Source organism: Pseudomonas sp. WS 5412 (genome assembly GCF_012985615.1).
GTDB classification, from domain to species: domain Bacteria; phylum Pseudomonadota; class Gammaproteobacteria; order Pseudomonadales; family Pseudomonadaceae; genus Aquipseudomonas; species Aquipseudomonas shahriarae.
Genome location: NZ_JAARMB010000028.1, coordinates 1 through 54,311, shown reverse-complemented (window position 1 = coordinate 54,311; position 54,311 = coordinate 1). Strand labels below are relative to the sequence as shown.

The window sequence follows — 54,311 nt, the reverse complement described above, 5'->3', positions numbered from 1 at the left end:
AATGGCCGTGTCGCGGCTACCCCCGCCTCCATGCCGGGGTGCCCACTGCGCAATGCCTGCCTGCGGCCAGCGTGGTTTAACGGGGCGCCTGAGATCAAGATCAAAAGCCAGATCAAAAGCAGAGCAACAGCAACAGCAACAGCAACAGCAATGCCAAAGCCAGAGCGCGAAGCTGCATTCCCCCCTGTGGGAGCTGGCTTGCCTGCGATGGCGGTTCATCAGCCAATACATTTATCGACTGATACACCGTCATCGCAGGCAAGCCAGCTCCCACAGAGGTACGCGCACGCCTCGACGATCAGGTCGGCTGTCAGGCCGCCTCGCTTTGCTTGTGATTTTGATCTTAGGCGCCCCGTTAAACCACGCTGGCCGTCATCCGATATTGATTTGGGGGGTAACCCGGCAGGACGCCGGGTTAGCCGCGCTGGGCCATGGATGGCCCATCGCGGCGGCCCCCCAAATCAATGTCGGATGACGGGCACACCGAGCCTGGGCGAGGTGCCGAGTGGTGGGGCAAGAGCCCTTTTGGTTACTTTTGGGGCTCTTTTCCAAAAGTGACCCGCCGTAAGGGCGGAATCAATAGCCGCCGTAACCGCAGCAACGGATATGTACACACAAACCCAGAAGAGAGCTGTGTAGCGACCTACGCCCATCGCGAACAAGCCCTCTCCCACATTAGGTTGCTGACGACGCCCGACAATCAGCCCTGCGGAATGAAGCTTTTATGACAAAAGTTCGGTAGTCCCCCCGTCCCTCCGTCTTGCCTATGTAACGCGCTCAAGCACGCGAAACAGGCCAGGAGTGGGGCGGATGGGAACTATGGAACGCTACTCGAAAGTAGGCATGCAGGAACTCGATCAGCGCCTGTCGAAGATCGTCGAAGCCGCCCGCAAGAAGCCGGTGTCGGTCTATCGCTATGGCGCGCCCTGGGTCTGGATCGTGTCCCAGGAGGACTGGCAAGGCGCTTTGAAAGAGGTGTCCAGCTATATACCTGCCGGTCACTCCCTGGTGTTGCTGCGCCCGCAGATCGACGAGGTGCTGGAGCAGCACCACGACTTGCTGCAGGCCCTGAATGCCGAGCCTGGCATGCTTATCGCCCCGCGCACGGTGCTGCAGATTCTGCTGCTGCAACTGCTCTATTCGGTGCCCAGCGAACAGCAACTGCACGAGCAACTCAACTACAACCTGCTGTTCCGCTGGTTCGTCGGCCTCGACCTGACCCAGCGAGTGTGGGGCATCCACGTTCTGCAGCGCGATATCGCCACGCTCCTGGGCAACCCACGGGCGGTGCAGTTGATCCAGAAAATCATCGGTGAAGTGTTCTGTGGCGCCTTGCTGCACATGCCGGAGTTCTCCTTGAACTTCGCGCTGCTGCATACCTGGCTGGCACGGCATGCCAATACCTCGACTTCCAGCAATTGAGTCGGCCGAACGTGGTGCCAACAACCGTGAAGGCCAGCCATTCGAGTAATCCAGGGGGCGGTGTGACGCATCTGTTCAAATCAACGCTGGCGCTGTGCTGGCTGACACTGGCGCTGCCGGTGTCAGCCGATGAGCCAGGTGGCGCGTCCGAGGCCGCGGTGCGGCGGGTGGACGTCAATGAGTACTTTGTGCGCGGCAATACGGTGCTCGACGCTCGGGCGATCGAAGAGGCGGTGTACCCGTTCCTGGGCCCGCAAAAAACCTTGAGCGATATCGAAGGCGCCCGCGATGCCTTGCAGAAGATCTACCAGGCGCGCGGTTATCAGTCGGTGTTTGTCGAGTTGCCCGAGCAGAAGGTCGATGACGGCATCGTCTACCTGCAAGTCAGCGAGACCAAGGTCGGCCGAGTGCGGGTGGTGGGGGCCAAGCACTATTCGCCGGTAGAGATCCGCGAAGAAGTTTCGGCGCTGAAGGAGGGGGCGGTGCCGGATTTTGCCACGGTGCAGACCCAGCTCGCCGGCCTCAATCGCGGGGCAGGGCGCCAGGTCACGCCGCTGGTGCGCGAGGGCCAGCGCCCCGGCACCATGGATGTGGACCTGCAAGTGGAGGACCAGAACCCTTGGCACGCCAGCCTCGGCCTGAACAACGACTACAGCGCCGACACCGAGAAGCTGCGCAGTGTCGCGACCCTGGGCTACGACAACCTCTGGCAACTGGGCCACAGCGTGTCCCTGACCTTCTTTACTGCGCCCCAGGACAGCGAAAACGCCAAGGTCTGGTCCGGCGCCTACAGCGCGCCGCTCAACGAGCGCTGGACCGTGCAGTTCTCCGGTTATCAGTCCGACAGCAATATCGCCACCATCGGCGGCAGCAACGTGCTGGGCAAGGGGCACTCCTACGGCGTCTCGGCGATCTACAACCTGCCGGCCAGTGGTGTCTGGGCCAACTCGTTATCGGTGGGGGTGGACTTCAAGGACTTCGAGGAGCAGATGCAGTTCGGCGCCAGCCGCGACCAGATCCCGCTCAAGTACGCGCCGCTGACCTTCGGCTACAACGGCTACCGCTACACCGAGCAGGCGCAACTGGGCCTGGGCCTGAACCTGGTGGTCGGAACCCGTGCGTTTTTTGGCTACGGCAGCGACGCCGAAGAATTCCAGTACAAACGCGACCAGGCCAGCCCCAGCTTTGCCGTGCTCAAGGGCGACCTGAATTACACCTACACCTTCACCGGCGACTGGCAGTCGGCGACCAAGACCGCGTTCCAACTGGCGTCTGGCCCGCTGGTCTCCAACGAGCAGTATTCGGCCGGTGGCGCCACGTCGATCCGTGGCTACCTGGCCGCTGAGCGCACCGGGGATGAGGGTTACTTGCTCTCCCAGGAATTGCGTACGCCATCCCTGGCCAAGTTCCTCGGCAGCTATGTGCAGGAGTGGCGCTTCTACGCGTTTGCCGAAGGCGCGCGCCTGCGCCTGCATGACCCGCTGCCCGAGCAGGAAGACGAATACAGCCTGGCCAGCGTCGGCCTCGGCACCCGTGCCAGTTTGAGCAAGTGGTTGTCCGGCAGCCTGGATTGGGGCTACCCGCTGCTCGATGGACCGAACACCCAGAAACAGGACTCGCGACTGCACTTCAGTGTGCAGGCGACTTTCTGACCCTTTTTTCCGGAGAACCCTTCACATGCAACGCCTATTTCTGAGCCTGTTGATCTGCCTGGGCTTCGTGCTCCCGGCCACCGCCCAAGCCTGGTGGCAGGACGACTGGCACTACCGTAAACAGATCTCGCTGGACACCACCCCCCAAGGCGCCGCGATCAATCAGGCGCTGGGCCGTACTGCCTTGCTGGTGCGCTTGCACACCGGCAACTTCACCTTCGACGGGGTCAAGGAAGACGGCGCCGACCTGCGCTTTGTCAGCGCCGACGACAAGACCGTGTTCAATCACCAGATCGAGAGCTTCGACCCGCTGATGGGCATGGCGTTGATCTGGGTCGATGTGCCCAAGATCGAAGGCGGCCAGCGTCAGGACCTGTGGATGTACTACGGCAACGACAAGGCCCCGGCGACCGGCAACGGCCAACTGACGTTCGATCCGAGCTACACCGCGCTCTACCATTTCGAGGGCGCCAACGGCACGCCGGCCCGTGACACCACGGCCTATGGCAACACCGCGCTGAACGCCACCGGTGCGAGCATCGACGGCGTGATCGGGCGGGCCTTGCAGTTCAGCGGCCAGCCGTTGCTGTTGCCGGCCAGTCCGTCGTTGCAACACACCGCCAGCGGTGCCTTTACTTTCAGTGCCTGGCTGCGCCTGGACCAGGCCGCCGGTGAGCAAGTGGTGCTGGCCCGCCGTGAAGGCAGCAGCAGCCTGGTGCTGGGCCTGAACCAGGGCATGCCGTTTGTCGAGATCGACGGCCAGCGTGCGGTATCGACCCAGCCGCTGAACCCCGGCCAATGGCAACACCTGGCCTTTACGGCCGCTGGCAACGCCGTGACCCTGTATGTCAACGGCCGCGAAACCGCGACCCTGGCGCTGGCGATGCCGGCGTTCAATTCCCAACTGGCCATTGGCGCCGACCTGCCGGAGTCCACCGGCGGCCTGCTGCCCTTTGCCGGGGCGATGGATGAGCTGCGCCTGTCCAAAGTCGCACGCCCGGCGGGGGCGTTGTTGGCCGATGCCAGCGCCCAGGGTTCTGAGTCGAAACTGCTGGCCTATGGCGTGGATGAAGAACAGTCGGGCTTTGGTTTCGGCAGCCTGGGCTTTTTGCTCAAGGCCGTGCCTATCGACGCCTGGGTGATCATCCTGGTGCTGGTGGCGATGATGGTCCAGTCGTGGGTCATCATGTTCCGCAAGAACCGCATGGTCAGCCGCGTCAGCAGTGCCAACGAGATCTTCCGCGAGCAGTTCGCGCAGATCGGCACCCGCCTGGAGATGTACTACGACGACCAGATCCTGGCCGAGCGCCTCGGCCACTCGTCGTTATGGCGCCTGTACCGCGTCGCCGTCCAGGAAATCCGCACCCGCCGCGCCCAGGGCGCCGACACCAGTTCGGTTTCGGCAGCCACCATCGAAGCCATCCGCTGCTCCATGGACGGCGTGCGCACCCGGGAAAACCAGCAGCTCAGCGCCAAGCTCTCGACCCTGTCCAACGCCATTGCCGGCGGCCCGTATATCGGCCTGCTCGGTACGGTGCTGGGGATCATGGTGGTGTTCCTCGGCACGGCCATGGCCGGCGACGTGAACATCAATGCGATCGCCCCGGGCATGGCTGCTGCGTTGCTGGCCACCGCCATGGGCCTGTTTGTCGCGATCCCCGCACTGTTTGGCTACAACCGCCTGATCACCCGCAACAAGGAGGTCAGTGCCGACATGCGGGTGTTCGTCGATGAGTTCATCACCCGCCTGGCCGAGATGCACGGCGAGAGCCAGTCCAGCGAAGCCGCGCATCGGCGCGCCCAGCCAGCCCACGTACCGGCCTGAGGAGAATCAGCATGGCTTCTGTGAATGCCTCCCACGACGATGACGAAGACGCCGCCGTCGACAGCATCAACATCACGCCCCTGGTGGACGTGCTGATGGTGGTGCTGGTGATGTTTATCCTCACCGCCACGGCTCAGGTCTCGGGGATCCAGATCCACTTGCCCAAGGCCAGTGCCTCGGTGTCGTTGTCCGAGGCCAAGACCAAGGCGATTTCGGTGAATGACGGCGGCCAGGTATTCCTCGATGCCTACCCGGTAACCCTGGGGGAACTGGAAGAACGCCTGCGCATCGAGAAAGCCCTGAACCCGGAGTTCCCGGTGATTGTGCGCGGCGATGCCACGGTGCAGTACCAGAAGGTCATCGAGGTGCTTGATTTGCTGCGCCGCCTGGAGCTGTCCCAGGTCGGCCTGGTCACTGGCAAACCATCATGACCGCACAGATGCCGATCCCACCCACGCCCGTGAAGAAGTCGCCGCTGCGCCCGCTGAAGTGGGGCGCCGGCCTGCTGGTGGGCGCCGTGGCCGCGTGGTTCCTGTGGCAGTGGGCCAATGACATGAGCGGCGTGCGCCGCGAAGCGCCCAAGGTGCCGATGATTATCCCGTTGCCGCCACCACCGCCGCCGCCCCCGGAACCGCCCAAGGAGCCCGAGCCCCAGGTCGAGGAAAAGATCCCCGAGCCTGAGCCCACGCCTGCGCCGGAGGAGGTCAAGCCGGAGCAAGAGGCACCCCCGAGTCCCGCCGACGACCTGGCCAACCCGATGCAGATGGACGGTGATGCCCAGGCCGGTAACGACGGTTTCAACGTGGGGGCCGGCAAGGGCGGCGGCATGGCCGGGTCCGGTGGGGGCGGCCTGGGCACGGGCACGTTCAAGCAGTACCTGGCCGGGGTGTTCCAGCGCCTGCTGCGCGAAGACCCGGAGTTGCGCAAGAAGGCCTATGCGGTGCAGGCCGACCTGTGGTTGAGCGGCGATGGCGAGGTCACGCGTGTAGAGCTGGCCCAGTCCAGCGGCGATGCCGACACCGACGCCCAGGTACTGGCGGCACTGCGGGCCACGCCCCGTTTGAAAGAACGCACACCGGCCTCCCTGACGTTGCCGGTGCGCCTGTCCCTCAAGGGCCGACGCCCGGAGTGAGCCAACCTTTTTTGCAGTTTTCTACAGGAGTTGTGTGCAAATGATTTCCCACGTGAATCGAGTGACCCTGGCGGTCGGCATGGTCATCGCGACCCTGGTTGGCCAGGCAACGGCCGCCCCGGCCGGGCCTTCGGAAAACGCCACGATCAACCTGATCCGCCTGCTGGTGCAGCAAGGTGTGCTCAAGCAGGAACAGGCCGAGGGGCTGATCGCCCAGGCCGAGAAAGAGGCGGTGCAGGCGCGCCAGACCGCAGTGGCCGCCACCGGGCCTGCGGCGGCCCCTGGGGATGTGCGGGTGCAGTACGTGCCGGCCGCCGTGCGTGATCAGATCCGCGACCAGGTCAAGGCCGAAGTCATGGCCACTGCCAAGCAGGAAAACTGGGCCCAGCCCAACACCTTCCCGGATTGGGTCTCGCGTATCAGCTTCGATGGCGACATCCGTCTGCGTGACGAGTCGCGGTTTTTCTCTGGCAACAACAGCAACGAAATCGTCGATTACGCCAAGCTCAACGAGAACGGTCCCTACGACGTCAACAAAGACACCAACACCCGCCTGCCGCCATTGCTCAACACCCGTGAAGACCGCGAGAACCTGTTCCGCCTGCGCGCACGCCTGGGGATGAAGGCGATCATTTCGCCGGAATGGACCGCAGGCATCCGCATCGGCACCGGCTCCGACAACAACCCGGTGTCCACCACCCAGACCCTGGGCGGCGGCTTTGGCAAGAAAGATATCTGGCTCGACCAGGGCTACCTGACCTGGAAGGCCACCCAGGACCTGACCCTGACGGGCGGGCGGATCGCCAACCCGTTCTATTCCACCGACATGATGTACTCCAGCGACCTCAACTTCGACGGCGTGGCGGCGATCTTCAACCACAGCCTCAACAACGAATGGGGCCTGTTCGGCACGCTGGGCGCGTTCCCGGTGGAGTACACCTCCGACACCGCCAGCAGCAACGGTTTCGACAAGGAAGACAGCGACACCAAATGGCTGTTCGGCGGGCAGATCGGCGCCAACTGGAAGATCAACCGCAGCAACAGCCTCAAGGGCGCATTGGCCTACTACCGCTTCGACGACATCGAAGGCCAGCGCTCCAGCCCTTGCTCGCCATGGGCCGGCGCGCCGGGCTGCGACACCGACGGCTCGCGCGTGGCCTTTATGCAAAAGGGCAACAGCGTGTTCCTGCTGCGCAATATCAACGCCAACCCGGCAACCCCGGGCCTGACCCCGCAACCGCAATACGTGGGCCTGGCCTCCAAGTTCGATGTGCTGGACCTGAACCTGGTCTGGGACAGCGAACTGCCCCAAGACTTCAAGCTGCGCAGCCAGGCCAACTTCATTCACAACCTGGCCTACGACAAGGGCGAGATGCTCAAGCGCAGCGAAGGCGAGATCGTCAACAACATCAACAGCAAGGGCCAGTTTGAAAGTGGCGGCAATGCGCTGATGGTGCAGTTCACCCTCGGCAGCGCCCTGGAGATGAAAAAGGCCGGCGACTGGAACCTGTTGGCTGGCTACAAGTACATCCAGCCGGATGCCTTGCCGGACGGCTTCAACGACTCGTCCTTCCACCTCGGCGGCACCAACGCCAAGGGCTACTTCATTGGCGGCAACTACGGCATCGACAAGAACATCTACGCCAGCGCCCGTTGGCTGAGCGCTTCAGAGGTGTATGGCGCGCCGTTTGAAGTCGATGTGATGCAACTGGAACTGAATACGCGCTTCTGACGCGCCGGGAGATACCCATGAACATGCGAATTTGCGGACTGGTCCTGGCCCTGGTCGCCACCGGCGCCTCGGCCGAAGGCATGGAGGAGCGCCTGCGCACCCAGTTGCGCAGCACCACCGCGCAGCTGCAGGCACTGCAAAGCGAACAGGCCCAGGCCGCCGCTGCACGGATTGCCGCCGAAAACCAGGCCAAGCAGGCCCAGGTGCAGATCAAGCAGTTGAGCCTGGAGCTGGACAAGGCCCGAGGCTTGGCCGAGCAACTGGCCGGCCAGCAGCAGAGCCTGCACAGCCAGGCCCAGGCGCAAGTGGCGGCGAGTGCCGAGCAGACCGGCAAGTTCAAGAAGGCGTATGACGACCTGCTGGTGCTGGCCCGTGGCAAAGAAACCGAGCGCGCGCGCCTGCAGGCGCAACTGGCTGAACGTGACACACAAGTGCAGCAATGTTCAGCCAAGAATCAACAGATGTATGGCGTGGCCCAAGCGTTGCTCGCGGCCTACGAAAAAATCGACGTGGCCGAGGTCATGAGCATTCGCCAACCGTTCGCCAGCGGCGCGCGGGTCAAGTTCGAAGAACTGGCCCAGGGTTTTGGCGATGGCCTGTACAACAGCCGATTCGATGCGCCCCAGGCGGCGCTTAATCACTGATCAACCAAGGAAGAAGTTAACCATGAGCGAATTGATGAGCAGCGTGACCCCCCAGCGCCTGACCGAGTTGCTGCAAGAGGCCGGCTACCGGGTCAACCAGAGCGAGCAGAACGGCATCGTGCACCTGCTCAGCGCCAGCCAGGGCATCGGCTTTGCCGTGCGCTTCGGCAACCCGGCGGCGGAGCAGGGCGCCTATGTGGATTTCACCTACAGTTGCGCGCTGCGGGTCCAGGGCGAGTTGCCCGCAGGCCTGGCCCCGGTCTGGAACACCTCGCGGCGCTTTGCCCGGCTGTCCGTGCAGGGGGAGTTCCTGCTGATGGAGATGGACGTGATGGTGGCTGGCGTCGGTGCCCTGTACCTGCGCAGCCAATTGGAGTTGTGGGATCGGCTGTTGCAGGAATTTATCGTCTACCTGCGTGAATACAGCCAGACCGCCGCGCACCTGCAAGCCCAGGGTGTACCTGAGGTTGAAACCCGCGAAGAGGCGCCGGCGCTGTGAAAAAACCAACCCTGGTGGTAGCTGCACTGGCCCTGTTGGGGGTGGCGGTGGGCTTGGGCCTGCGCTCGGGCAGCGACCCGGTCGCGGCCCAGCAACCGGCCCCGGTGATCGGCGCAGAGGGCCCGGCGGTGGCACGCCTGGGTAATCAACAGGTGGCCGTGCCGGAACTGCAGGCATTGCTGGCCACCTTGCCGGCCGAATCGCGCGAGCAGTTGCGCGCCAATCGGGGTGCCCTGGAAACCTGGATCCGCTCGCGCCTGGCGCAAAAGGCCGTGCTCGAACAGGCCGATGCCCAGGGTTGGCGGCAACGCCCGGACGTCGAGCAACAGACCCGCGCCGCCACCGAGCAGATCGTGTTTCGCGACTACCTGCTGTCGGTCAGCCAGGTGCCGGCCGACTACCCCAGCGCCACCGAGTTGCAGCAGGCCTATGACAGCGGTAAGGCCCAGTGGATGACACCGCCGCTGTACCGGGTCAGCCAGATCTTCCTCGCCGTGGACGACCCGCAAAATGCCGAGGCCGTGCGGCGCCAGGCCCAGGAACTGAGCCGCCGGGCCCAGGCGGCCCCGGCGGAGTTTGCCGGGCTGGCCAGCCAGTACTCCCAGGACGCCGGCAGCGCCGGGCGCGGCGGTGATTCGGGCCTGCAACCCTTGCAGCAACTGGTACCAGAGGTGCGCAACGTGGTCGCGCGGCTCAAGCCGGGTGCGGTATCGGATGCGGTGCACAGCGCGGCGGGGTTCCATGTGCTCAAGTTGACCGAGCACCAACCGGCGCGCACCGCCAGCCTCGAAGAACTGCGCCCACGCCTGACCGAGGCCCTGCGCGCCCAGCGCCAGGAGCAGATCGCCAAGGCCTATCTGGAGGGCATGCTCAACACCGCGACCTTGAGCATCGACGGGGCGCAACTGAACAAAGTACTGGAATAAACAGGCTGTACGCATGGATGCACAGACCCAATAAGACAGGGAGTTCCCCCCATGGACTATCTAGAACCTGCAGCACCCCACGGCATGACGCCTTACCGCGCGCCCGGCGAACCCCGGGAAGCCTGGCTGGCCCTGGCTGCGGGCATCGACCCGGAGGTGGCGCGCTACTTCCTGATCAGCGCCCGCTGTGGCTGTTTCATGCAGGCGGCCCGCAGCCTGAACATCAAGGCCACATTGCTGCGCAAACGCCTGGCGTTACTGGAAGCACAGATGCGCCGTTCACTGTTCAGCTACCAGGGCAATGTCCTGGCGCTGAGCCGTGACGGCCTGCAGCTCCAGGCGCGGCTGGTGACCCTGGCCAATGAACGGCGGGTGCCGGTGCAGGAACAACCGTTGATTCGTCTGGCAGTGGCCGAGACCATCCTGCATGACATCCTCGGGCGCGACCTGATCTCCCTGCTGCGCCGCAATGCCAGTGTGCGCCTGGAGATTGTCTGTATCGACAGTCCGCAGGCCGTGCAGACAGTGGAAGCCGACGTGGTGCTGTGGCTGGCGGGCGTCGACTCGCCGCAGCCGGGACCGGGCTTTGCGACCCACCCACCGCAGGCACTGGCCTGCCTGGATTACCTGCCGCATATCGCCAAACGCTACTCACGCCTGGCCGCACGCCCGGACAGTGTGGATGACTTGGCGGACTACATGCTGGTGCAATGGCAGCCTGACGGCTTGGTCGAGGCATTGGCGCCGTGGAACCGAGTGGTGCAACAGCGCTTGGCGGGGGTGGTGCAGGTGCAGGCGTATCCGCTGATGCTGGAGATGATCCGCTGCAGCGCGTGCATTGGCTTGCTGCCGCGTTACATGAGTTGTTTCGACCGGGGCTTGATGGCGTTGCCGGGCTTGTTTGCCCAGGATATGCAGCGCCAGGTGTGGATGGCGGTCAATGCCGCGGCGGCGCATCCACAGGAGGTGCAGATGATTGTGGCAATGGTGGTCAACACCTTTGAGGAGCGGCGGGAGTGGTTTGGCTGACGCCGCTCAATGGCGCGAACAATAAAAAGGGCCAGCGCTAATAAGCGCGGCCCTTTTTACAAATGGGATATTCCAGCGATAGACAGACTTGGGCGCTCATAGTGTTATTGAGTCTTGTATTGCACCGTACCTTGTTGCGAGGCGCCTTCGAACTTCGCGACGCCGATAATTTTTTTACGCTGTTGCGTGTCCGCAGAATTGACCGCAAAAAACTTGAAAGAAATTTCTAATGAAGGTTCGGCTGCCAATGAAACAGAGATAACTTCCATCTTGTCCTCATCGTTGTTGTCAGCGTACCAGCTATTCTGATTCTGCCCTGGGTTGTACCAGGCACCTACAAGGGTATCCCTGTTCATTTCGTATGTGCCCGGCTTGATGTGGTCCGGGAAAGTAAAGAAAATCCCCTCTTTCAAGATACCTTCAATCGGACCGCCGGCAATAATGGATGAACTATAAAGGTTAAGTGAAACAGACTCGGCGGTGTAGGCGCGGCCATCAATGTCCGCCGTTAAATGGCCGGTTGTATTGTGCGGTTGGGGGGTTGGCATTAGTGAATCCTCAGAGTTGATTTAAACCGTTCGTAGAGGCTTTACGGTTAATTAATAACTTGAGGAGTACCAGGGATCTACTGTCACTATTAACAGTAAATCGTTTCAGTGGTCTGGTGTCGTTCCGGGCGCGTGTATCCCGGGTCGGTCCCTAGGCGACTACAGGCTGAATGTGCAACCCACCCTCGACATCCTTGACCAACCCGCTGGCCAGCAACAACGGCAGCAGACGCTTGTGCAACTGCGGTTCGACAAACTCCTTTACCGTGTCCAACGCCAGCTCGCCGTGACCCGGCAGTTCCGCCTTGGTGTACGACAGCCAGGCTTTCTTCAGCATCTGCAACACATCGCTGCCAGCGGTCAGCGCAAAGCGGCGGTGGGTTACCTGGCCCTGGAAGTCGAAGCTGTGCTGATACTCGTAGCCTTTCTCGTCACCCGCGCTGGCCACGCAGCGCGTGCAGGTGCAAGGGCCATCACCAAAAGCCGCCTGCAGGTAGCTATTGAAGTCCACCACGGGTTTGAGCGACAGGCGCTTGTCCACTTCGAACAGGTCGCCGGTCATTTTTGCGTCGTTACTCAAGGTGCATTTCCTCGCAGGTCTACAGCTGGTTTTTCAAAGCGCGGCATCATACCAGCACGATCCGTACTCATCGCGGGGTTTTCAAGAAGCGTTGTGCATGATCAGGATCGGGCAGCAGGCAGCTGTCGTACCGGCCAAAAAGCCGATAGCGGTTACGTGCGATGCGGTCATAGGCCCAGTCACGAAGTACCCGTGGCAGTACCCGCAGCAACTGTAGCGGCCGCCAGGCCATGGGCAGCAGGGCGATGATCTGCAGGACTGCGTTGGAGCGGACCCAGTAGTGCTGGTCGCGAATCACCGCCAGGGTGTCGAATTGATCCAGGGGCAAGCCGGCCCAGGCGAGCAGTGCCTGGCCTTCGGGCGACTGGACGGCCGCCAGGCGAATACGCCGGTGGCGGTCATGGCGGATCAGGAACCTGACCCAGCCATTGCACAGTTTGCAGACCCCGTCGAACAGCACCACCGTCTCGCCCTGGCTGAGCAAGGGGGCGGGAGTGGGGCGGGTAAAGGCGCCGGGCATAAGGGTGGGTCCAATGAGGCTCTGGAGCCTCGGATCATACCGGCGAGCCCGCACTGATGATACACGGGCCGGAAAACGCGATGCTGTTCAGTTGGTAAGCACAAATAAAGTGTGGCGAGCGGGCTTGCCCGCGTTGGACTGCGCAGCAGTCCCATTTTTAGGGCCGCTACGCGACCCAGCGCGAGCAAGCCCGCTCGCCACAGGGATGCCGTTCGTGCATGACGTGCTCCTACACGGGGCTATGGCCCAAGCGGTCCTTGATCCAGTCATACAGGTTATTGCCCTCGCTCGACAGCTCGCTGGTGGCTCGGCGGCACAGGTAATACTGGCGACCGTCATCCACCTGCAGGTCAAACAATTGCACCAGCTCACCCGTAGCCACCAGTGGCGCCACCAACGGCGCGCGCAGCAGCGAGCAGCCCAGGCCGGTGCGGGTGGCGACCAGGGTCAACTGGCCGTCCTCCAGCAGCAGGCCGTTGTGTGTGTTGCTGTGACTGATCGCGGCGGCATCGAACCATTGGCCCCAGGTACCGCGCTCTTCGTCGTGCAGCAGGGGCAGTTCGCTGAGGGCCTGGGGGCTGTCGATAGGGCCGTGGCGCTGGAGGAATTCGCGGCTGCAGAACGGCGTGACCGCGCCGCTGATCAGGGGCTCGCTGTGATAACCCGGCCAGTGCCCGGTGCCGAAGCGGATCGACAGGTCGGCGGCATCGCTGGGGTAGCTGCGGTGGTTGGCGTAGGTGATGTTGATATCCAGCGCCGGGTTGGCGCTCAAAAACTGCGCCAGGCTCGGGATGAACAGGTTGGTCGCGAACATCGGGATCAGGCTGATGGTGACCTGGCGTGTCGCGCTTTTCTCGCGCACGTGTTCGGTGGCGCTGCGCAGTACCGCGAATGCCGAGCGAATCGCCCGGTAGTACTCGCGGCCTTCTTCGGTCAGGCCCAGGTTGCGGCCTTGGCGCATCGTCAGCGGCTGTTGCAGGAAGCTCTCGAGCAAGTGCAACTGATGGCTGACAGCCGAGGGCGACACCCCCAACTCGCGGGCGGCGGCATTGACACCACCGTGGCGGGCAAAGGCCTCGAAAGTACGCACGGCCCGTAGAGGCGGATCGTTGGCTAACTGTTCTAAATTATTCATGTATTGAATTAAATACTAAGTAAAAAGATAAATAAAGCGCAAAAAGATCCCGTGTATAGGGGGTTTTGTAGTTGGTATAACCATATTCCCTTCAGATATTTGATAAAAACAGAATAAATAACTAGTGTTCCGCGCTCGGGCTTTTTAGTCGGTGCGCCTTGGCCACGACGTTTTTTGTAAAGGGAGTTGATGGTTCTCATGGATGCGTTTATCCAGCAACTGCTTAACGGCTTGCTGTCGGGCAGTCTCTACGCGCTGGTCGCCTTGGGTTACACCATGGTCTACGGCATTTTGCGCATCATCAACTTTGCCCATGGCGATGTGTTGATGATCGGCGCACTGGTGGGCCTGTCGGTGATCCGCGTGCTGCAGGCAGCCTGGCCGGATATGCCGCCGGTGCTGTTGCTGCTGACGGCGGCGATGATCGCCATGGCCTTTTGTGCGGTGCTGGCGGTGGTGATCGAGCGTGTTGCCTATCGGCGCTTGCGCAACGCGCCGCGCCTGGCACCGTTGATCAGTGGTATCGGCGTGTCGCTGTTGTTGCAGACCGTGGCGATGCTGGTCTGGACCCGTAACCCGCAGATGTTCCCGCAATTGCTGCCCCTGGAACCTATCGAAGTACTCGCTGGCGATGCCACCCACGCTGCCGTGACCAATGCCACCGCACTGACCACCATTGGCGTGGCGTTAAGCCTGATGCTCGGTTTGCTGCTGTTGGTAGAGCGCACGCGCTTTGGCCGGGCCATGCGCGCCGTGGCCGAGAACCCGCAAGTGGCGAGCCTGATGGGCATCAACCCGAACCGCATCATCGTCATGACCTTCGCCATCGGCGGCGCCCTGGCCGCGCTGGCGGGCATCATGATGGCCAGCAACTATGGCAGCGCGCATTTCTACATGGGCTTTTTGCCCGGGATCAAAGCGTTTACCGCGGCGGTGCTGGGCGGCATCGGCAACCTCAAGGGAGCGATGCTCGGCGGCCTGCTGCTGGGGCTGATCGAAGCCCTCGGCACCGGCTACCTGGGGGCTGCCACCAACGGTGTGTTCGGCAGCAACTACCAGGACGTGTTCGCGTTTATCGTGTTGATCGCGGTGCTGGTGTTGCGGCCCCAGGGGTTGTTGGGCGAACGATTGGCGACCCGCGCATGAGCCTGGCAACCGCTGTGAGCCCTTCGAGCAAACGCGCCAGCCTGGGGCTGCTGTTGTTCGCCCTGGCCCTGGTCTTGGCCCCCTGGATTGTCGGGCATGCCGGCGGCAATACCTGGGTGCGCACCCTGGACTTTGCCCTGCTGTACATCATGTTGGCCCTGGGCCTGAATATCGTGGTGGGCTATGCCGGTTTGCTGGACATGGGCTTTATCGCCTTCTACGCGGTGGGCGCCTACCTGGCGGCCTTGCTGTCATCGCCCCATCTGGTGCAACAGTTCCCGGCCTTGCTGGCGCTGCTGCCGGAGGGCATGCACACCTCGATCTGGCTGATCTTGCCGCTGGCCGCGCTGCTGGCGGCCGGGTTCGGCGTGATTCTCGGGGCGCCGACCCTGCGCCTGCGCGGCGACTACCTGGCCATCGTCACCCTGGGGTTTGGCGAAATCATCCGCATCCTGCTGCGCAACCTCGACCGCCCGGTGAACCTCACCAATGGCCCCAAGGGCATCGCCCAGGTCGACCCGGTGACGCTACTGGGGGTCAACCTGGGGCGTACCCAGGAACTGTTCGGCCTGCGCTTGCCCTCGGTCTACCTCTATTACTACCTGTTCGCCGCGCTGGTGGTGCTGATCCTGTTTGCCTGCATTCGCCTTGAGCGCTCGCGCATCGGCCGCGCCTGGATGGCGATCCGCGAGGATGAAGAGGCGGCCCAGGCCATGGGCCTCAATACCTTGCGCCTGAAGCTGCTGGCATTTGCCATCGGCGCGGCGTTCGGCGGTATCAGCGGGGCGCTGTTTGCCTCGTTCCAGGGCTTTGTTTCACCGGAATCCTTCACCCTCAACGAGTCCATCGCCGTGCTGGCCATGGTGGTGCTCGGCGGCATGGGGCATATCCCCGGGGTGATTCTGGGCTGCGTGTTGCTCGCAGCCCTGCCCGAAGCGTTACGCGCCAGCATGGGCCCCTTGCAGCAGGCGCTGTTTGGCCAGGTGCTGGTGGACCCGGAGATTATCCGCCAGCTGTTTTACGGCCTGGCGCTGATTCTGGCGATGCTGTATCGACCCGCCGGCCTCTGGCCGAGCCGCACAGGAGGTGCACCTTGAATCATCCGTTATTGCAGATCGAGAAGGTCAATAAACAGTTTGGCGGCGTGGCTGCGCTCGATGACGTGAGCCTGAGTATCGAGGCCGGGGAAATCTACGGCCTGATCGGGCCCAATGGCGCCGGCAAGACCACCTTCTTTAATGTGATGACGGGGCTGTACACCCCGGATTCCGGGCGCTTTCAACTCGACGGCCAGGAGTACCAGCCCACGGCGGTGCACCAGGTGGCCCGCGCCGGCATTGCGCGTACGTTCCAGAATATCCGCCTGTTCAACGCCATGAGCGCCTTGGAAAACGTCATGGTCGGGCGCCATGTGCGCACCCATAACGGCGTGTGGGCGGCCTTGAGCGGGCACTCGCGTGGGCGCGAGGAAGAGGCGCAGACCCGCGCCCACGCCCACCGCTTGCTGGCTTATGTCGGCCTCGCCGGGTTTGCCCACTACCGCGCCGACAGCCTGTCCTACGGCCATCAGCGGCGCCTGGAAATTGCCCGCGCCCTGGCCACCGAGCCGCGCCTGCTGGCCCTCGACGAGCCGGCTGCCGGGATGAATGCCAGCGAGAAAGTGCAACTGCGCAGCCTGCTGGAAAAGATCCGCGACGACGGCCACACCCTGCTGCTGATTGAGCATGACGTGAAGCTGGTGATGGGTGTGTGTGACCGCATCAGTGTGCTGGACTACGGCCGCGTGATCGCCGTGGGCGCACCTGCCGAAGTGCGCCGCCACCCACAAGTGATCCAGGCTTACCTGGGAGCCGGCGCCCATGTCTGAAGCGTTGTTGCAGATTGACGGCCTGAAGGTGCGCTACGGCGCCATCGAGGCGGTCAAGTCCCTGGACCTGCATATCAATGAAGGCGAACGGGTGACGCTGATCGGTGCCAATGGCGCCGGCAAAAGCTCCAGCCTCAAGGCCCTGACCGGGTTGCTGCCGGCCGCTGCGGGGCAGATCCGCTTTGCCGGGCGCTCGATCCTCAGCCTGGCGCCCCATGAGCGCCTGACCCTGGGCATCGCCATGGTGCCCGAAGGGCGCGGCATTTTTGCGCGCATGAGCGTGCTGGAAAACCTCCAGGCCGGGGCGTTCCTGCGCCGCGACCCGCACCAGGTGAACCTGGAAATCCGCCAGTTGTTCGAGCACTTCCCGCGCCTGGAAGAACGCTTGCAGCAATCGGCCGGCTTGCTCTCCGGGGGCGAGCAGCAGATGCTCGCCCTGGCCCGTGCGCTGCTGTCCAAGCCGCGGCTGCTGGTGCTCGACGAGCCATCCATGGGCCTGGCGCCGATCATGGTCGAAAAGCTGTTCCAGGTGATTGATGATGTCTGCCGCCAGGGCATGACCCTGCTGCTGGTGGAGCAGAATGCGCGCCTTGCGCTGCAAGTGACTGACCGCGCCTACGTGATGGACACCGGGCGCATCAGCCTCAGCGGTGCCAGCGCGCAATTGCTCGACCACCCCGAGGTGCGCAGTGCCTACCTCGGTGAATAACCCCATAACAAACGCCACCGGACGCCCGGCGTGTTTCGCCCACCCCACAGGCCATGAGGGCCTGATGAGAAACAGGAAAAACTGATGAACAAGACTGCCCCCTTCAAACGCGTACTGTTGTTGAGCCTGGCCCTGAGCGGTGTGGCCCAGGCCGACCAGACGGTCCTGATCGGTCTGGCCGGGCCCTTGACCGGCCCGTCGGCGCGGATCGGCAAAGACCTGGAAAACGGTGCGCAACTGGCCATTGACCAGGCCAACGCCAAGCATCCGAAAATCAACGGCGAAGCGGTCACGTACAAACTGGTTTCCGAAGACGACCAGTCCGACCCACGCACCGCCGTCACCGTGGCCCAGCGCCTGGTGGACGAAGGCGTAGTTGGCGTGGTCGGTCACTGGAACACCGGCACCAGCATCCCGGCCGCGCGGGTCTACCATGACGCCGGGATTGCCCAGGTCGCGCCAGTGGCCACCGGTCACGCCTATACCCAGCAAGGTTTCGACACCAGTTTCCGGATCATGGGCCATGACGATGACGGCGGCCAGGTCGCCGGCGACTACGCGCTCAAGACCCTCAAGGCGCAGCGTATCGCCGTGATCGACGACCGCACCGCATTCGGCCAGGGCCTGGCGGACCAGTTCGTCAGATCCATCGAGGCCGGTGGCGCCAAGGTGGTTGCCCGTGAATACGTGGACGACAAGACCATCGACTTCAGTGCGGTGCTGACCAATATCCGTGGGCAAAACCCCGACCTGATCTTCTTTGGCGGCGTCGACTCCCAGGCTGCACCGCTGGCCCGACGCATCAAGCAGTTGGGGATCAAGGCACCGTTGATGGGCGCGGGCGGCTTTGTCAGCCAGACCTTCCTGCAACTGGCGCAGAACGAAGGCGAGGGCGTAATCGCCCTGGAGCCGGGCCTGGCCGTGGCACAGATGCCGGGTGGCAAGGCCTTTGAAGACGCCTACAAGGCGCGTTTCAAGAGCAATATCGAGCTGCATGCGCCGTTTGCCTATGACGGTGTCGGCGTGCTGATCGCCGCCATCGAACAGGCCAACTCCACCGACCCGCAGAAGTACCTGCCGGTCCTGCGCGCCATCAGCTATCCGGGCGTCACCGGGACCCTCGCGTTCGATGCCCAGGGCAATCTACAGAACCCGTCGTTCACCGTTTACCAGGTCAAGGCCAATCAATGGCAGCCGGTAAGCGTGGCTGGCGGCAAAAAGTAACGCGCTGGATCTAAGCGTAGGAGCGTCCCAAGTGGGGGCTGTCTCACCCGGCGAGACAGCTCCTACATGTGGAGCACCAACATTGGATCTTCGTAGCCATTTGAATGAGGCATGCAATGAGCAAACTCGAAGGTGAACTGGGCATCCTGGCCCGCCGGCGCATCGAAGCCGAGATCATCAAGCCGATCTACGAAATCCTCGTGCGCGAGCAGGGCAAGGCCTTTGCCGCAGCGGTGATTGGCGAAGCGGTGGGCAACGCCGCGATCCAGGCCGGCAAGCATTTTGCCGCCCAGGAAGAGCAGGGCGCCGACCTCAAGAGCTTCGTTGAGCTGCAAGTGCTGTGGGAAAAGGACGACGCGCTGAAAGTCGAGATCATCGCCAGCGACGCCGAGCATTACGACTATGACGTCAAGCGCTGCCGCTATGCCGAGATGTACCACGAGATGGGCCTGGGCGAGATCGGCCACCTGTTGTCGTGCAACCGCGACGAGCTGTTTATCGTCGGCTACAACCCCAATATTGAATTGACGCGCACCCAGACCATCATGGGCGGCGCGCCAAGCTGTGACTTCCGCTACCACGCCAAGCCCCGGGAGCCGCGCTCGTGAGCGCCCTGGCCCGGGTCAACGGCGAGCGTCTGTGGGACTCGCTGATGGAAATGGCGCAGATCGGCGGCACGCCCAAGGGCGGCGTCTCGCGCCTGGCCCTGACCGACGAAGACCGGCGCGGCCGCGACCTGTTCGTGGCCTGGTGCACGGCGGCCGGGTGCAGCATCCGTGTGGACGCCATGGGCAATATCTTCGCCCGCCGCGCCGGCCGGCATGAGCACCTGGCCCCGGTGCTGACCGGCTCCCACGGTGACTCGCAACCGGCGGGCGGCAAGTTCGATGGCATCTACGGCGTACTCGCCGGCCTGGAAGTGCTGCGCACCTTGAACGACCTGGGCATCGAGACCGACCGGCCGATCGAGGTGGTCAACTGGACCAACGAAGAAGGCTCGCGTTTTGCCCCGGCGATGATTGCTTCGGGGGTGTATGCCGGGGTGTTCGACCTGGAGTACGGCTTGTCCCGCGAAGACAAGGCCGGTGTAAGCATCGGCCAGGCACTGCAACAGATCGGCTACGCCGGCCCGCACCCCGTGGGCGGCCAGGCGGTGCATGCGGCGTATGAACTGCATATCGAGCAAGGCCCGATCCTTGAGGCCCAGGACCTGACCATCGGTGTGGTCACCGGCGCCCAGGGCCAGCGTTGGTATGAAGTCGAGCTGAGCGGGCGCAGTGCCCATGCCGGCACCACGCCCATGGATCACCGCCTGGATGCACTGCTGGGCTTTGCCCGGGTGGTGGAGGCGGTCAACCAGATCGGCCTGGCCCAAGGCGCCGAAGGGCGGGCGACGGTGGGCATGGCCAATATCTTCCCCAACTCGCGCAACGTGGTGCCGGGGCGGGTGTTTTTCAGCGTCGAGTTCCGCCATCCCGATGAAGCGGTGCTGGCCGTGCAGGATCAGCAACTGCACGCAGCAGTGGCGCGCATCGCCGAGGGGATTGGCTTGCAGGCCAGCGTCAAGCAGATCTTCCAGTACGCACCGATTGCCTTCGACAAAGACTGCGTGGACGTGGTGCAGGTTGCGGCCGAGGCCTTGGGCTATAGCCATCGGCGCATGATTTCCGGAGCCGGGCATGATGCCTGCTACCTGAACCAGGTCGCGCCGACGGCGATGATTTTTGTGCCGTGTGTGGATGGCTTGAGCCATAACGAGGCGGAAGAGATCCACCCGCACTGGTCCACAGCGGGGGCGGATGTGTTGTTGCAGGCGATTCTGGCTTCGTCAGGCGAATAGGCTGAAGACCTGATCCCACATTCAACCTGTGGGGTCTTGCCCTTACTCCCGCACAAACAGCCTGCTCATCACCTGCAACAGTCGATCATCCGCGCCAGCGGCGCCAATCACCTGCAACCCCACCGGCATGCCCCTCACGTGCCCTACCGGCAGGCTGAGCGCGGGGAGGCCGGTGAGGTTCCAGGCACTGGTATAGCTGAGCACGGCGGCGCGTACATCAATGTCCTGTTCGCCCACCCGCACCTCGCGTGCATTTACCTCAGTCGCGGTAATCGGCACGCTGGGCGAAACCAGCAAGTCATAGTGTTCGAACAGGCGCGCCATCGCCGCTTTGTACTGCGCCTGGCTGGCCTGTGCGCGAATGTATTGCCAGCCTCTGACTTCCTCCGATACCTCAAGACGCTCGCGTACCTCCTGTTCAAACTTATGCGGCGCATCCCGCATGCGTTCGGCATGCACCTCGAAGGCCTCGGCACGTTGCAGTGTCAGCAGGGTGTCTTTCATGCCCGCCGCCAGGTGGTGCAGTTCGTCGGTCTCCTGCAGTGCGTCGCCAAACAGCTGCTGCGCCGCCCCATAGACCTGCTGATGCACATCGGCGTCGACCGGGCCGAAGCTGGGGCAAGTCATCCAGCCAACCCGCAGTGGCTGCGGGTGGGTTGCAGGCGTACCGGCGCGTCCGGCCAACACCTCGAACAACAGGCGCGCATCTTCGACATGGTTGGCGATGGGGCCTACGTGGTCGAGACTCGATGACAGCGGGAACACCCCGTCCACCGGCACGCAGGCAAACGAGGGCTTGAAGCCGACCGTGCCGCACAAGGCCGAAGGGATCCGGATCGAGCCGCCGGTGTCGGTACCCAGGGCCAGCGGCACCATGCCGCTGGCCACCGCCGCGGCACTGCCGGCGCTGGAGCCGCCAGTGATGCAACGGGCATCCCACGGGTTGCGTGCCGCACCTTGCAACGAGCGATCGCCGGTCGGGCCGTAGGCGAATTCGTGGGTCAGGGTCTTGCCGATAATCACCGCCCCGGCTTCGCGCACCCGGTGTACGCACAGGGCATCGCGGTCCGGCTGGAAACCCTCGAAATGCGCGGAGCCGTAAGTGGTGATGTAGTCAAACGTGTCGATGTTGTCTTTGACCGCGACCGGCATGCCGTGCAGTGGGCCCAGGTCCAGGCCTTGGGCCAACAGCGCGTCGGCCTTGCGCGCCTGGGCCAGGGCGACGCAGGCATCGACTTGAACGAACGCATTTAACCGCGGATTCAAGCGCTCGATGTTGTCCAGGGCGGCTTGCGTCAGCTCGACACTGGTCACGCTGCCAGCCCGCAGGCGCTCGGCCAGCGTGATGATCGACTGACCGCAAAAATATCCAGCGTGGGTAGGCTTCACCAGGCTCATATAAACAACTCCATCAAACAGCTGCAGGTACAGAGGGTGGGGCGACCTGGCGACCGCCTGGGCGCACCATCAGCATCGCGCTCATGCCCAGCGCCGTGGCCACTGCGGCGGCCACGAACATCGACGAATAGCCGTAATGAACGGTCAGGTAGCCCGTGAGCATCGGGGCGATAAACGAAGCGGTGTTGGCGATAAAGTGCGTCATGCCGCTGTAGGCGCCAACCCGATTGGACGGCGCAGTGTCGATCACCACGGCCCAGTAGACGGAGTTGGGCAGGGCGTTCAAGGCGTTGGCCAACGTCATCAAGGCAATCACGCCCCAGACGGTCTGGGCCTGGGACACCATGATGAAACACAGGGTTGTCAGCAGCAGGCAGGTCGCGGCCAGCCAACTGCGGGCGACTTTCAGGTTGCCGGTGCGGCGCAGCAGCCAGTCCGATATTTTGCCGCCCAGCAGCACGGTGAAGCAGGCGCCGGTCCACGGGATCATGCCCATGTACCACAGCGACGACAGGTTGTAGTGGAACTCATCCTGCAGGTACTTGGGGGTCCAGGTCAGCAGCAGGAACGTCACGTACACAAACGAGAAGTAACCGACGGCATTGAGCAGCAGGTCCTTGTTCTTGAAGAAGTGCCAGACCGGCGCGACGCTGGTGGTGGGGGTCGAGGCATTGGCGGCTTCGGCGCGCTCTCTACGCAGGAAGTCGAGTTCGGCCTTGGATACCCGCGGGTTTTCATCCGGAGTGTTGGTGAAACGGGTCATGAAATAGATCAGCAGCGCCAGACTGGCCACGCCCAGCACCACGAACATGCTGCGCCAGCTGCCGGTCAGGGTTTGCAGGCCCACGGCCACTGGTGCGGTGAGCAGTGCCCCCAAGGGGGTGCTGAGCAGGCCGACCGAAACCACAAAACCGCGCTCCTTGGGCGTGGCCCAATTGGCCACGCTCTTGTTGATTACCGAGTACGCCGGACCTTCGGCAAACCCGAACATCACGCGGATCGTGGCGAAACCGGCCATGGCCGAGCCGCCGAGGAACGCCAGCCCGAAGTCACCGGCAAAGGCCGTGGCAATTTCAAAGATCGACCACGTGGCGCCAGCGATCAGCCAGATGCGCTTGGCACCAAAACGGTCGGCCAGAATGCCACCGACCAATGCCCCCAGGATGTAGCCGTAGCCGAAGTAACCCAGCACGTTGCCCCAGTCGGCCTTGTCGAAACCGTACTCGGGCAGAATGCTCGCCGACGCATAGGCAATCGCGCCGCGGTCGATGTAGTTGAGCAGTGCCATCAGCATGATCAGGAAGAAAATCTGGTAGCGGAAAGACGGGATAGCGGGGCTGTTCATAGGGATCTGACTCTTCAAAATGATGGCAGAAGTCAAAAAGTCGGCCGCGTCCGGCGTATTTTTTATTGTTTGCCCAAACGTTTGGGTTGGCGAAATGTAAGGCTCGTAAAAATTTTAGTCAAACGTTTGGGTAAAAATTTACCTGCGGCTGCGACACGCCCGTTCGGGTAGAATCTGCGCGCTAAATATCAGACAGTTGGAAGCCTCTCCACCATGCCAAGCCCATCTCGCCCTGCCACCCTGAAATCCATGGCGACCGCACTGGGCGTGCATGTGTCCACGGTGTCCCGGGTACTCAATGGCGACCCGGCCGGGGTCGAGCGAGCGGCCTCGGCCGAAGTGGTGGCGCGCATTCGTGCATTGGCCAAAGAGCTGGATTACCGGCCGAACACCCAGGCATCGAGCCTGAAGTTGCGCAAAAGCCAGGAAATCTGTGTGCTCATGCCCAGGCTCACCGACCTGGTGATGGCGACCATTTATGACAGCATCGACAGTGCCGCCGAACAGGCCGGCTACCTCACCTTCGTTTCCAATACCGACGACCAGCAGCCACGCCAGATGGCGCGTGCCGAGCACGCCTTGCGCCGCTCGGTGGCCGGGCTGATCGTCGGTGACTCCCATGTGGGCGAAAGCCAGCCGCTGCTCGACCTGTTGACGCGCAAGCACATCCCCTACGTGTTGGTCAGCCGGCAGATTGCCGGGCATCTGGCGGCGTGCAGTGACGATGAGTTAGGCGGCTGGCTGGCGGCGGAGCACTTGTACCAATTGGGCTGTCGCGATGTGGCCATTCTGGCGGGTGAGCGGCACGCCTCGACCGGGGCGGATCGCACCCGTGGGTTTACCCGCTACTTTCGTGAGCAAGGCATCACGCTACGCCCGGAGTGGACGCTCAATGGTCCTTTTGACAGCCTGACCGGGCATCGCCAGGGCGAGTATCTGCTGGGCCTGAACCCACGGCCCCAGGCGTTTTTTGCGGTCAATGACTTCCTGGCCATCGGCCTGATGGGTGCCGCGCGTGACAAGGGCTTGATGCCGGGCAAGGACATTGCCGTAGTGGGCTTCAATGACATACCGCTGGCCAATGAACTGATGGTTCCCCTGACCAGCGTGCGCCTGCCCTTGGCAGAGATGGGCCGCCATGCGGTTGAACTGCTGCTCAAGCGCATCGAGGGCGAGGCTGTCGAGTCGATCAAGGTGGCGCCGCAGCTGCAGGTGCGGGCGAGTTCGTCTTTGTTGCGCTGACGTCAAAAATGTGGGAACGGGCTTGCCCGCGATTCAGCGGTGGTCCAGCCACTCTCTTTGATGACAGGTACACCGCCATCGCAGGCAAGCCAGCTCCCACATTTGATGGGTGGTGTGGCCAAAACGCTGTGCCCGGCCAAGATCCCCTGTGGGAGCGGGCTTGCTCGCGATAGCGGTGGTCCAGTCACTCTCATTGATGACAGGTACACCGCCATCGCAGGCAAGCCAGCTCCCACATTTGATGGGTGGTGTGGCACAAAACTCTGTGCCCGGCCAAGATCCCCTGTGGGAGCGGGCTTGCTCGCGAAGGTGGTGGTTCAGTCACTGAATTTATCGACTGACACACCGTCTTCGCGAGCAAGCCCGCTCCCACAGGGGGATTGTGGACGGTCAAAAGCCGCGGTATTCAATCAGCGAAAAAACTCCCCTGGCGTCGCATCAAACTGCTGGTGAAACGCTGCGATAAACGCCGAAACCGACTCATACCCACAGCCCAGCGCTACATCCGTCACTCGTTCCCCGCGTTCCAGGTCGGGCAGGGCGCTGAGCAGTCGCAGCCGTTGGCGCCAGGCGCGATAGGTCAGGCCGGTATCGCGCAAGAACAACCGGCTCAAGGTTTTCTCACTGACCCCCAACTTCTGGCTCCACTGCCCCAGGGTGGTTGCCTGTTCCGGGTGCAGGCTCAAGCTGCGATAGATCTGTCGCAGCCGGCTGTCCACAGGCAGGGGCAGCATCAGGTCAACCTGCGGCGCGGCGGCCAACTGGTCCAGCAGCACCAGGGCCAGGCGCCCGTCCGGGCCGTCTTCGGCATATTCCACCGGCAGTTCGCTGAAACGGCGGATCAACTCGCGCAGCAGGTCGCTTACCGCCAGGACCTGGCAACGTTCCACGGCCCAGGTCGTCACATTGCAGTCCAGGTACAGGCTGCGCATTTCGGTGTGGGGCGAGCTGAACACGCGGTGGGGCACCCCCGCCGGGATCCACACCGCGCGCTGCGGCGGGGCGACAAAGCGCCCGGCACTGGTGTGGATCTCCAGCACCCCGCAAATCGCATACGACAACTGCACCCACGGGTGGCTATGGCGGCGGGTCAGGGCGCGGTTGGGCAGGGATTCGGTGCGGCCATACACCGGGCGCGGCAGGCTGGCGAGCCCGGGGATGCTGCGGCGAACGGCCTTTTCATGTCCTTTTGGCGGCATTTACTGGCTCATTGGCGTTAGTCGGTAGGCAGCCGTTACGTTAGAGTCGCCACGACGCCCTGGCAACCCCTGGAAGAACAGCTAATGAAACGCCCCCGGTTTTTACCCGATAACTTCACCCTGATCCTGATTGCCACGGTGGTCCTCGCCTCTTTGTTGCCGGTCAGCGGCCAGGCCGCCGTGGCGTTTGGCTGGGTGACTAACCTGGCCATCGCGCTGCTGTTTTTCCTGCATGGCGCCAAGCTGTCGCGCCAGGCCATCGTCGCCGGTGCCGGGCACTGGCGTTTGCATCTGCTGGTGTTCAGCCTGACCTTCGTGCTGTTCCCGCTGCTGGGCCTGGCGCTCAAGCCGCTGTTGTCGCCAATGATCGGCAAAGACCTGTACATGGGCATGCTCTACTTATGCGCGCTACCGGCCACGGTGCAGTCCGCGATTGCCTTCACTTCCCTGGCGCGGGGCAATATCCCGGCGGCGATTTGCAGCGCGGCGGCGTCCAGCCTGTTCGGTATCTTCCTTACGCCGTTGCTGGTGGCCTTGTTGCTCAATGTGCATGGCGACGGCGGCTCCACGGTGGATGCGATTCTCAAGATCAGCGTGCAGTTGCTGCTGCCGTTTATTGCCGGGCAGATCGCCCGACGCTGGATCGGTGCGTGGGTCGGGCGCAATAAAAACTGGCTGAAATTCGTCGATCAGGGTTCGATCCTGCTGGTGGTCTACGGCGCCTTCAGCGAGGCGGTCAACGAAGGCATCTGGCACCAGATCCCCCTGTGGGAGCTGGGCGGCCTGGTGGTGGCCTGCTGCATCCTGCTGGCGCTGGTGCTGATGGCTTCCGCGCTCTTGGGCAAGGCGTTCGGTTTTAACCAGGAAGACCGCATCACCATCCTGTTCTGCGGCTCGAAAAAAAGCCTGGCCACCGGGGTGCCAATGGCCCAGGTGTTGTTTGCTGGCAGCACCATGGGCGTGCTGATCCTGCCGCTGATGCTGTTCCACCAGATCCAGTTGATGGTCTGCGCGGTACTGGCCCAGCGCTATGCCAAGCGCCCGGAGTCGATTCCCGAGATCATGGCGCAAGTCGATCCCTGAGCCATCGTGTTACTATTTTTCGGCGCCGCTCAAGGGCAGGCATCGGGCCGTCAGGATCGGCGCGCAACTGAGTAAAACGACCTGTCGATGAGTACTTCCACCACCACACCTCAAGCCAACTGGCAGCCGGTCATCGCCCTTGCGCTGGCGGCCTTTGTGTTCAACACCACTGAATTCGTCCCGGTCGGCCTGCTCAGTGCCATCGGCGCCAGCTTCGACATGCCGATCGCCCGGGTCGGCCTGATGCTCACCATCTATGCCTGGGTGGTGTCATTGACGTCGCTGCCGGTGATGTTGCTGACCCGCAACGTCGAGCGGCGCAAGTTGCTGATTGTGCTGTTCGGCATGTTTATCGCCAGCCATATCCTCTCCAGCGTGGCCAACAGTTTTGGCTTGTTGATGGTCAGTCGCATCGGCATTGCCTTGTCCCATGCGCTGTTCTGGTCGATCACCGCCTCCCTGGCGGTACGCCTGGCGCCGCCGGGCAAGCAGGTGCAGGCGCTGGGCTTGTTGGCCACGGGCACCTCACTGGCGATGGTCCTGGGCATTCCTTTGGGCCGCCTGCTGGGCGAGGCCATGGGCTGGCGCACCACCTTTATTGTGATCGCCGGATTCGCCGCTGTGCTGGTGTTCTGGCTGGCGCGCACCTTGCCGCTGTTGCCGAGCCAGAACTCCGGCTCGCTGCGCAGCCTGCCGATGCTGTTCAAGCGCCCGGCGCTGGTGGCCCTGTACGTGTTGACGGCCATGGTGGTCACGGCCCAGTTCACCGCCTATAGCTATATCGAACCCTTCGTCGAACGCGTCGCGGGCCTGGGGGGCAATGCGGTGACCCTGGTGCTGCTGGTGTTTGGCGGGGCGGGCATCATGGGGTCGTTACTGTTCAGCTTGCTGCACCGTTTCAACCCTTACCGCTTTTTGCTGGTGGCCGTGTCGGTGCTGGCGCTGTGCCTGGGGCTGTTGTTGCCGTTGAGTGGTGACGTTTCGTACCTGGTGGTGCTGAGCGTGTTCTGGGGCATGGCGATCATGGCTTTTGGCTTGGCGCTGCAGTCCAAGGTCCTGGTGCTGGCACCGGACGCGACCGATGTGGCGATGGCGATGTTTTCCGGGATCTACAACATCGGCATCGGCGGCGGCGCGCTGTTGGGCAGTTGGGTCGGCGGGCATTTCGGCTTTGCCTGGATCGGCGCGGCGGGGGGCTTGCTGGCGGTGGCGGCGCTGGGGTTGTACTGCCTGTCGATCTATCGGTTTGGGCAGGGTGGACCACGCGAATAAGGTGAGCGGCGTTCGCAGCAGCCAGCTCGCCAGCGATGGCGTCCACAGGAGCGCCATCGCTGTTTCAGTCCATCAGAACTGCGGCGTGTACTTCACACTGAACATCACATTGCGCGGATCACCGTAGAAGTTGTTGCCATTCAACTGGTTGTACCCTGAGGCGTAGTAGGTCTTGTCGAACAGGTTGTTGGCATTGACCGCCAAGCCCACCTCCGGCGTCATCTGATACGCCAGCCGCGCGTTCCAGACCGTGTAGCCCGCCACGTCATAGTTGTACTCATACCCCAGGGTATGGCTCTGGGTGGTAAAGCCCAACCCGGCGCTGACCTTGCTCCAGTCGCCACTGAACTGGTAGTCGCCCCACACCCGCAACATATGCTTGGGCGTCCACTGGCTGAATACCTTGCCCTTGTTATCCCGGTCCTCAAGGTACTTGGTGGTGTTGTAGGTATAGCCGGCAAACAGTTGCAGGCCGCTCAACACTTCACCGCTGATTTCAGCTTCCAGGCCCTGGCTGCGCACCTTGCCAGAGTTGGTGGCGCAGTAACTGTTGCCGCAGGCAGGGACTTCGCCCAGCGCGAAGTCGGTGATCGCACGGTTTTCCTGGTCGTAGCGGAACAGCGCCAGGGAGGTATTGACCCGCCCGTCCAGCAGTTCGCCCTTGAGCCCGACTTCGTAGTTGCTGCCAATCACCGGCTTGACCACCGCACCGCTGAGGTTGCGCTGGGTCTGTGGCTCGAACACGTCGGTGTAGCTGGCGTACACCGCCCACTCGCGGCTCAGGTCGTAGACGATCCCGGCGTAGGGCGTGACTTCGCCGGTTTCGTTGGTGGTGCTGGGGTCGTTGACGGTGGTGGCGTGGGTCACCGCCTTGATGCCCGATGAGGTATAGCTGTAGTCATACCAACTGACACGGGCGCCGAGTACCAGGGTCAACGGGTCGATGGGCTTGACGCGCCAACTGCCATACAGGCCTTTTTGGCGGATGTCGTATTTGCTCGGTGTTGCACTGCCGCCGGGGGTGTTCATCAGACCCTCGTAGCTGATTTCGGGGCGGTTGTTATCGATGTCGAAGATGTTGTCGGTGCTTCTGTTAAAGGTCCGGGCAATGATGTCGTTGGACGTGTATTTGGAATAGTTGCCGCCCAGCGTAATTTCCTGGGCCATGGACAGTGCTTCGAAACGCCCGGTGAGGTGGGTGTCCAGGCCGATCTTGGTGCCGTCGAAGTCGGTGTACCAATCGGCATAGGTCAACCCGGTGCCGTCGGCGTTGATGCCGTTGCCGGTACTCTGCACGCGCTGGTGGGTGGAGGTGTTTTCTTCGCTCATGCGCACCGCGCCGACCTTGAACTTCCAGTCGTCGTTGAAGCGGTGCTCCAGGTCGGCATACAGGGTGGTGACGTCGATCTGCGAGTGGTTCCAGCGCGAGCCGCTGAAGGTGGAGCGTGACAGGTCTATCGATTTTCCCGTGCTGTAGCGCGGCAGGCCCCGCAGCATCGGCCGGGACTCGGCATTGGTGCGGCTGACGGCCAGGCCCAGGGTGGTGTCTTCCTGCAGGTCGAAGTCCAGGGCGCCGTACAGCGAGTGGGTCTTGCTCCATTCGTAGTCGATGAACGAATCGCTCTGGTCTTCGTCAGCCACCATCCGCCCACGGATCGTGCCGCTCTGGTTCAGCGGGCCGCCGGCGTCCAGTTGCAGGCCGTAGTGGTCCCAACTGCCGGCCTTGGCGGTAAGGGCCACGGTGGGTGCCGTCTGCCCGCGCTTGCGTACCAGGTTGATTGCGCCACCGGGGCTGCCGGTGCCCTGCAGCAGGCCGGAGGCGCCGCGCAGTACTTCCAGGCGGTCGAAGAAAATCATGTCCTGGGTCGCCCAGTTGCCCAGGGCGTAGGTATTGCGCGGGATCGGCACGCCGTCGTACTGCCAGTCGTCGATCTGGAAGCCGCGGGAGGTGATGATCATGCCTTTGCCCACGCCTTGCACGCCCACCAGGCCGGTGGTGTGGTTGACGGCGTCCTTGAGGTCGACCAGGTCCTGGTCATCCATTTGCTTGCGGGTCATCACCGTGATCGACTGGGGGATTTCCTTGAGGGTGTGGGTGCCCTTGCCGATTGTCACCGCGCGTGCGGCGTAGGAACCGCTGCCTTCGGTGGTGGTGGGGTCGATGCTGTGCTCGACAATCGAGGTCACGCCCAATTGCAGCGCGCTGCCCGTGTCGGTGGCAGGCTCGACGCTGAAATTACCTTGCTCGGTGATGCGCAACTGCAAGCCGCTGCCCGACAACGCACGGTCCATGGCCTGTTCGGCCGGCATCTGGCCAATCACGGCATTGGCCTGCTTGCCCTGCACCAGCACCGGGTCCAGGGACACAATGCGCCCGCTCTGGCTGGCAATGGCGTTCAGCGTTTGCGCCAGCGGGCCGGCCGGCAGGTTGAAAGACAGGCTTTGCGCCTGCACCAGGGCAGGGCTCGCCAGGGTTGCCAGGGCAACGGCGACAGAAAGGGCGTGGGGCCAAGGGTTGAGCACAGCATTCTCCTGAAGGTGTGGACGTGTCAGGAGATAGGTGGGACGAAAAATGAAAACCGGACACAAATAAGAGTTATTTGCATAAAAAATGTTGCCCGGGTTATTTGGCGCGAATCAGGGTCAGCCAGGGGCTGTAGTGATCGACCCGGATCGGCAGGGTTTCGGCCAGGGCGCCGAAGGCGCGGTGCGGCTCGTTGAGGGGGAACACCCCCTGCACGCGCAAGTCGCGCACCTGAGGATCGACGCGCACAAAACCACGGCTGTACGGGCGCAGGGCGTTGACCACCTGTTCCAGGGAGTCGTCCAGCACACTCAGGTGCCCGGCGAGCCAGTCGGCCCGGAAGCCTTGGTTGCCGGCCAGCGGCTCGATCCGATCGGCCTGCAGCATTACGGCTTGGCCCTCCAGCACGGTGCGCTGCACGCCGTTGCGCAGGGTCGCCTGCACCGAGTGTTCCAGCACCACCAGCCGTGTAGCCTGCGGCTCCTGGCTCACCAGGAAGCGCGTGCCGAGGGCCTGGATGCTGCCCTGGGCAGTGCGCACACGCAGCGGCCGTTGCGCATCGGCCGCCACCTGAATCACCAGTTCGCCGTGGCGCAGGATGATCAGGCGCTGGTGTGGGTCGAATTGCACATCCACCGCGCTCTGCGCATTCAGGCTCAGGCGGCTGCCATCGGCCAGGGTGAATGTCTGGCGCTGGCCGCGCGCGGTGTGCAGGTCGGCCAACAGGTTCTCGCCCAGCGGGCTGCGCGCCGCCAGCCATAGGCCGCCGCCCAGCAGTCCCAGGCCGCCGATGGCGCGCAGCGTGTCACGCCGCGAACCATGGGGCTGCAACAGCACTTGTCGCGCTTCACCGGGCAGGCGTTTTTCGAGGGTGCGCAGGGTGTTCCACGAGCCGCCCAGGCGCTCCTGCAAACGGGCCCAGGCCTGGGCGTGAGCCGGGTCCAGGGCCAGCCAGGCATTGAAGCGTTCCTGCATCCGCGCATCCGTTTTGCCGGCGCGCAGGCGCACCATCCAGTCGATGGCCTGCTCGCTGACCGGGTCCAGGCGCGCCTTGCTCACGGGGCCAGCTCGGCCAGGTAGCACTGGCGCAGGGCCTGTTTCATGTAGCGGCTGACGGTGCGCTCGGACAACTGCAACTTGCGCGCAATCGCCACGTAGCTCATGCCGTCCAGCTGGCTATAAAGGAACGTGGCCTTGACGATCAGCGGCAAGCCGTCGAGGGCACGGTCAATCGCCACCAGGGCCTGGATCAGTTGCAATTGGTCTTCGGGGGAGGGCGCCAAGGCTTCGGGGGCAGCGGCCAGGCGCTCCAGGTAGGCGGTTTCCAGACGGCTGCGGCGGTAGCGATCAAAAATCAGCCGGCGTGCAATGGTCGAGAGATAGGCCCGGGGTTGCTCGATGCTGTCGGGGTCGACCCGGGCGGCGAGCATCTGGCAGAAGGTATCGGCGGCGGTGTCTTCGGCATCGGCATGGTTACGCACGCGATGCTGGATATGTTGCAGCAGCCAACGGTGATGGTCGTTGAAAAAGAAGCCCAGCTTGCGGATTGGAGGTGACTGCACGGGTCGACTTTCTCAGGGTGGTATTGTGAATCGTTCTCAATACTACCTTTTGTGCGAGGGGGGGTGCAACAACCGGTAATTGTAGGAGCGAGCTCGCTCCTACATAAAACGGCATTCCAGCTCTACAGGGCCGGTTGTGCGCAGCCATCCAGCGCCTGGTCGACCAGCAGCTGCACGCCTTCGAGCATCCGGCAAAGGCCCAGCGCCACGCTGCGGTGCGTACCGTCGACTTCAAAGGCCAGGTGCGTGGCGATCACGTTGATCGACGCCAGGTCTTGCGAGGCATTGATCAGCAGGGTTTCGGCGTCCAGGTCGGTGCGCACGGTAAATAATGCTGCTGACGCCGGGTCGCTGGGTTGAGCGGTTGGGGTGGGGGGCTCGGGGTGCAGATAGTGGTTGATCGCACGATCCGCCGCATCGCGCAGAAGACTGGCATCGTAGCTGGGTGGGGGGTTGGGGCTGTGTTTGATCATGGTGAAGCTCCTGGTAGGTGGAGCTGCCACCGTTCGCGGTCAAACGAGTAGGGTGGCAGCTGTACGCGGGTTGACCGACCGGAAACCAGTGATTCCGGCATACCCGAAGGTATCCCGCGCACAGCTGCCGCGACACGATACATCAGACATAAGAAAAACGCCTGAAATAGGTCTGGGGTGCTGTAGCGTACTGGTTTGGTCGGACGGTCAAATCCGGCCGCTGATTTGGCAGCGGCAACGGGAAGGTTAGTCAGCACCTTTCCGAGGGACAACCTGAAACGGATGTAGGAAGCATCTGGTGCGCCCGCGTTAAGGTGCGCAGATCCTGCAAACACCGATAAACCCTGTGGGAGGTGTCGAGCTTTAGCGAGGCTACGATAGCGGTTGGTCAACCAATATCAATGCCAGCAGTACCGCCGCCATCGCAGCCTCGCTGGGGCTCGACAGCTCCCACATTAATTTGGGCCAGATGGCATTGCGTGTTCGCTGTAGGACGCCAGCATTAAGGTGCGCAGATCCCACAAACACCGATAAACCCTGTGGGAGTTGTCGAGCTTTAGCGAGGCTACGATAGCGGTGGGTCAGCCAATATCAATGCCAGCAATACTGCCGCCATCGCAGCCTCGCTGGGGCTCGACAGCTCCCACATTAATTTGGGCCAGATGGCATTGCGTGTTCGCTGTAGGACGCCCGCGTTAAGGTGCGCAGATCCTGCAAACACCGATAAACCCTGTGGGAGTTGTCGAGCTTTAGCGAGGCTACGATAGCGGTGGGTCAGCCAGCATCAATGCCAGCAGTACCGCCGCCATCGCAGCCTCGCTGGGGCTCGACAGCTCCCACATTAATTTGGGCCAGATGGCATTGCGTGTTCGCTGTAGGACGCCCGCGTTAAGGTGCGCAGATCCTGCAAACACCGATAAACCCTGTGGGAGTTGTCGAGCTTTAGCGAGGCTACGATAGCGGTGTGTCAGCCAATATCAATGCCAGCAGTACCGCCGCCATCGCAGCCTCGCTGGGGCTCGACAGCTCCCACATTAATTTGGGGCAGATGGCATAGCGTGTTCACTGTAGGACGCCAGCATTAAGGTGTGCAGATCCCACAAACACCGATAAACCCTGTGGGAGTTGTCGAGCTTTAGCGAGGCTACGATAGCGGTGGGTCAGCCAATATCAATGCCAGCAGTACCGCCGCCATCGCAGCCTCGCTGGGGCTCGACAGCTCCCACATTAATTTGGGCCAGCTGGCATTGCGTGTTCGCTGTAGGACGCCCGCGTTAAGGTGCGCAGATCCCACAAACACCAATAAACCCTGTGGGAGTTGTCGAGCTTTAGCGAGGCTACGATAGCGGTAGGTCAGCCAGCATCAATGCCAGCAATACTGCCGCCATCGCAGCCTCGCTGGGGCTCGACAGCTCCCACATTAATTTGGGCCAGCTGGCATAACGTGTTCGCTGTAGGACGCCAGCATTAAGGTGCGCAGATCCCGCAAACACCGATAAACCCTGTGGGAGCTGGCTTGCCTGCGATAGCTTAGGCACTGGCAACATTGATATCCGCCCATGCAACGATCCGGGCAATGTTTTTGATCGCTCCCACAGGACGTGGGAGCGATCCGTCAATCAAGACGCTATCAGGCGATAGCATCCCAGGCGCGGTCGCCTTTTTCGTCCTTGATACGGGTCGGCAGGCCCATCACGTCCAGTGCCTTGAGGAACGGCTCGGCTGGCAGTTCTTCAACGTTGGCCATGCGTTGCACGTCCCACTCGCCACGGGCCACCAGCAGCGCAGCGGCTACCGGTGGTACGCCGGCGGTGTAGGAGATGCCCTGGCTTTCGGTTTCGGCAAAGGCGTCTTCGTGGTCGGCCACGTTGTAGATGAACAGCTCGCGTGGCTCGCCATCCTTGGTGCCCTTGACCAGGTCGCCGATGCAGGTCTTGCCGGTGTAGCCCGGTGCCAGCGAGGACGGGTCAGGCAGCACGGCCTTGACCAGTTTCAAAGGCACCACTTCCAGGCCTTCGGCGGTGGTGACCGGTTTCTCGGAGAGCAGGCCGAGGTTGTTCAGTACGGTGAACACATTGATGTAGTGTTCGCCGAAGCTCATCCAGAACCGCACGTTGGGCACGTCGAGGTTTTTCGACAACGAGTGCACTTCATCGTGGCCGGTCAGGTACAGGTTCTGTGAACCCACTACCGGCAGGTCGTCGGTACGTTTTACTTCGAACATGGTGTTGCTGGTCCACTGGCTGTTCTGCCAGCTCCACACCTGCCCGGTGAATTCGCGGAAGTTGATTTCCGGGTCGAAATTGGTGGCGAAATATTTGCCGTGGCTGCCGGCATTGACGTCGAGAATGTCGATCGAATCAATGCGGTCAAAATGCTGTTGTTGCGCCAGCGCCGCATAGGCGTTGACCACACCTGGGTCAAAACCCACACCGAGGATCGCAGTGATGTTTTTCTGCTTGCATTCCTCCAGGTGGTTCCACTCGTAGTTGCCGTACCACGGCGGGGTCTCGCAGACCTTGCCCGGCTCTTCGTGGATGGCGGTGTCGAGGTAAGCCACGCCGGTATCGATGCAGGCACGCAGTACCGACATGTTGAGGAAGGCGGAGCCGACGTTGATGACGATCTGCGATTCGGTTTCGCGGATCAGTGCCTTGGTCGCTTCCACGTCCAGGGCGTTCAGGGCAAAGGCCTGGATCTGGGCGGGTACCTTGAGGCTACCCTTGGCCTTGACGCTGTCGATGATGGCCTGGCATTTGGAGATGTTGCGCGACGCGATAGCAATACGACCGAGTTCGTCGTTGTGCTGCGCGCACTTGTGGGCCACCACCTTGGCGACACCTCCTGCACCAATGATAAGAACGTTCTTTTTCAATTGCTTTATCTCTCCTTTATCTGTCCGCTTTACGAAAGGCTGGACAGGTAGTCGTCGTAACCAAATTCACGAACCACTTCGACTGTACCGTCGAGTTGTTTCACTACGATGGACGGCATTTTCAGGCCGTTGAACCAGTTTTTCTTGACCATGGTGTAGCCTGCCGTGTCGATGAACGACAGTCGATCGCCGATGGCCAGCGGCTGATCAAATTGATATTCGCCGAAGATATCCCCGGCCAGGCACGACTTGCCGCACACCATGTAGGTGTGTTCGCCATCGCTTGGCGCCAGTTTGGCATTGAGGCGATAGATCAGCAGGTCCAGCAGGTGGGCTTCGATGGAGCTGTCGACCACGGCGAGGTTTTTGCCGTTGTACAGAGTGTCGAGCACGGTCACTTCCAGGGAGGCGCTGTTGGTGATCGCCGCTTCGCCGGGTTCCAGGTACACCTGCACGTCGTACTTCTGCGAGAACGCCTTGAGGCGCTGGCAGAACGCGTCGATGGCATAGCCTTCGCCGGTAAAGTGGATGCCGCCGCCGAGGCTGACCCAGTTGACCTTGTGCAGCAGTGCGCCGAAACGTTCTTCGATGGTGTTCAGCATCTGGTCGAACAGGTTGAAGTCACCGTTCTCGCAGTTGTTGTGGAACATGAAGCCGGAGATCTGCTCGATCACGCCTTCGATCTTCACCGGATCCCACTCGCCCAGACGGCTGAAGGGGCGCGCCGGGTCGGCCAGCAGGTAGTCGGAGCTGCTCACTTGCGGGTTGACGCGCAGGCCGCGGGTCTTGCCCTCGCTGCGCTCGGCAAAGCGTTGCAGCTGGCTGATGGAGTTGAAGATGATCTTGTCGCAGTTGTCGAGCATCTCCTCGATCTCATCGTCGGCCCAGGCCACGCTATAGGCGTGGGCTTCACCTTCGAACTTCTGGCGACCGAGCTTGAGCTCGTACAGCGAAGAGGACGTGGTGCCGTCCATGTATTCCTGCATCAGGTCGAACACCGACCAGGTGGCAAAGCACTTGAGCGCCAGCAGCGCCTTGGCGCCGGACTGCTCGCGCACGTAGGCGATCTTCTGCATGTTGACCAGAAGCTTCTGTTTGTCGATGAGGTAATACGGGGTTTTGATCATTTTTCAGAGCCTGCGGCGGAGCCTGCCAAAAAAGGACAGGCATTGTGCCCGCACTTGCTCAGGATCGAAAGGTTAGTCAGCGGAATTTGCAGGCTTGGGCCTACAGGCCACTCAGGTATTGGTCAGCAAATGGGTGCATAACCGTGTGGCCAGGCGGTGAGGCAGTGGTTTAGTCGCCAGGCGCACGCTTGATCGTCACGCGTAAACCCTTGTCATGGCCCCAGTGGAACCTATAGCGCCGAATTACGACGTAATGGGAAATACATCGCTGCTGGAGCTACGACTTTGACTGTCCAACTGAACGCTCACTCATCTGTCTATCCACCGGACTACCTGCCCAACGAGAACGCCGATCAAACTGCCAAGGGGGAGGTTGCTGCGTCTTCCAGGCAAAAGCGTGGGGTGGCGTCAGCTTCGGCGTTATGGCCACAACACTCAGTCATAAGAATTTCCCTGATGGGCATGAGTAAAGCGCAAGAAGAATTTACCAAAGCCAACATCAATAAATGGGCGCCTCACGTCAATCTGCACTTTGAGTTCACTGACGCCGCCGACGGGGATATCCGGATTGCCGCAGACAACGATATTTCCGGTGGGCATTCGTACTTGGGTACCCGCTCGCTCTATGTACCGCCCGACAAACCTACAATGGTCATCGGCCTCAAGGGTGGGCCGAATGCTTATAACGCCGGTACGATCCAGCATGAGTTCGGTCATGTTTTGGGGTTGCAACATGAACATCAGCACGAAAACAATGATTTGGATATCAATTGGTCCGAAGTCAAGAAAACCTACATGGATAAAGGTGGGGAGAAAGAACTAAAAGCGAATTTTGGGCCGTTGGTTTCCGATGTTGTGTCATCTGACTATGATCGTAAATCCATCATGCATTATGGTTTCAATTCATCCTGGCTCAACAGTGGAGATGCTATTGGGGACAACAATGAGCTCTCCGAGGGTGATATCCACTTTGTCCGCTCGCTCTATCCACCCGAGGTCAAGAAAAAACCAGTTTCTGCCAGTTGGTGGGACTTCCGTCACGTTCAGCCGTCTCCATAAAAAGCCTGGGGTAGGCCGATCATGAGCGAGATTCGTGATCATCTACAGTAAAATGAGTTTGTCTCATTATGACCCGCTGCCGACAATAGCTCCCATACCAACACATTGGAGTTTTTGTCATGGCTGTCGCTCATTCCCTTGGATTTCCGCGCATTGGACGCGATCGTGAACTGAAAAAAGCGCAGGAAGCGTTTTGGAAGGGTGAGCTGGACGAAGCCGGTCTGCGCGCCGTCGGCCGTGAATTGCGGAAGACCCACTGGGACTTGCAGAAACAGGCCGGCATCGAGTTGCTGCCGGCTGGGGATTTTGCCTGGTACGACCAGGTGCTGACCCACTCGCTGATGTTTGGTGTGATCCCCGAGCGTTTCCGCCCGGCTGACGGGCATGCCACCCTCAATACCCTGTTTGCCATGGCCCGTGGCGTCAGCGACAGCTGCTGCGGCGGTGCCCACGCCCAGGAAATGACCAAGTGGTTCGACACCAACTACCACTACCTGGTGCCTGAATTCAGCGCGGACCAGCAGTTCCACCTGGGCTGGGACCAATTGTTCGAAGAAGTCCAGGAGGCCCGCGACCTGGGGCACACCGTCAAGCCGGTGGTGATCGGGCCGCTGACGTACCTGTGGCTGGGCAAGGCCAAGGGCGGTGACTTCGACAAGCTCGACCTGCTCGACCGCCTGCTGCCGCTGTACGGGCAGATCTTCCAGCGCCTGGCGGACCTGGGCGTGGAATGGGTGCAGATCGACGAGCCGATCCTGGTGCTGGATCTGCCCCAGGACTGGAAAAACGCGTTTGAACGCGCCTACAACCTGATCCAGCGTGACCCGCTGAAAAAACTGGTCGCCACTTACTTTGGCGGGCTCGAAGAAAACCTCGGCCTGGCGGCCAACTTGCCGGTCGATGGCCTGCACATTGACCTGGTGCGTGCACCTGACCAGTACCCGACGATTCTCGACCGTCTGCCGGCCTATAAGGTGCTGTCCTTGGGGGTGGTCAACGGGCGGAACGTCTGGCGCTGCGACCTGGAAAATGCCCTGGCTACCTTGCAGCACGCCCATGAACGCCTGGGTGATCGCCTGTGGGTTGCGCCGTCCTGTTCGCTGCTGCACAGCCCGGTGGATCTGGGGCGTGAAGACAAGCTCGACGCCGAGCTGAAAAGCTGGCTGGCCTTCGCCGTACAAAAGTGTGAAGAAGTCGCCGTGCTGACCCAGGCCATCAACCAGCCCGAAGCGCCGAACGTGCTTGCTGCCTTGGCCCAAAGCCGCGCCGTGCAAGCGGCCCGCGGGGCCTCGCCGCGTATCCACAAACCGGCGGTACAAGCTCGCGTGGCGGCTATCACCGCCAAGGACAGCCAGCGCCAGTCGCGGTTTGCCCAGCGCATCGCCCAGCAGCGCGCCGGCCTTGACTTGCCGCTGTTCCCGACCACCACCATTGGTTCGTTCCCGCAGACCGCGTCGATCCGCCTGGCGCGCCAGTCGTTCAAGGCCGGCAAGTTAAGCGAGGCCGAATATGTCGAGGCGATGCACAGCGAGATCAAGCACGCCGTTGAAGTGCAGGAAAACCTTGGCCTGGACGTGCTGGTGCACGGTGAAGCCGAACGTAACGACATGGTCGAGTACTTTGCCGAACAGCTGGACGGCTATGTATTTACCCGCTTTGGCTGGGTGCAGAGCTACGGCTCCCGCTGCGTGAAACCGGCGGTAATCTTCGGCGACCTGAGCCGCCCGAAAGCCATGACCGTGGAGTGGATCCGCTACGCCCAAGGCCTGACCAACAAGGTCATGAAGGGCATGCTGACCGGCCCGGTGACCATGCTGATGTGGTCATTCCCCCGCGAAGACGTGAGCCGCGAAGTGCAGGCCCGGCAACTGGCGCTGGCGATCCGTGACGAAGTGGTGGACCTGGAAGCGGCGGGCATCAAGATCGTACAGATTGATGAAGCGGCGTTCCGTGAAGGCCTGCCCCTGCGCCGGGCCCAGTGGCAGCACTACCTGGACTGGGCCACCGAAGTGTTCCGCCTGTGCGCCTCGGGTGTGCGTGACGCAACACAGATCCATACCCATATGTGCTACAGCGAATTCAACGATGTGATCGAGTCCATCGCGGCGATGGATGCCGACGTGATCACCATCGAGACTTCCCGTTCGGACATGGAACTGCTGGACGCGTTCGAAGCCTTCGCTTACCCGAACGACATTGGCCCGGGGGTCTACGACATCCACTCACCCCGGGTGCCCGACGCCTCGGAAATGGCCAACCTGCTGCGCAAAGCCGCCCAGCGCATCCCGGCCGAGCGCCTATGGGTCAACCCCGACTGCGGCCTGAAGACCCGCGCCTGGCCGGAGACGGAAGCGGCGTTGATTCACATGGTTACAGCTGCCCGGCAATTGCGCGCTGAATGGGCGTAGCTGCGGCTGACACAAATCCCATTGTGGGAGCGGGCTTGCCCGCGATAGCGGCAGTCCAGTGACTACTTCTGGCAACTGACCCACCGCCATCGCAGGCAAGCCAGCTCCCACATTTGATTTGCGGCGGCACCAAAACTCTCTGCCACGCGCTGCCCCCCCTGTGGGAGCTGGCTTGCCCGTGATAGCGGCAGCCCAGTCACCACTTCTGGCAACTGACCCACCGCCATCGCAGGCAAGCCAGCTCCCACATTTGAATTGTGGCGGTACCCAAATTCTCTACCACACGCAGACCCCCTGTGGGAGCGGGCTTGCCCGCGATAGCGGCAGTCCAGTCACTACTTCTGACAACTGACCCACCGCCATCCCAGGCAAGCCAGTTCCCACATGTGGATCTTTGTGCTCAGAGGTATTTGAGCCACGCTATATCCCGCCGTCGGGCCTTCAGCAGGGCAAACCAGCGCACGGGCAGGTACAACGCCAGCGGCAGTAACAACGCCACCAGCCACACCGCCCCCACGCTGTCGAACCCAAAGTGCGTCCCCTGATTCAGGCCAAACAGCGCCACACCCATCACGTACAACACCTTCAGCACATACAGGTGCAGCAAGTAGAAGAACATCGGCGCCGCGCCGAACACCGCCAGTATGTCGATCCAGCGCCGCTGCCCGGCGCGTTCAAAGGCCAGCAGCAACAGCAGCCCCACGCCCAGGGTCAGCGCCAGGAACAGCAATGACGGCGGATACTTGGTGATGTTGAAGAAGCTCATCCAGGTCTGCACCGGGCTGTCATGGCTGTGCCACGGTGCCTCACCGTAACCATTGATCGTGCGCAACACCCCAAAGCCCACCAGCGCGCAAATGCCCGCCAGCAACAGATACCGCTGACGCCGCGCCGCCGGCATCGCCCCGGAAAACCACGGGCCGAGGCTGTAACCCAGGGCAATCACCCCGATCCACGGCAACACCGGGTAGGTCGTGCGCAGGCGCAGGGTGTCGCTCACCTCGATCCAGCTGCGCTCATGCAGGATCGTCCAGGGAATATGCCACGCCGACCCCGCTGCGAAATGCACGCCATCAAGCAGGTTATGCCCGCCAATGATCACCAGCGCCAGGCCGATCAGCAGCGGGCGGGGCAGCCACACCAGCGCGGCGAGGGCGATCATGCTCACGCCGATGGCCCAGATCACCTGCATATAGATCACGCTGGGGGGCAGTTGGAAGGTCCAGGCGAAGTTCACCAGGGTAAATTCCAGCACCACCAGGAACAGCCCGCGCTTGAACAGAAACGCCGCAACATCGCCACGGCCTTGGTACTTTTCGCCGTACAGATACGCCGACAAGCCGGTCAGCAACACAAACACCGGCGCACACAAGTGGGCCAGGGTGCGGCTGATAAACAGCGCCGGCTCCGTGCTGTCGATGCTCATCGGGTCGCTGACCTGGCGGTGCAGCAGGAACGTCTCACGCACGTGGTCGAGCAACATGAACAGGATCACCAGGCCACGCAGGGCGTCGATGGAGAGCAGGCGTTGGCGTAAACGGGCAGCGGGAACAGCGTCGGTCATGGTGCAGGGTCGCCGGCGGGAATGTAGGGGCGGTTATCTTATAACATTGGTCGGCAGCTGTGGATTTCTCAGTCGGAATCGGGCCCTGCAGGTGCTAGGGTAGGGCGCAGACTTTGACCACCCTGGAGTGACTTATGAGCGTCCTCGTTGATATCAAGGCTGTCGTGCAATTCTGGACGGCGGCGGGCCCATCACGCTGGTTCAAGAAAGATCCACAGTTCGATGCCGAGTTCAGCGCACGCTTCCACGAGGCGCACTTCCAGGCAGCCAGGGGCGAACTGGAACACTGGATGGACGAGCCCGAAGGCGCGCTGGCGCTGCTGATCCTGCTCGATCAATACCCGCGCAACACCTTCCGGGGTACTGCCCATATGTTCGCGACCGATCCACTGGCCAGGGCTTATGCCGCACGTATGATCGACGCCGGGATGGATCGGCTGATTGATCCGGCATTGCGGGCGTTTTGCTATTTGCCTTTCGAACATTCCGAAAGCCCTGAGGATCAACAACGGTCTTTGGCCTTGAACAAGCAGCTCGACGCCAGTACCTATCACTGGGCCAAGGAACACGCCGAGATCATCGAGCGATTCGGTCGGTTTCCGCACCGCAACGCGGCGTTGGGCCGGGTGACGACTGAGCAGGAGCAGGCGTTCCTCACGGGCGGCGGATTTTCTGGCTAGTATTCCTCGCGGGAATGGGCCGATAAAAAAGCGACATTGTATTTATCGCTGCACATCTCGTAGCGTGGCTGCTCACCCAAGGAGATGCCACCGTGACTGACCTGCCGATGCGCTTGTATGTCGATGCCCTGTTCACCAGCCCGTATGCAATGTCGGTGTTTGTGACCCTGCGGGAAAAAGGCCTACCGTTCGAGGTGCGCCCCCTCGACCTTGACGCGCTGGAGCAGCAGTCTCCGGTGTTTACCGGGCTGTCCGTGACCCAGCGGGTGCCGACCCTGGAGCAGGCTGGGTTTGCCTTGTCAGAGTCGTCGGCGATTACCGAGTACCTGGAGGATGTGTTCCCGCAGGTGCCGGTGTATCCCAGGGAGCCGCGCCAACGTGCGCGGGCACGGCAGATTCAGGCATGGTTGCGCAGCGATCTGCTGGCGATCCGCCAGGAACGCTCCACACTGGTGGTGTTTTGCGGGGTCCAGTATGGCCCGTTATCAACCCAGGCCCAGGTGGCGGCCGACAAGCTGATTGCGGCGGCGCAGCAATGGTTGGCCGAGGGCGACGACTACCTGTTTGGCCAATGGTCGATTGCCGATGTGGACCTGGCCGTGATGCTCAACCGGCTGATCCTCAATGGCGATCCGGTGCCCGCGCGGTTGGTGGCATATGCCCAGCGTCAGTGGCAGCGGCCATCGGTACAGGCCTGGGTCAACCAGGCACGTCCGGCGTTGTAGCGCCCAGCGGCCATTCCTGCGCGACCCGGCGGTCGAGGTCTTCCCAGTCTTCCATGCCGAGCACCCGGGTGGTGTTCAGGCCGCGTATGTACCCGCGCAACTGCTGGGCGGCGGCGCTGGCCTGATCGGCATCGGCAGTCGGGTCCTGCAGGACGTTTTCGTACTCGATCAAATAGTCGGCAACGCGCTCGCGATACTCTGGCAGGACGGCGTTGCGGATGCGATCAAAGGTCTTCTGATGGGGTTTCATGGAGAGGTCCTTCTTATAGATTTTATTGTGTGCCGGTGTCGCAACCGTCAATTTGGCATGGCTTCGCGGCTGAAAGCCTCCACTGCGGACACCAGGCCCTTGGCGGCCAGCACCACCAGTTCAGCGCCTTTCTCAGGCGTTGCCAGGGCCGGGTCGGAACCCATCCGGCCATCCGGGTGGCGGGCGCGGAAATCCTGGGCCTCGCGGATCGGGCCGGAAGACGCGATCTGTGGTGAATAGTCGGCGGTCTTGATCAAGTCCGGATAAGCCCATTGGGTAATCGCAATCTCGGAAGGGGTGGCATGGGTGCCATGCCCCGTCGGGAACTGCGCGCGCGCCAGTTCGCCAACACCTTCCAGGTCCCACCAGTTGCACAGCTTCAAGGCAAAGCCGGCAGGGCGACGGGCGAAGCTGGCCTCGGCGTACAGTTCGGAAAAGGCGGCTTCGATGGTGGCGATATTGCCGCCGTGGCCGTTGAGAAACAGGATCTTCTCAAAACCGTGGGCCGCCAGGGAGCGGGTCCAGTCACCGATGGCGGCGATAAACGTCGACGGGCGCAGGGAGATGGTGCCGGGGAACCCAAGGTGATGCTGGGCCATGCCGATATTGAAGGTCGGGCCGACCAGGATATCGGCGTCTTTTTGCGCGTGATGGGCAATGATTTCCGGGCACATCCAATCGGTGCCCAACAGGCCGGTAGGGCCATGTTGTTCATTGGAACCGATAGGAATCACCACGGTGCGGCTACGGTCGAGAAATTGGCTTATCTCGATCCACGTTGACTGGTGCAAAAGCATTGGAGGTTCTCTCTCTGGTCAGGCTCGGCCTTCCAGATACTACCTCAACCGGCGCTGGCGATCTGGCGCGGCTTGCAATTGAGGTAGGGCGAGGATTTCAGCCAGCGCTGGTCGGGGTACCAGGAAAACATGAACTGGCCATCCTTGAGTTTGTCCACCACCTGGCGCGCCACCTGCGGACGCACGGCGGGGCAGCCCTGGCTGCGGCCGATGCGGCCTTCACGCTTGCTCCACAAGGGGCTGACGTAGTCGGCGGCGTGGATCACGATGGCACGGTCGCGGGCCTGGTCATTGAACCCCGGCTCCAGGCCGTCCATGCGCAGCGAGTAGCCATGGGTGCCCTGGTAGCTTTCCTGGGTGCGGAACAACCCGAGGCTGGATTGATGGCTGCCTTCGCTGTTGGAGAACTGGGTGGCGAAGTTTTCCCCGGATTTTTGCCCGTGGGCTACCAGGTCGCGTAGCACCAGCTTTTTTTGCCGCAGATCGAAAATCCACAGGCGACGGGCGGTCGAAGGTTGCGAGTAGTCGATCACGGCCAGGCGTTCAGAGCGTTCCTGGCCGTTATTGACAGCACATTGCATCGCGCTGAGGGCACTTTTAAGTACAGTGGGATTGAGTTCTGGAGCCGAGCGCGCCAGGCTGTTATACAAGGTATGAGGTTTGGCATTCTCTGCGAAGGCACCCGTACAGAACGCGCCCAGGGTGGCGGCGATCAGGCCGAGTCGGCAGTAAATATTCAGCATTTATCAAGCATCTCCGCCGTAGATTGGAGCTAAGCCATTGTTCAAAAAACACGCATGTTACTTGAGCCTTTGCTTGCTCGTAGCACCATTGGTCGCCATGGCCGATGAACTGCCGGTCGAGCCGCCAAACCCAGTACAGCTGGCACTTGGGCAGTTGTCGAGTGTTTGCCCCGATTTGGCGACCCAACTGGATACACCGGACGAGCTGCGGCTGCAGGCTTTTTACCAGCAACAAGGCAATGCTGCCCTGTGGTCGGTGGACGATCGCCGAACGGCCCTGCAGGGCCAGTTGCTGTTGCTGGCCGACGACGGCCTCGATCCGGCGCACTACCGGCTGCCCGACGTGGCAACCACCAGCAATGTGCTGTGTACCGACTTCGCAACCAGCCAGCACTACCTGCAAGCCCTGCATGACTTGCACTATGGCCGTTTGCAGCAGGCCCATTACGAGCCGCTGTGGCATTCCCAGCCGCCAACTGAGGATCCGGCCGTTGCGGTGCTGGCCCTGGCCAACGCGGGGCTTGCGGACATGCCGGCGGCGTTCGACCAGGCCCGGCCCGCAGCCGGTCTGTATCGTAGCCTGCGCGCGGCCTATGCCACCCAACGCCTGCAACCCTTGCCGCAGTGGGGTGTGATTGCCGACGGCCCATTGCTGCGTCCCGGCGGCGAAGACCCACGGGTGCCGGCCCTGGCCCGACGCCTGGTCAGTGGCGGCCAGTTGGCGAGCGTGCCCAAGGGCAATCAATACGGCAATGAGCTGGTGGCGGCGGTGAAGCGCTTCCAGGCCAGCCATTCGCTGCAAGCCGACGGGGTGATCGGCCCGGGCACGGTGGCCGAGCTTAACGTCAGCCCGGCGGTGCGCCGCGAGCAACTGCGGGTCAACCTCGAACGTTTTCGCTGGCTGGCCCAGGACCTGGAGCCGGACGGCATTCTGGTCAACGTCGCGGCGGCCCAGTTGAGTGTCTACCAGGGTGGTGTGCCCGTGTGGCAGACCCGCCTGCAGGTGGGCCGCGCCGAACGGCAGACGCCGCTGCTCAAGTCGCGCATCACACGCTTGACCCTCAACCCTACCTGGACCATCCCGCCGACCATCATGCGCGAGGACAAACTGCCGGCCATCCGCCTGAACCCGGAGTACCTGCGCCAACAGAACCTCAAAGTGCTCGACAGTGAAGGCCGCGCCCTGTCGCCCGAGCAGGTGGACTGGTCGCACCCCGGCAACATCCTCCTGCGCCAGGACGCCGGCCCGCGCAACCCGCTGGGCAAGATCGTCATGCGCTTCCCCAATCCATTCTCCGTGTACCTGCACGATACGCCCAGCCAACCGTTGTTCAGCAAGGGGCCACGGGCGTTCAGCTCGGGGTGTGTGCGGGTGGAGCAGCCGATGCTGCTGCGCGATCTGCTGGTGAACCCGGCAGAAAAAGCGCGGACCGAGGAATTGCTGGCGACCGGGCTGACCCATGAGTTCCGCCTGGCCACGCCGGTCCCGGTGTTGCTGGGGTACTGGACGGTGCAGGTGGATAGCCAGGGGGCGTTGCTGTACGCGCCGGATATCTATGGCCGCGATGGCGTGCTGTTGAAGGCCCTGGGCGCGGTCCTGTAGGTGCGCAGCGAGGCGCAATATGAGACCCGGTTGGCATCCTTGAAAAATTAACCATCAGGCATTTCTCAAACACTCAAGAAACCGACCAAGCTTGCCGACGTGATGGGTACATACCCAGGAGCGTTCAATATGAGCAGTCAACATTTGGCAGTCGGTATCAGCCTGTTTTTCGCGCTCGTCAGTGGCACTGCCCAGGCGGCGCCCGTGAGCCACGGCGTTATCCATTTCCGCGGCAGCATCGTCGAGGCAACATGCACTACGGGCGATGGGGCGGGGGCGACATTGGCCCTGAGTGGTTGCCCGCAGTTTGTACCCGCAAGCAACGTCAGCGCCCAGGGTGTCGAGCCGGTGCGTACCGTCAGTGCCTTGGACCACTCGGTGGTCAAGGTCAAGATGGTGACTGAAACGCGCGATGGTCGTTACTTCGATCGGCAATACAACTTGAGCGATGCGGCAGGCAAACCGTTGCGTTCAGGGGCTTACCTGGTGACGCTGAGTTATCCCTGACCCGACGACGTTGTCGCGATGTCGAAGGTCCGGCTCGCAGGGGCGTGTTGCCACGAACTTTTCGCGTCAGCCTGGAGATTCAACGCGGGTTGATCAGGTAAAGTCGGCGTCTTCAGGATGAAACGTCAGGTAACAAACGATGGGGCAGTTTATACGGCAATCGGTCTTGGGCCTGCTGGTCATGGTGTTCACCACGCTGGCCGTGGCGCAAACGGCGCCTCCGGCATTGGAGAATGTGCCGCTGAACCAGCGGGTGATCGACCTGACCCATACCCTGGATACCTCGACCCAGCAGCGTCTGACTGAGCAACTGGCAGACCTCGAACAACGCAAAGGCGCGCAAATCGCCGTGATGCTGCTGCCGACTACGGGCGACGCTGACCTCGAAACATTCACCACCCAACTGTTTCGCGCCTGGAAATTGGGGCGCAAGGGCATCGACGACGGTATTTTGCTGCTGGTGGTCAAGGACGACCGCACTGTGCGGATCGAAGTCGGTTACGGCCTGGAGGGGGTGGTCACGGACCTGTTGAGCCACCGGATTATCGAGGAGCAACTGAACCCGGCGTTTCGCCAGGGCGATTACGCTGGCGGTGTGCAGCGCGCCGTGGACGCCCTGACCGTGCTGGTCGAGGGTGGGGACTTGCCGGCCGTAGACCAGACCCGGGAAACAGTGGATGAAACTGCGGTGTTGCTGGCGCTGATTCTGGGGGTCGTCGGCGGGGTGCTGCTGGCCTCGGGCAAGCTGCATTGGCGCCGCGGCCTGATTGCCGGCCTGGTGCTGACCGTGTTGCTGACGGCACTGGCCGCGATCAATGGCAAGGCCTGGCCGATCTATGTGCTGGCGCTGCCGTTTTGTATGTCGATCAGCGCGGCCCTGTTCGGCGCGTTATGGCAGGCCAAGGCGGTGTTTTATTGCGTAGTGGGGCTGATGGCCTACAGCATCGGCCTGGGGTTGGTGGATCACTACCTGACTGAAGTGTCCTTTATGAACTGGCTGGCATGGCCGCTGGCCGCGCTGGTGGTGCTGGGCCTGTACCTGATCCTGTTCGCGGTGATGAAAGCCGCCTGGAAACACAGTCGGCTGGGTTTTTGCGTGCAATCGGTGATGGTGCTGGGGGTCTATGGCGCGGCGGGGTACATGCTGGAGATGGGGCTTGATGGCTGGTTGTTCGCCTGGCCCATCAGCTCGTTCGCGGCGTTGTTCATTTATGGTCAGGGCACGGGCGGGTCGAGCTCCGGTTCCAGCGACCGTTCAAGCTCCAGCTCCAGCTCAAGTTCAAGCTCCGGTGGCGGGTTTTCCGGTGGCGGCGGTTCCAGCGGCGGCGGTGGGGCCTCAGGGAGCTGGTGAGGCCCCGTGCCGGCTCAGAGCGTCATCACCATTTCATGCCAAGCCATCCCGCCGTGGTCTGACGCCGAGGGCTGCACATACTGGTAACCCATGCGTTTGTACAGCGGCACATGCTGCTCCTTGCACATCAAGTGGATGGTCTGTTTGCCCATCCCGCGCATGCGCTGCACAAAGGCTGTCATCAATTGCGTGGCGTAGCCCTTGCCCTGGTGCGCCGGGTCCACCACCACCGACATGATCACTACATTCGGCGCATCCGCTGAGTGCCCCACCAACTCCTTGAAGGCCTCATCCGACATCACCACATCATGGGCGCAACCGCCGTTGATAAAGCCCACTACCTGACCGTCCGCTTCCAGAATCAGGAAGCCTTGCGGGTACAGGGCGATACGCGTGGCGATCTTCTCCAGGGTCGCGGCTTCATCGCCCTCATAGGCGCTGATTTCGATCTCGTAGCAGCGGGCGGCGTCTGCCGGCGTGGCGTTGCGCAAGGTGAGGGCGGGCATGGGGATTCCTGGGCTGGGCGATTGAACGAGGGGCTGCATGATAGCGGGGTCGGTGCGCTGGCGAAAATCCCAGCGGCGGGCTTATTGCCGGTGCTTCTCCATCCTAATATCCCCGTCCGCCAATTGCTCCACCACCACCCAGCCCAGGCGCTGGTAAAACCCACTGGCCCGGCTCGCTTGGGCGGTTTCCAGCCAGATCTGTCGATGGTGCTGGAACAACAAGGCTTCGGCCTGCTCCATCAGTTTGCGGCCCAGCCCGCGGCCTTCGAATTCGGGGCGGATGAAGGCGGCAAATACACAGCCGTCGTCGATATCGGCCATGGCAAACCCGACCGCTACACCTTGCACCTCGGCGACCCAGACGCAGGGCGCTTGCTGCATGGCTTGTTGGATGGCATCGGGGGTGATGCCCATTTCTGCCAACTGCTCGTGGGACAGGTGGTTTTCCCTGACGCTGGTGCGAATGTCGAAGATGGCGTCGATATCTGCCGGGGTGGCGACTCTGATAGGGCTGCTCATGCAGTTCTCGCTGTTATCCATGAATTCAACGTCGTAGATCCCGCGTGCCGCCAGGGCGGTGAAGGGGCGGGTGAGCGGCCGTACATCACTCAGTTCCCAGGCGAGCCAGCCTTCCTCGAAATAGCTGGCGCAGGCCGCTGGCACGTCCTCGGGGGTGAACGCACGCACTGCTTTTACCCGTACGATGGCGACGGCCACGCCGGTTTCATCTTCATCGCCATCGGTATGCAGGAAGCGCCCGTTCTCGACAATCAGCAGGTCCTGGGACGGCTCCAGTTGTGGCTGCCAGCGGCGGATTTCCAGGGTTTTTTCGCCTGCGGCGATGCGGCTGCCGCTGGGGCGCACGATGGAGAGGGCTTTGATGGTGCTGCTCCTAAAGAGGGGTGTTGTACTTCACTGCCGCCGCTGCCCGCGATGGCACGTTCAGACTTCTCAACAACCCCGACACATGGATGCGTACGGTAAACGGCGAAATATCCAGGGCCTTGGCGATTTCCTTGTTGGTCTTGCCTTGGGCGATCAGTCGCAACACCTCCTGCTGGCGCGCGGTCAGGGTGTTGGTGTCCAGGGGCAACAGCCCCGAGGGGGCGAACTTGACCAGCACCTCGCCCTGGCGGATGGCGAGCAGGGCCTGGCCGATTTCTTCGGGGGCGATGTTCTTGCCGATAAAACCATCGGCGCCCAGCGCCATCACCTGTTCGATCAACCCCGGGTCATCGACCATCGACACCACGATCAGCGTGGTGCGCCGCAGTTGCTGGCGCAGCTCGCCCAACTGGCTGATACAGGTCAGGCCGGGGAAGCGCAAATCGAGGATCAGGGTGTCGACTTCGCTGCCGCTCTTGAGCAGGTGCAGCACTGTATCCAGGTCGCCGGCCTGCTCCACGCGGGCCTCGGGCAGCAGGCGTTGCACGGTGCGCAGCATGCCTTCGCGAAACATGGGATGGTCGTCGGCGATGATGATCCGGCATGTCATGGTGTGCTCCTCCCTGGGGCCAGGTTGTGTGGCGTGCTACTTTACCACTCTGCTCAGCGCCTGCCTGCTGGGGGCACAGTTTAGACGATGACCGTACAAGGACGTTGCCCATGAAGTTCGTGAAAGACGCCGAACTGGATCAAGCCAACCTGCGTATTGTGGTGGCCGTCTGCGCCATTGTGTACATCAGCCTGCTGGGCTTTTTGCCGGGGCAGTCGATGGACCGCTATGTGCCGGTGATTATCTACATCTGCCTGTTTCTGCTGGTCTCGGTTGTGCTGCGCCAGGTGATTGCACGCTGGCCCGGGCATTACCCGGCGCGACGGGTTTTCGGGATGATCCACGACTACACCGGCACCTCGTTCGGCCTGGTAGTCGGCGGCGAGGCGGCATTGCCGCTGTATGCGGTGATGGTCTGGGTCAACCTGGGCAATGGCATGCGCTATGGCTCGCGCTACCTGGCGATTGCCACGGGCCTGGCGTTGCTGGCGCTGCTGATTGTGTATCGGCTGACCCCGTTGTGGCAGGCGCAGCCCTTTATGGTGCTGATGCTGATGATTACCAGCACGGTGATCCCGGTCTACGCCCACCTGCTGCTGGAGCGCACGCGCAAGGCGTCTGAAGAGGCCACCGCCGCCAACCTGGAAAAGTCGCGCTTCCTCGCCCAGGCCAGCCATGATCTGCGCCAGCCCATCCACTCCATCGGCCTGTTTACGGCGTGCCTGCGTGAAGCGCGGTTGGGCGATGAGGAGCGGCGGCTGGTGGACAATATCGACCGTTCGCTGCTCAACGTCTCGCAGTTGTTCCGCTCCATTCTCGATCTCTACACCCTGGATAACGGCCGGCTGCTGCCCAAATACCAGGTGGTGCACCTGGGTGAGTGGCTGGCCGACCTGCTGCGGCAAAACGCCGAAGCCGCACGCTGGGCCGGCGTAGAACTGCGCCTGCGCCCCTGCGCCCACTGGGTGCGGGTGGATCCGGCGCTGTTGGCAACGATGGTGCAGAACGTGCTCTCCAATTGCTTCAAGTACGGCGGCCAGCGCCCGGTACTGATCGGCGTGCGCCAGCGCGACGGCGAGGTGCGGGTGGAGATTCACGACCAGGGCCGGGGGATTGCCGAGGAGCATCTGCCGCGGGTCTTCGAGGAGTTCTATCGCGTCCGCCACCTGCGCGACAAGGACGTCGAAGGGGTCGGCCTGGGCTTGTCCATCGTCAAGCGTCTGGGGCAGTTGATGGACATGGACGTGGTGCTGCGCTCCCGGGTGGGCCATGGCACGTCCGTCAGCCTGCGCGGGTTGCACCTGGCGACCGCGCCCCATCAACCCCCGGTGCGCGACGATGCACGCCAGGCGGGGCTGTTGACCGGCTTGAAAGTGTGCCTGGTGGAAGATGACCACAACGTGCTGCTGGCCACCCAGGCATTGCTGGAGCGTTGGGGCTGCCAGGTGCAGGCGGAGTCGAGCGGGCATAACCTGGTCAGCGATTGCGACATTATCGTCGCCGACTATGACCTGGGCAACCACGCCACCGGTATCGAGTGCATCGACCGGTTGCGCGCACAGCGTGGCGTGGCGGTGCCGGCGCTGATTCTGACCGGGCATGAGGTGGAGAAGATCCAGGCGGCGCTGCACGACCGGCAGATCGCCATTTTGTCCAAGCCAGTGCGCCCCGCTGAACTACGGGGCACCCTGCGCGACCTCAGCCAGGGGCCGGTTACTAGTTAAACGGCGTCAACCCGTTACCCCGGGCGCCCTTGGGTTGGCAGTAGGCGGCGGGTTTCATCATGCCAAAGCTGGCCACTGCAAACATCCCGCCGCTGGCACCGCTGGGCACGGAGCAGTTGTAGTCACCGGAGGCGGTGCTGGCGATGTAATAGGTGGTCATGGAGTCGCTGCGGACATTGGAGACGCGCTTGACCGGTTCGCCGAGGTTGGTTTCCGAGAGGGTCTTGAGGTGGTCTTCGGTGGGCTTGATATTGCTGCAACCGGCAACACCGAGCATCAGGGCGCCCAACAGGGCAAGGCGGGCGACAGGGGAGTGCAGTTTCATGGCATGTCTTCCTTGGGGTTGTTTTAGTGTTTTCAACGCACAACGATCCCTTGCACGGCGGGTTCGACGTGCTGGCGGGGAGCATTGGAGTACCAGGGAATATAGCGCCGGGGGCCTGCGGGGTCGATTAGCACAAGTGTGCTAATGGCACCTTGAGGTCACGGCAAACAGAGTGAATTCAGGGAGATTCGCATGCTGCAAATCAGACGCGCCACCGACGACGATGGCCCCATCGCCTTCGACATTCGCCGTCAGGCGATCCGCAGCCAATGCATCGGCGCCTACACCGCCGAACAGATGCTGACCTGGACCCGTGGCGCGGCCGAGGACGGCTATACCGCGCTAATGGCCAAGCCGTTTTACCTGGGCTGCGTCGATGGCGAGCCGGTCGCCACGGGCATGCTTGACCCGGCGCACCGGGAAGTGGGAGCGCTGTTTGTGCTGCCCGGTTCTATCGGACGCGGTTTTGGCCGGCAGATGCTTGAGCACCTGGAGCAAGTGGCGCTGGAGTTGGGGATTGAGGAGGTGGTGCTGGACGCGACGTTGAATGCCGCGCAGTTCTATCGCAGCCGTGGTTATGAAGGCTGCGAACAGTCCATCTATCATTCGCCTTCGGGGCTGGAGCTGGCGTGTATCCCGATGGTCAAGCGCCTGACTGTTTGAACGCCGCCCGCAGCCGCTCGATCACGCCCGGCACCGTGAGCCCGGCCGTCGCGGGTGGCGTCGGGTTCTCACCGAACTCGCGCCAGATAAACAGGGTGAGTTCGGCCCCATCTGTCGCCGCTTGCCCGTCGCTGCCAGTGCCGAAGTCTTGCAGCACCCGGTAGCGCTCATCCTCCCAGAACAGCGTTTCGACCCAGTCATAGACCGGGATCAAATGAAAATGCAGCGGGAAACCGGGCATATGCCCAAAGCGGCTGATGTATAGCCACTTGGGTTGGAGCTGTACTTCCATCACCCGCTGGGTTTTCGCCAGCAGGCCACCCATTTCCGCCAGGGCCGCGTCGGGCAGGTCAGCCAGCGAGCTGATTGGCGTCTTGGCCCCCAGCATCAAATAACCGGGCAGGGCCGAGGCCAGGTGATGGTTGAGCAGCCAGTGTTCGGTTTCGTGGAGGATATGGGACGGAGCAATGTGCATGGCCGGGCACCTGGGTCGGGCCGGCAGGATACCAAAGACAACCCCCTGTATCCCAGAAATGGGCGCGATCTGTGTCTTTCGACGGGCGGGTCTTGTGGGTACTGTCCTGCTCTTTGCTTTAACGCTGAGGCAATCATGGATCTACTGGCTACCCCTTTTGGCACCACCGACTGGTCGACCGTCGAACCAGAGTTGCACCCTGGCGAAACCGGCAGCGCCCTATGGCGCACCTGCCATTTCGGCACCACCCGCGTGCGCATGGTGGAATACAGCCCTGGCTACCTGGCTGACCACTGGTGTTGGCGCGGGCATGTGTTGTTGTGCCTGGAGGGGGAGTTGCAGACCGAACTGGAGGATGGCCGCCAGTTCACCCTGACGGCGGGGATGAGTTATCAGGTGGGCAATGACAGGGACGGGCACCGGTCGAGCACAGCCACCGGGGCCAGGCTGTTTATTGTGGATTGATTAGTCGTCCATCGGCTGAGATGGATCCATCGTGGGGTTTTCAGAGTTTGGTGTCTCGGCACAACTCCCGTATTTGATGGGCGGTGTGGCACAAAGCTCTGCGCTCGGCAAAGATCCCTGTGGGAGTTGGATTGCTCGCGGTGGCCATAGGTATCTTCTTCTGGGTATGTGTACATATCCGTTGCTGCGGTTACGGCCACTTAGGGTTCCGCCCTTACGGCGGCTCACTTTGGAAGAGCCCCAAAGTAAGCAAAGGGCTCTTGCCCCACCACTCGGTGCCTCGCCTAGGCTCGGCATGCCCGCAGTCAGGCATTGCTCCGTGGGCCCGCCGCGATCGGCCATCCATGGCCGTGTCGCGGCTACCCCGGCATCCATGCCGGGGTGCCCACTGCGCAATACCTGCCTGCGGCCATCGTGGTTTAACGGGGCGCCTAAGATCAA

General features: G+C 62.3%; 52 protein-coding genes and 1 pseudogene. 30 read left to right on the top strand and 23 right to left on the bottom strand.

Annotated features, from left to right (window positions below; translation table 11 throughout):
* Positions 1-819 precede the first annotated feature (819 nt).
* From HBR94_RS26090 to HBR94_RS26045, 10 genes are all read left to right on the top strand, one after another.
* Positions 820-1,422 (top strand): transposase, encoded by a 603-nt coding sequence (locus HBR94_RS26090; protein ID WP_057438711.1) that lies wholly within the window; start codon positions 820-822, stop codon positions 1,420-1,422.
* 62 nt (positions 1,423-1,484) lie between these two features.
* Complete coding sequence (locus HBR94_RS26085; RefSeq protein ID WP_057438710.1) at positions 1,485-3,074, top strand: ShlB/FhaC/HecB family hemolysin secretion/activation protein; 1,590 nt, start codon at positions 1,485-1,487, stop codon at positions 3,072-3,074.
* Positions 3,075-3,099: 25 nt separating this feature from the next.
* Positions 3,100-4,899 carry a MotA/TolQ/ExbB proton channel family protein gene (locus HBR94_RS26080; RefSeq protein WP_170045780.1) on the top strand — a complete coding sequence of 600 codons (1,800 nt, stop codon included), beginning with the start codon at positions 3,100-3,102 and terminating at the stop codon, positions 4,897-4,899.
* Positions 4,900-4,910: 11 nt separating this feature from the next.
* The gene (locus HBR94_RS26075; RefSeq protein WP_057438708.1) at positions 4,911-5,330 is read left to right on the top strand and encodes a biopolymer transporter ExbD; all 420 of its coding nucleotides are present in this window, start codon (positions 4,911-4,913) and stop codon (positions 5,328-5,330) included.
* Positions 5,327-6,031, top strand: coding sequence for an energy transducer TonB (locus HBR94_RS26070; RefSeq protein WP_057438707.1), 705 nt, complete (start codon positions 5,327-5,329; stop codon positions 6,029-6,031). The genes HBR94_RS26075 and HBR94_RS26070 overlap by 4 nt, the downstream gene beginning before the upstream one ends.
* A gap of 40 nt (positions 6,032-6,071) precedes the next feature.
* On the top strand, positions 6,072-7,763 hold the full coding sequence (locus HBR94_RS26065) for a putative porin (RefSeq protein ID WP_076964767.1): 1,692 nt from the start codon (positions 6,072-6,074) through the stop codon (positions 7,761-7,763).
* A 17-nt stretch (positions 7,764-7,780) separates the two neighbouring features.
* Entirely contained in the window at positions 7,781-8,407 is a 627-nt protein-coding gene (locus HBR94_RS26060) for a DNA repair protein (protein WP_115127987.1), read from the top strand.
* A gap of 22 nt (positions 8,408-8,429) precedes the next feature.
* The gene (locus tag HBR94_RS26055) at positions 8,430-8,906 is read left to right on the top strand and encodes a YbjN domain-containing protein (RefSeq protein ID WP_170045779.1); all 477 of its coding nucleotides are present in this window, start codon (positions 8,430-8,432) and stop codon (positions 8,904-8,906) included.
* Positions 8,903-9,832 carry a peptidylprolyl isomerase gene (locus HBR94_RS26050; RefSeq protein WP_076964769.1) on the top strand — a complete coding sequence of 310 codons (930 nt, stop codon included), beginning with the start codon at positions 8,903-8,905 and terminating at the stop codon, positions 9,830-9,832. Before HBR94_RS26055 ends, HBR94_RS26050 begins: the two co-directional genes overlap by 4 nt.
* Before the next feature lie 51 nt (positions 9,833-9,883).
* Positions 9,884-10,861 (top strand): LysR family transcriptional regulator, encoded by a 978-nt coding sequence (locus HBR94_RS26045; protein WP_057959890.1) that lies wholly within the window; start codon positions 9,884-9,886, stop codon positions 10,859-10,861.
* Positions 10,862-10,965: 104 nt separating this feature from the next.
* Here HBR94_RS26045 and HBR94_RS26040 read toward each other — a convergent pair whose 3' ends face one another.
* The 4 genes from HBR94_RS26040 to HBR94_RS26025 all read right to left on the bottom strand — a co-directional run bounded on the left by HBR94_RS26040 (position 10,966) and on the right by HBR94_RS26025 (position 13,644).
* Positions 10,966-11,409, bottom strand: a complete 444-nt coding sequence (locus tag HBR94_RS26040; RefSeq protein WP_057959889.1) for a hypothetical protein — start codon at positions 11,407-11,409, stop codon at positions 10,966-10,968.
* 151 nt (positions 11,410-11,560) lie between these two features.
* Positions 11,561-11,989, bottom strand: a complete 429-nt coding sequence (locus tag HBR94_RS26035; protein ID WP_057959888.1) for a hypothetical protein — start codon at positions 11,987-11,989, stop codon at positions 11,561-11,563.
* 67 nt (positions 11,990-12,056) lie between these two features.
* Positions 12,057-12,509: a thiol-disulfide oxidoreductase DCC family protein gene (locus tag HBR94_RS26030; RefSeq protein ID WP_057959884.1), complete on the bottom strand. Its 453-nt coding sequence runs from the start codon at positions 12,507-12,509 to the stop codon at positions 12,057-12,059.
* 229 nt (positions 12,510-12,738) lie between these two features.
* Positions 12,739-13,644: a LysR substrate-binding domain-containing protein gene (locus HBR94_RS26025; RefSeq protein WP_057959883.1), complete on the bottom strand. Its 906-nt coding sequence runs from the start codon at positions 13,642-13,644 to the stop codon at positions 12,739-12,741.
* Positions 13,645-13,842: 198 nt separating this feature from the next.
* Between HBR94_RS26025 and HBR94_RS26020 the strand changes: the two genes are divergently transcribed.
* The 7 genes from HBR94_RS26020 (at position 13,843) to HBR94_RS25990 (ending at position 20,430) form a co-directional block, all read left to right on the top strand.
* The gene (locus HBR94_RS26020; RefSeq protein WP_057438696.1) at positions 13,843-14,790 is read left to right on the top strand and encodes a branched-chain amino acid ABC transporter permease; all 948 of its coding nucleotides are present in this window, start codon (positions 13,843-13,845) and stop codon (positions 14,788-14,790) included.
* Positions 14,787-15,887 (top strand): ABC transporter ATP-binding protein, encoded by a 1,101-nt coding sequence (locus HBR94_RS26015; RefSeq protein WP_057438695.1) that lies wholly within the window; start codon positions 14,787-14,789, stop codon positions 15,885-15,887. Before HBR94_RS26020 ends, HBR94_RS26015 begins: the two co-directional genes overlap by 4 nt.
* The gene (locus tag HBR94_RS26010; protein WP_029292970.1) at positions 15,884-16,657 is read left to right on the top strand and encodes an ABC transporter ATP-binding protein; all 774 of its coding nucleotides are present in this window, start codon (positions 15,884-15,886) and stop codon (positions 16,655-16,657) included. Before HBR94_RS26015 ends, HBR94_RS26010 begins: the two co-directional genes overlap by 4 nt.
* The gene (locus HBR94_RS26005; RefSeq protein ID WP_057438694.1) at positions 16,650-17,366 is read left to right on the top strand and encodes an ABC transporter ATP-binding protein; all 717 of its coding nucleotides are present in this window, start codon (positions 16,650-16,652) and stop codon (positions 17,364-17,366) included. The genes HBR94_RS26010 and HBR94_RS26005 overlap by 8 nt, the downstream gene beginning before the upstream one ends.
* Before the next feature lie 84 nt (positions 17,367-17,450).
* Positions 17,451-18,590, top strand: coding sequence for a branched-chain amino acid ABC transporter substrate-binding protein (locus tag HBR94_RS26000; protein ID WP_170045777.1), 1,140 nt, complete (start codon positions 17,451-17,453; stop codon positions 18,588-18,590).
* A 116-nt stretch (positions 18,591-18,706) separates the two neighbouring features.
* A complete protein-coding gene (locus HBR94_RS25995; RefSeq protein WP_057438692.1) occupies positions 18,707-19,198 on the top strand; it encodes an L-2-amino-thiazoline-4-carboxylic acid hydrolase in 492 nt (163 codons plus the stop codon).
* Positions 19,195-20,430: a Zn-dependent hydrolase gene (locus tag HBR94_RS25990; RefSeq protein ID WP_170045775.1), complete on the top strand. Its 1,236-nt coding sequence runs from the start codon at positions 19,195-19,197 to the stop codon at positions 20,428-20,430. Before HBR94_RS25995 ends, HBR94_RS25990 begins: the two co-directional genes overlap by 4 nt.
* 42 nt (positions 20,431-20,472) lie before the next feature.
* Here the strand turns inward: HBR94_RS25990 and HBR94_RS25985 are convergent, their stop codons facing one another.
* Positions 20,473-21,828: an amidase gene (locus tag HBR94_RS25985; RefSeq protein WP_170045773.1), complete on the bottom strand. Its 1,356-nt coding sequence runs from the start codon at positions 21,826-21,828 to the stop codon at positions 20,473-20,475.
* A 13-nt stretch (positions 21,829-21,841) separates the two neighbouring features.
* Positions 21,842-23,173: an MFS transporter gene (locus HBR94_RS25980; RefSeq protein ID WP_170045772.1), complete on the bottom strand. Its 1,332-nt coding sequence runs from the start codon at positions 23,171-23,173 to the stop codon at positions 21,842-21,844.
* Between the two features lie 213 nt (positions 23,174-23,386).
* Here HBR94_RS25980 and HBR94_RS25975 point away from each other — a divergent pair, with 213 nt between their 5' ends.
* Positions 23,387-24,415 carry a LacI family DNA-binding transcriptional regulator gene (locus HBR94_RS25975; RefSeq protein WP_170045770.1) on the top strand — a complete coding sequence of 343 codons (1,029 nt, stop codon included), beginning with the start codon at positions 23,387-23,389 and terminating at the stop codon, positions 24,413-24,415.
* A 410-nt stretch (positions 24,416-24,825) separates the two neighbouring features.
* On the opposite strand, the gene HBR94_RS25970 is transcribed toward HBR94_RS25975, so the two are convergent.
* Entirely contained in the window at positions 24,826-25,614 is a 789-nt protein-coding gene (locus tag HBR94_RS25970; RefSeq protein ID WP_170045768.1) for a helix-turn-helix transcriptional regulator, read from the bottom strand.
* Between the two features lie 84 nt (positions 25,615-25,698).
* Here HBR94_RS25970 and HBR94_RS25965 point away from each other — a divergent pair, with 84 nt between their 5' ends.
* The gene (locus HBR94_RS25965; protein WP_076964780.1) at positions 25,699-26,697 is read left to right on the top strand and encodes a bile acid:sodium symporter family protein; all 999 of its coding nucleotides are present in this window, start codon (positions 25,699-25,701) and stop codon (positions 26,695-26,697) included.
* Between the two features lie 87 nt (positions 26,698-26,784).
* Positions 26,785-27,969, top strand: a complete 1,185-nt coding sequence (locus HBR94_RS25960) for a sugar transporter (protein WP_057959876.1) — start codon at positions 26,785-26,787, stop codon at positions 27,967-27,969.
* Between the two features lie 72 nt (positions 27,970-28,041).
* Here the strand turns inward: HBR94_RS25960 and HBR94_RS25955 are convergent, their stop codons facing one another.
* From HBR94_RS25955 to HBR94_RS25930, 6 genes are all read right to left on the bottom strand, one after another.
* Positions 28,042-30,492, bottom strand: coding sequence for a TonB-dependent receptor (locus tag HBR94_RS25955; RefSeq protein WP_170045766.1), 2,451 nt, complete (start codon positions 30,490-30,492; stop codon positions 28,042-28,044).
* A gap of 100 nt (positions 30,493-30,592) precedes the next feature.
* Positions 30,593-31,552: a FecR family protein gene (locus tag HBR94_RS25950; protein WP_170045764.1), complete on the bottom strand. Its 960-nt coding sequence runs from the start codon at positions 31,550-31,552 to the stop codon at positions 30,593-30,595.
* Positions 31,549-32,055 (bottom strand): sigma-70 family RNA polymerase sigma factor, encoded by a 507-nt coding sequence (locus HBR94_RS25945; RefSeq protein ID WP_057438686.1) that lies wholly within the window; start codon positions 32,053-32,055, stop codon positions 31,549-31,551. Before HBR94_RS25945 ends, HBR94_RS25950 begins: the two co-directional genes overlap by 4 nt.
* 122 nt (positions 32,056-32,177) lie before the next feature.
* The gene (locus HBR94_RS25940; RefSeq protein ID WP_115127998.1) at positions 32,178-32,528 is read right to left on the bottom strand and encodes a DUF6124 family protein; all 351 of its coding nucleotides are present in this window, start codon (positions 32,526-32,528) and stop codon (positions 32,178-32,180) included.
* A 1,630-nt stretch (positions 32,529-34,158) separates the two neighbouring features.
* Positions 34,159-35,403 carry a saccharopine dehydrogenase family protein gene (locus HBR94_RS25935; protein WP_170045762.1) on the bottom strand — a complete coding sequence of 415 codons (1,245 nt, stop codon included), beginning with the start codon at positions 35,401-35,403 and terminating at the stop codon, positions 34,159-34,161.
* Between the two features lie 29 nt (positions 35,404-35,432).
* Positions 35,433-36,530: a carboxynorspermidine decarboxylase gene (locus HBR94_RS25930; RefSeq protein ID WP_057438683.1), complete on the bottom strand. Its 1,098-nt coding sequence runs from the start codon at positions 36,528-36,530 to the stop codon at positions 35,433-35,435.
* Between the two features lie 285 nt (positions 36,531-36,815).
* On the opposite strand from HBR94_RS25930, the gene HBR94_RS25925 reads away from it, so the two are divergent.
* Complete coding sequence (locus HBR94_RS25925; protein WP_162947720.1) at positions 36,816-37,589, top strand: M12 family metallopeptidase; 774 nt, start codon at positions 36,816-36,818, stop codon at positions 37,587-37,589.
* Positions 37,590-37,708: 119 nt separating this feature from the next.
* Entirely contained in the window at positions 37,709-39,997 is a 2,289-nt protein-coding gene (gene metE / locus HBR94_RS25920) for a 5-methyltetrahydropteroyltriglutamate--homocysteine S-methyltransferase (protein ID WP_170045760.1), read from the top strand.
* A 400-nt stretch (positions 39,998-40,397) separates the two neighbouring features.
* On the opposite strand, the gene HBR94_RS25915 is transcribed toward metE, so the two are convergent.
* Positions 40,398-41,561: a DUF1624 domain-containing protein gene (locus HBR94_RS25915; RefSeq protein ID WP_170045758.1), complete on the bottom strand. Its 1,164-nt coding sequence runs from the start codon at positions 41,559-41,561 to the stop codon at positions 40,398-40,400.
* A gap of 134 nt (positions 41,562-41,695) precedes the next feature.
* On the opposite strand from HBR94_RS25915, the gene HBR94_RS25910 reads away from it, so the two are divergent.
* Positions 41,696-42,241: a DUF924 family protein gene (locus HBR94_RS25910; protein WP_170045757.1), complete on the top strand. Its 546-nt coding sequence runs from the start codon at positions 41,696-41,698 to the stop codon at positions 42,239-42,241.
* Positions 42,242-42,333: 92 nt separating this feature from the next.
* Positions 42,334-42,966, top strand: coding sequence for a glutathione transferase (gene yfcF, locus HBR94_RS25905; RefSeq protein WP_076964883.1), 633 nt, complete (start codon positions 42,334-42,336; stop codon positions 42,964-42,966).
* Here yfcF and HBR94_RS25900 read toward each other — a convergent pair.
* From HBR94_RS25900 to HBR94_RS25890, 3 genes are read right to left on the bottom strand one after another with little or no spacing between them, the layout of a single operon-like run.
* Positions 42,941-43,216 carry a hypothetical protein gene (locus HBR94_RS25900; RefSeq protein ID WP_057438677.1) on the bottom strand — a complete coding sequence of 92 codons (276 nt, stop codon included), beginning with the start codon at positions 43,214-43,216 and terminating at the stop codon, positions 42,941-42,943. The two genes, yfcF and HBR94_RS25900, sit on opposite strands and share 26 nt — an antisense overlap.
* 47 nt (positions 43,217-43,263) lie before the next feature.
* Positions 43,264-44,013, bottom strand: coding sequence for a creatininase family protein (locus HBR94_RS25895; RefSeq protein WP_057438676.1), 750 nt, complete (start codon positions 44,011-44,013; stop codon positions 43,264-43,266).
* 44 nt (positions 44,014-44,057) lie between these two features.
* A complete protein-coding gene (locus tag HBR94_RS25890) occupies positions 44,058-44,756 on the bottom strand; it encodes a murein L,D-transpeptidase catalytic domain family protein (RefSeq protein WP_057438675.1) in 699 nt (232 codons plus the stop codon).
* 37 nt (positions 44,757-44,793) lie between these two features.
* On the opposite strand from HBR94_RS25890, the gene HBR94_RS25885 reads away from it, so the two are divergent.
* From HBR94_RS25885 to HBR94_RS25875, 3 genes are all read left to right on the top strand, one after another.
* Positions 44,794-46,359: a L,D-transpeptidase family protein gene (locus tag HBR94_RS25885; RefSeq protein WP_170045756.1), complete on the top strand. Its 1,566-nt coding sequence runs from the start codon at positions 44,794-44,796 to the stop codon at positions 46,357-46,359.
* Positions 46,360-46,488: 129 nt separating this feature from the next.
* Positions 46,489-46,866, top strand: a complete 378-nt coding sequence (locus tag HBR94_RS25880) for a type 1 fimbrial protein (protein ID WP_057444725.1) — start codon at positions 46,489-46,491, stop codon at positions 46,864-46,866.
* 139 nt (positions 46,867-47,005) lie between these two features.
* Positions 47,006-48,217, top strand: a complete 1,212-nt coding sequence (locus HBR94_RS25875) for a YgcG family protein (RefSeq protein WP_170045755.1) — start codon at positions 47,006-47,008, stop codon at positions 48,215-48,217.
* Between the two features lie 14 nt (positions 48,218-48,231).
* Here the strand turns inward: HBR94_RS25875 and HBR94_RS25870 are convergent, their stop codons facing one another.
* The 4 genes and pseudogenes from HBR94_RS25870 to HBR94_RS25855 all read right to left on the bottom strand — a co-directional run bounded on the left by HBR94_RS25870 (position 48,232) and on the right by HBR94_RS25855 (position 50,218).
* Positions 48,232-48,723, bottom strand: coding sequence for a GNAT family N-acetyltransferase (locus HBR94_RS25870; RefSeq protein ID WP_170045754.1), 492 nt, complete (start codon positions 48,721-48,723; stop codon positions 48,232-48,234).
* Between the two features lie 81 nt (positions 48,724-48,804).
* On the bottom strand, positions 48,805-49,242 hold the full coding sequence (locus HBR94_RS25865; protein ID WP_170045782.1) for a GNAT family N-acetyltransferase: 438 nt from the start codon (positions 49,240-49,242) through the stop codon (positions 48,805-48,807).
* Between the two features lie 117 nt (positions 49,243-49,359).
* A pseudogene (locus tag HBR94_RS25860) lies at positions 49,360-49,587 on the bottom strand (ASCH domain-containing protein); the annotation flags it as partial.
* A 28-nt stretch (positions 49,588-49,615) separates the two neighbouring features.
* Complete coding sequence (locus HBR94_RS25855) at positions 49,616-50,218, bottom strand: response regulator transcription factor (protein WP_057438671.1); 603 nt, start codon at positions 50,216-50,218, stop codon at positions 49,616-49,618.
* 110 nt (positions 50,219-50,328) lie between these two features.
* Between HBR94_RS25855 and HBR94_RS25850 the strand changes: the two genes are divergently transcribed.
* Positions 50,329-51,942, top strand: a complete 1,614-nt coding sequence (locus HBR94_RS25850) for a hybrid sensor histidine kinase/response regulator (protein WP_057959862.1) — start codon at positions 50,329-50,331, stop codon at positions 51,940-51,942.
* Here HBR94_RS25850 and HBR94_RS25845 read toward each other — a convergent pair.
* Complete coding sequence (locus HBR94_RS25845) at positions 51,935-52,267, bottom strand: hypothetical protein (RefSeq protein WP_057438669.1); 333 nt, start codon at positions 52,265-52,267, stop codon at positions 51,935-51,937. The genes HBR94_RS25850 and HBR94_RS25845 overlap by 8 nt on opposite strands.
* Positions 52,268-52,459: 192 nt before the next feature.
* On the opposite strand from HBR94_RS25845, the gene HBR94_RS25840 reads away from it, so the two are divergent.
* Positions 52,460-52,930, top strand: a complete 471-nt coding sequence (locus HBR94_RS25840) for a GNAT family N-acetyltransferase (protein ID WP_169961172.1) — start codon at positions 52,460-52,462, stop codon at positions 52,928-52,930.
* Here HBR94_RS25840 and HBR94_RS25835 read toward each other — a convergent pair.
* Positions 52,911-53,405 (bottom strand): HIT family protein, encoded by a 495-nt coding sequence (locus HBR94_RS25835; protein ID WP_057438667.1) that lies wholly within the window; start codon positions 53,403-53,405, stop codon positions 52,911-52,913. The two genes, HBR94_RS25840 and HBR94_RS25835, sit on opposite strands and share 20 nt — an antisense overlap.
* 135 nt (positions 53,406-53,540) lie before the next feature.
* Between HBR94_RS25835 and HBR94_RS25830 the strand changes: the two genes are divergently transcribed.
* Entirely contained in the window at positions 53,541-53,870 is a 330-nt protein-coding gene (locus HBR94_RS25830) for a DHCW motif cupin fold protein (RefSeq protein ID WP_115128012.1), read from the top strand.
* The last annotated feature ends 441 nt before the right edge of the window (positions 53,871-54,311 follow it).

Excerpts from the sequence above, each read along its gene's own strand:
- HBR94_RS26090 (WP_057438711.1), top strand. The coding sequence starts at position 820 with ATGGAACGCTACTCGAAAGTAGGCATGCAGGAACTCGATCAGCGCCTG.
- HBR94_RS26080 (WP_170045780.1), top strand. The coding sequence starts at position 3,100 with ATGCAACGCCTATTTCTGAGCCTGTTGATCTGCCTGGGCTTCGTGCTC.
- HBR94_RS26075 (WP_057438708.1), top strand. The coding sequence starts at position 4,911 with ATGGCTTCTGTGAATGCCTCCCACGACGATGACGAAGACGCCGCCGTC.
- HBR94_RS26070 (WP_057438707.1), top strand. The coding sequence starts at position 5,327 with ATGACCGCACAGATGCCGATCCCACCCACGCCCGTGAAGAAGTCGCCG.
- HBR94_RS26065 (WP_076964767.1), top strand. The coding sequence starts at position 6,072 with ATGATTTCCCACGTGAATCGAGTGACCCTGGCGGTCGGCATGGTCATC.
- HBR94_RS26060 (WP_115127987.1), top strand. The coding sequence starts at position 7,781 with ATGAACATGCGAATTTGCGGACTGGTCCTGGCCCTGGTCGCCACCGGC.
- HBR94_RS26055 (WP_170045779.1), top strand. The coding sequence starts at position 8,430 with ATGAGCGAATTGATGAGCAGCGTGACCCCCCAGCGCCTGACCGAGTTG.
- HBR94_RS26045 (WP_057959890.1), top strand. The coding sequence starts at position 9,884 with ATGGACTATCTAGAACCTGCAGCACCCCACGGCATGACGCCTTACCGC.
- HBR94_RS26040 (WP_057959889.1), bottom strand. The coding sequence starts at position 11,409 with ATGCCAACCCCCCAACCGCACAATACAACCGGCCATTTAACGGCGGAC.
- HBR94_RS26030 (WP_057959884.1), bottom strand. The coding sequence starts at position 12,509 with ATGCCCGGCGCCTTTACCCGCCCCACTCCCGCCCCCTTGCTCAGCCAG.
- HBR94_RS26025 (WP_057959883.1), bottom strand. The coding sequence starts at position 13,644 with ATGAATAATTTAGAACAGTTAGCCAACGATCCGCCTCTACGGGCCGTG.
- HBR94_RS26020 (WP_057438696.1), top strand. The coding sequence starts at position 13,843 with ATGGATGCGTTTATCCAGCAACTGCTTAACGGCTTGCTGTCGGGCAGT.
- HBR94_RS26015 (WP_057438695.1), top strand. The coding sequence starts at position 14,787 with ATGAGCCTGGCAACCGCTGTGAGCCCTTCGAGCAAACGCGCCAGCCTG.
- HBR94_RS26005 (WP_057438694.1), top strand. The coding sequence starts at position 16,650 with ATGTCTGAAGCGTTGTTGCAGATTGACGGCCTGAAGGTGCGCTACGGC.
- HBR94_RS26000 (WP_170045777.1), top strand. The coding sequence starts at position 17,451 with ATGAACAAGACTGCCCCCTTCAAACGCGTACTGTTGTTGAGCCTGGCC.
- HBR94_RS25995 (WP_057438692.1), top strand. The coding sequence starts at position 18,707 with ATGAGCAAACTCGAAGGTGAACTGGGCATCCTGGCCCGCCGGCGCATC.
- HBR94_RS25985 (WP_170045773.1), bottom strand. The coding sequence starts at position 21,828 with ATGAGCCTGGTGAAGCCTACCCACGCTGGATATTTTTGCGGTCAGTCG.
- HBR94_RS25980 (WP_170045772.1), bottom strand. The coding sequence starts at position 23,173 with ATGAACAGCCCCGCTATCCCGTCTTTCCGCTACCAGATTTTCTTCCTG.
- HBR94_RS25975 (WP_170045770.1), top strand. The coding sequence starts at position 23,387 with ATGCCAAGCCCATCTCGCCCTGCCACCCTGAAATCCATGGCGACCGCA.
- HBR94_RS25970 (WP_170045768.1), bottom strand. The coding sequence starts at position 25,614 with ATGCCGCCAAAAGGACATGAAAAGGCCGTTCGCCGCAGCATCCCCGGG.
- HBR94_RS25965 (WP_076964780.1), top strand. The coding sequence starts at position 25,699 with ATGAAACGCCCCCGGTTTTTACCCGATAACTTCACCCTGATCCTGATT.
- HBR94_RS25960 (WP_057959876.1), top strand. The coding sequence starts at position 26,785 with ATGAGTACTTCCACCACCACACCTCAAGCCAACTGGCAGCCGGTCATC.
- HBR94_RS25940 (WP_115127998.1), bottom strand. The coding sequence starts at position 32,528 with ATGATCAAACACAGCCCCAACCCCCCACCCAGCTACGATGCCAGTCTT.
- HBR94_RS25930 (WP_057438683.1), bottom strand. The coding sequence starts at position 36,530 with ATGATCAAAACCCCGTATTACCTCATCGACAAACAGAAGCTTCTGGTC.
- metE (WP_170045760.1), top strand. The coding sequence starts at position 37,709 with ATGGCTGTCGCTCATTCCCTTGGATTTCCGCGCATTGGACGCGATCGT.
- HBR94_RS25915 (WP_170045758.1), bottom strand. The coding sequence starts at position 41,561 with ATGACCGACGCTGTTCCCGCTGCCCGTTTACGCCAACGCCTGCTCTCC.
- HBR94_RS25910 (WP_170045757.1), top strand. The coding sequence starts at position 41,696 with ATGAGCGTCCTCGTTGATATCAAGGCTGTCGTGCAATTCTGGACGGCG.
- HBR94_RS25900 (WP_057438677.1), bottom strand. The coding sequence starts at position 43,216 with ATGAAACCCCATCAGAAGACCTTTGATCGCATCCGCAACGCCGTCCTG.
- HBR94_RS25895 (WP_057438676.1), bottom strand. The coding sequence starts at position 44,013 with ATGCTTTTGCACCAGTCAACGTGGATCGAGATAAGCCAATTTCTCGAC.
- HBR94_RS25890 (WP_057438675.1), bottom strand. The coding sequence starts at position 44,756 with ATGCTGAATATTTACTGCCGACTCGGCCTGATCGCCGCCACCCTGGGC.
- HBR94_RS25880 (WP_057444725.1), top strand. The coding sequence starts at position 46,489 with ATGAGCAGTCAACATTTGGCAGTCGGTATCAGCCTGTTTTTCGCGCTC.
- HBR94_RS25875 (WP_170045755.1), top strand. The coding sequence starts at position 47,006 with ATGGGGCAGTTTATACGGCAATCGGTCTTGGGCCTGCTGGTCATGGTG.
- HBR94_RS25870 (WP_170045754.1), bottom strand. The coding sequence starts at position 48,723 with ATGCCCGCCCTCACCTTGCGCAACGCCACGCCGGCAGACGCCGCCCGC.
- HBR94_RS25865 (WP_170045782.1), bottom strand. The coding sequence starts at position 49,242 with ATGAGCAGCCCTATCAGAGTCGCCACCCCGGCAGATATCGACGCCATC.
- HBR94_RS25855 (WP_057438671.1), bottom strand. The coding sequence starts at position 50,218 with ATGACATGCCGGATCATCATCGCCGACGACCATCCCATGTTTCGCGAA.
- HBR94_RS25850 (WP_057959862.1), top strand. The coding sequence starts at position 50,329 with ATGAAGTTCGTGAAAGACGCCGAACTGGATCAAGCCAACCTGCGTATT.
- HBR94_RS25845 (WP_057438669.1), bottom strand. The coding sequence starts at position 52,267 with ATGAAACTGCACTCCCCTGTCGCCCGCCTTGCCCTGTTGGGCGCCCTG.
- HBR94_RS25840 (WP_169961172.1), top strand. The coding sequence starts at position 52,460 with ATGCTGCAAATCAGACGCGCCACCGACGACGATGGCCCCATCGCCTTC.
- HBR94_RS25835 (WP_057438667.1), bottom strand. The coding sequence starts at position 53,405 with ATGCACATTGCTCCGTCCCATATCCTCCACGAAACCGAACACTGGCTG.
- HBR94_RS25830 (WP_115128012.1), top strand. The coding sequence starts at position 53,541 with ATGGATCTACTGGCTACCCCTTTTGGCACCACCGACTGGTCGACCGTC.